Source organism: Streptococcus sp. CCH5-D3 (genome assembly GCF_001556435.1).
Classification (GTDB): Bacteria; Bacillota; Bacilli; order Lactobacillales; family Streptococcaceae; genus Streptococcus.
Window position 1 is genome coordinate 114,704 of record NZ_LSIW01000058.1, and the last position, 57,474, is coordinate 172,177.

The following is a 57,474-nucleotide window of genomic DNA, read 5'->3' on the forward strand; positions in this document are numbered from 1 at the left end:
TGTATAGTTGGTTGCCTCTTGTTAGGTAAAGTAAATCCTCTAAGTACTGTCCATCTGTTTCTAGAAAATGTTCGATGTATTTGACAGCTTTTAAGATTTCACTTACTTTATCAGAGTATTCATTAGTTTCAAGAACACTCTTTTCTAACTCAATCTCTTTACTAGTTCCAAATAGTTGGGTTGGAGTTGCATTAAAATATTCTGCTATCTTATCCAAATTTGCAAAGGTAGGATAGCTTTTTTGTTTTTCGTAATCAGAGATGGACTGTTTACCGATTCCTAAATCTTCCGCAAGTTGAGTTTGACTTACTCCTTTTTCTATGCGTAGTCGTGCCAAATTGGGTCCAAAATTTTGAATAATAAAGGTCATGATAAACTCCTATGTTGTATTTTAAACTTATTCTATCACCTATAAACTTACAAATCAAGTTTTTAGTTGACTACTCAAAATATTTTTTATAAAATATATTTATAACTTACAAATAAGTTATAAACGATACAAATAACTCATATGTTTAGGAATAGTGAGTGAGGAGGAATTTGAGGACGAGACTATGACTATGACTATGACTGATGACTATTCGAAGCCTTGGAGCTAGAAATTGTGTGGACAAGGGCAAGGGACGAGCCTGACGGGAAGTCAGGCGAAGTCCTGCAGGCTGCCGTCCAGACAATTTCTAGCCAAGCAAAAGCTGGCTATTCTAACAGCCAGCAAAAAGGGACACTTAGGACAACGTCCAAAGAACGACGGAACGAGCAAACGTTGATTTGACAGTGTTTCTGAGACCTAAAAAATCTAAAAGAAGGGGGGACAATTTTGTTGGTTTCTATACAAGATTTAAGAAGCATTCAAGAACGATGTGAAATAGGAGAATTAGTACAGAGGTTAGATGTCAGTATTGATAGATTAACGGTTATCTGGGATACAGACACTGGTTCCCTAAGACGAATTTTCAAAAATCTGAAACAGGCAATAAGTACAAAAGTTGACTCATTTGAAATATATGATAATGTTCGAGATGATGTCTTTACTTTAGCTAAAGTTTTTAATGAGTATGATTCGATCAATATTATATTTTTTCAATTATCCACTTATGGAGGTGAACAATTAATTCGAATTGATTTCAATCCTAATACTTTAAAAGAATTTGATGGAATGAAAGTATGGAGGCAATTAATGTATTTTGCCAGATTGAATTCATTGATGGTACGTTTGTCTCGTTTTGATTTAGCATTTGACATTTTCAACAGGCCTGATATCGTTAATTTGCAACATATTAAAGGTGGTGTTACCCATAAGGTCTTCTATGGTCGAGGGGGCGAATTAGAGACGAAATATTGGGGTTCTAACGGTAGTAATGTACAAGTTAGGTTATATGATAAGAATAAAGAAATCATTGCTCACAAGCGCGAAGAGAAGCTAGATTTGGCTGTAAATCCGTTTTGGTGGAGACTGGAGTTCCAACTCAGAACCAAAGCGATTGGTGAGGAGATGGTCCAAGATATTATGAATCGACTTGATAATTTCGGATTTTATAAGCTAGAACATATTCGAGTAGAGCAAAGAGCATTTACAATTATCTTTCTCAACAATCCTGAACTGTTATCATTGGCTTTTCCAAATTTAAAATCAGACAGCATCAAAAAGAAAAAAACAAGAGTCCGCAAACTATTGAGAGAAGAAACGAACCAATTTGCGGAAGAATTAAAAGAAGTATTAATACAGAATCTCCCTAAATTAAATACAGAATTACAACTACTTGTAGGCGAGTTTCTGAATTTAGAAAATAAATAAGGAGGATAACTATGGACAATAATTTAATTAGTAACAAAGAATTAATTGAAATGGGCTATCGCCCTCATACAGCGAATGATATCATTCATCAGGCAAGAGAATTACTTGTATCACGAGGCTATACATTTTATAATCGCAAACGTTTGATGGTTGTTCCAAAAAGTGTTGTAAATGAGATTCTAGGAACAGAGGTGGCGTAATATGGCAAGTGTTCGTTATCGAAAGCGAGGAGATAGCAACTTATGGACCTATGAAATTCGTAACGAAGGAAAGACTGTTGCTCATAATAGCGGTTTTAAAACAAAAAAGCTTGCAGAGTCAGAAGCTGAACCGATTCTGCAAGAACTTCGTTTAGGGAAAAGAATTTCTAGAGATATTTCTCTTGTAGATCTATATCAAGAATGGCTTGAACTAAAAATTCTACCGAGTAGCAGGTCGGAAGAGACAAAGAAAAAATATCTTCTCCGTAAAAACACAATTGAAAGATTATTTGGAAATAAAAAAGTCACTCAAATTCGTGCGAGTGAATACCAAAGAATAATGAATAAGTATGGGCAAACAGTTGGTAGAAATTTTCTTGGTAGATTGAATACTGGAATCCATCAGAGCATCCAAATGGCAATTGCCGACAAAGTTCTAATAGATGATTTTACACAACATGTCGAGTTATTTTCATCCAAAGAACAACAGATGACCGAAGAGAAATATTTGCATACAGAAAAGGACTATCTGGATTTACTTTTAGCAGTAAAGAGAAAATTTGATTACCAACGATCAATTGTTCCTTATATCGTCTATTTTCTATTAAAAACAGGGATGAGGTTTGGAGAGTTAATAGCGTTAACTTGGAATGAAGTTGACTTTGACAGAGGACTGTTAAAAACATATAGAAGGTTTAATACCCTTTCTCATAAATTTGTCCCTCCAAAAAACAAAACGTCTATTCGTATGGTACCGATAGACGAAGAATGTATTAAGATATTACAAGTCCTAAAAATTGAACAAGAGAAGGCTAATAAAGAGCTAGGTATCAAGAACAGGTATAAAATGATTTTTCAGCATTATGGATATATTCATATGGTACCAGATATTGCTAGTGTCAATAAAGCTTTGAGTGTTCTTTTAAATGAATTAGATATTTATCCAATTATCACGACAAAAGGAGCACGTCATACCTATGGAAGTTACCTCTGGCACAAAGGATTTGACCTTGGGGTTATTGCAAAAATTCTAGGGCATAGAGATATTTCAATGTTAGTAGAAGTATATGGACACACTTTAGAGGAGAAAATTTTTGAGGAATTTAATCAAATCAAAGATGTCTGGAAAGATTGCTCATAAAAAAATATGGGGCAAATGATGGGGCAAATCAGTTATAGACAAGCAAAAAAGCCTTTTAAATCAAGGCTTTTTCTTCTGTATTTCTATGCCCCCTACAGGGCTCGAACCTGTGACCCATGGATTAAGAGTCCACTGCTCTACCAACTGAGCTAAGGAGGCTGGATGCTGTATTGGTACCGATGATCCACGGTTTGTATTGAACCCGCGACGTAAAAAAGCAGGTGGGCGACTCGCTACTAACTTCAGTTGCTTCTGGGTGAGCCAGCCTGCACACTGTTAATAGACCTCTGTCTCCCGATAATACAAAAATTAGTCGGTCAACACTTATATGTGGATTCGTATACCACAGCAATTTCTATGTTTTTATAATACCACTTTTGAAAATTATTGCAAGAGGAAAAATCAATTTTTTTGCAATCGTTTTCCTTGATTCCTCTCGCATTATCTAGATAACTTATCGATTCGGTCTTTATTAGCTCCAAGAGCTCTTTCATATTTCCCGGTTTCATTGGGTTGGAAATAATTCACACCTCTTAATTTATCCGGAAGGTATTGTTGCTTGACCCACTTTTCAGGATAAGCATGGGGATACTTGTAATCTTGTGCATTGCCCAGTTCCTTACTTCCAGCATAGTGCCCATCTCTCAAATGACGAGGAATCGGTAAATTTCCTGATTTTCTAAGGTCTGCCAAGGCAGCATCCATAGCCATATAAGCAGAATTCGACTTAGGAGATAAAGCTAAGTCAACAACTACATTGGCTATCAAAATACGCGCCTCTGGGAAACCTACTTTCTGTGCAGCTTCCAAAGCTGTAACCGTGTGAACTTGCGCATCAGGATTAGCTAAACCAATATCCTCGTATGCAATCACAGTCAAGCGCCGCGCTAGACTAGGGAGATCTCCTGCTTCAACCAAACGCGCTGCATAATGAAGACTGGCATTAACATCAGAGCCTCGAATAGATTTTTGCAAAGCAGAGAGCACATCATAGTGTCCATCACCGTCTTTATCCATGGTGATATAGCTACGTTGTAAACTATTTTCCACTGTATCTAAAGTAATATGGCGAAACCCATCTTCTGAAGCTGGCGTCGACATGACAGCTAGATCCAACGAATTATAAGCCGAACGTAAATCACCATTAGTAGCCGTAGCAATAAAATCTAGAGCATCATCATCTAACTGGACATCAAAGTCAAAACCACGCTCCTTGTCCTCTAAAACACCTAGGATAGCTTCCTTAATATCCTCGTTAGAGAGTGGTTCCAACTCAAATATTTGTACACGACTACGGATGGCTGGTGTTACAGAAAAAAACGGATTCTCCGTTGTAGCCCCAATCATGATAATATTACCATTCTCTAAGAGTGGTAATAAAAAGTCTTGTTTAGCTTTATCTAAACGATGAATCTCATCTAGGAGCAGAACTAAGCCACCTGAAAATTTAGCCTCTTCCGCAATTTCCTGCAGGCGTTTCTTGCTATCAACTGTAGCATTAAAGGTTCTAAAAGCAAATTTTGTTGTTCCTGCAATAGCACTAGCTATTGAGGTCTTCCCGATTCCTGGTGGCCCGTAGAGAATCATTGACGATAGCATATTCGCTTCTACCATACGGCGAATAATTTTACCTTCACCAACCAGATGCTTCTGACCAATCACCTCTGAAATTGTACGTGGACGCATGCGTAGAGCAAGATTATCTGGCATCTTCTCTCCTTTTTTAACTGATTTTTTCTTATTATAATAAGCATATACTATTTTGTTACAAAAAGAAATCATAAATAGTTCTTGTCAAACCTAAATTCTTATGATAGAATGTTTTGGTATGTGGTGCTAGCACATCCGTAATAAATTCTACCTAGGAGGAAAACACGAAATGGCTAAAGTATGTTACTTTACAGGACGTAAAACTGTTTCTGGAAACAACCGTTCACACGCTATGAACAAAACTAAACGTGCCGTTAAACCTAACCTTCAAAAAGTTACTATCCTTGTTGATGGTAAACCTAAAAAAGTTTGGGCTTCAGCTCGTGCGCTTAAATCTGGTAAAGTTGAACGCGTTTAATCTTATTGGATATTAAGAGAGATGACTTTAGTCGTCTCTTTTTTTATTTATCATCTTTCCCTTTTGGGTATACTTATGTTATAATAAAGAACTAACAGATAATTCTTATAGAAAGAAGGTGTCAGTATGGGATTTACAGATGAAACTGTTCGTTTCAACCTAGACGACGGTAGCAAAGATGAAATCAGTAATACTTTGACAAATGTCTACCGTTCGTTGGCTGAGAAAGGTTATAATCCTATCAACCAAATCGTCGGTTATGTTCTGAGCGGTGACCCTGCTTATGTTCCGCGTTATAATGACGCCCGTAACCAGATTCGTAAATACGAACGTGATGAAATCGTTGAAGAACTCGTTCGCTATTATCTTAAAGGAAATGGAATTGACCTCTAATGCGAGTAATGGGACTTGATGTTGGCTCAAAAACAGTAGGAGTTGCGATTAGTGACCCCCTCGGTTTTACGGCCCAAGGCGTTGAAATTATCAAAATTGACGAGGAGGCTGAAGAGTTTGGTTTCGACCGACTAGGCGAGCTCGTTAAAGAATATAAGGTAGAAAAATTTGTTGTTGGTCTTCCTAAAAACATGAATAACACTGAAGGACCACGTGTTGAGGCAAGCAAAGCCTATGGTGACAAAATCAAGGAAATCTTTGGAATTCCTGTAGATTACCAAGACGAGCGCTTGACAACTGTTCAAGCCGAGCGTATGTTAGTTGAACAAGCAGATGTCAGCCGTGGAAAACGTAAAAAAGTTATTGATAAATTAGCTGCCCAACTTATTCTACAAAACTACCTCGATCGAATGTTTTAAGAAAGTGTAATAGAGACCTAATAGTCAAGTGACAATCTAGTAAACTGACAAGCAAATATACTAGATTTTCCTCACTATTCAGCGCTCTCTTCAAAAAGGAGAACAATATGTCACACAATCACGACCACAACCATGATCATGAAGTCATCACTTTAGTAGACGAACAAGGAAATGAAACACTTTTTGAAATCTTGTTGACTATTGATGGACGCGAAGAATTTGGTAAAAACTATGTTCTTTTAGTACCAGCTGGTGCTGAAGAAGATGCTAATGGAGAAATCGAAATACAAGCATACTCATTCACTGAAAATGAAGACGGTACTGAAGGCGACCTTCAACCAATCCCTGAAGATTCAGATGCTGAATGGGATATGATCGAAGAAGTTTTCAATAGCTTTATCGACGAAAACTAAAAATATTCAATGCCATAGGCAAAGAAATGGCTTGCTAAAAAGAGATTGGGATATTGTATCTCAGTCTCTTTTTTAGATATTTTTTATTAAATGTAAGAAATTAGAGGAAAATTGACTAAATGGTATTATCTGATATACTTTAAATAAGACAATTAGGAGGCAAGACCCTTCTATTTATAACTTTCCAAATGTCAACAAAGGAGTTTAATTGTGAGTCCATACAACGAAGACAATACTGTAGATTCAAGTGGCTACCAAGGTTATCATCGAAGCCACCATCGATCTCATACACAAGATAGTCAATCCGAAAAGATTGAAGTGACAATTCAAGGACATACCGAAGAATCAGATTCTTCTCAAATAGAGAAAAAAACTAAGATCTCACTTCCATGGAAGCATAAAGGTCATATCCTGATTTTCAGTTTGATCTTAAGTATTTTTAGTATAGCAGTTCCCTGCTTTACAGACTTTGCCAATAATATACAGTCTCAAAACCTTTATATTGCAAAAATGTTTGCCAATGGTAGCTTACCTTACTCCGACTTTTTTGCGACAGGTGGATTCTTTTATTACCTCCTGGTTTCTCTGGCTTTCCGTTTAGGATCAACGCTTTGGCTAATTCCTATACAATTCCTCGCCTACTATCTTTCTGGTAGTTACCTTTACAAGACTGTCATGCACATGACAAGTAAGAAGGAAATTGCCACTCTAATTAGTATTATTTTCTATGTCACTAATGGAACACTTGGTTTTGGTGGGCTTTACCCTATCCAATTTGCTATGCCTTTTGTCCTAGGTGCAATCTTCTTCTTAACTCGTTACTTTGCGGGTCATAGTCGTGACGAAGCCTTTATTCTTTACGGCTTTGCTGGAACTGCCGGGGCCCTCTTTGAAGCTCGAACTCTTATTTTCTGGATATTGTCACTTGTGACAATCTTCGTTTACAACCTTGTCAACAAACACTTTGCTCGTGGTTTTTATCAAGTTCTTTGTATTGTTTTTGGTAATATTCTAGTATTGTATCTATGTCTTTACTTTATCCTTAATTTACAAATTACATCGGACTACATTAACCAAGTTTTGGTTTACAACTTTACACAACTCGCTGTAGAAAAAAATGACTTTCTACTTACATTAGCCTATCAAAGCTTTGCTGTTTTAGGCTCTGGGTTACTTATTGGTGCACTTACTACAAGCAACCACCTTCTTGGTGAGGCTAAAGATAAGAGTATCAAGTGGGTACTGCTCCTTAGTTTTATCTTTACAGTGGTTTACAGCTTGTTCTCTCAAAGTTTTGGACTTTACAGTATACTCAATATCGTACCTTATGGTCTAGTCTTAACAGCACTTTCTTTAGATGATGCTATTAAAAAGAGAGTAGAGCGAACTTCTCACCGACGTCGTAATGGTAACCAGATTCACACACTTAAAGTTTTTGGTATCTTCCTTAGTCGCAATTACTTCTTACCTATTGCAGTCTTTGCATTCGCTTTTGCGATACCAATCATTATGTTCCTATTCAATTTAGGAAATAATACTGAACGTAGTACTGTTGCAAATTACCTCTCTAAAAATACCAAGAAAGATGAAACGATTTACGTTTACGATTCCTCAGCAAAGATTTATTTGGAAAGCAGTCGTAAAGCAGCCTCACAATTTGTTCTTCCAGAACTTAACACAGCTAAATCTAGTCATCAGAAAGCTCTTTCAGATACTATTATCCAAGATTCAGCACAATATATCGTTGTCCAACAGGATACACAACTACCTTCTGAGGTTAAATCTACACTTTCAAAAAACTATAAAAAGGCCCCTGTAAAAGGCGTTAAACGATACATTGTTTATGTCCTAAAATAGGTCAAAAAATCAATATATAGTGGTTGGAATAAAAATATACCACAATATATTGATTTTTTTTTGCCTAGTGCTATAATTAGTAACGAGGTGATTTTTAGATGATTACATTAGAAAAAGAAAAGGTTACAATCAACCCTGATATCAAAGTCATCAAACGTGATGGTCGTATGGTTGTCTTTGATTCAAGTAAAATATATGAAGCTATTCTCAAAGCGAGTGAAGCTATTACACCTATCACACCCTTAATTGAAGCAAAGTTGGAGGGAATTGCCAACCGTATTGTTGCTGAAATCAATGACCGCTTCACTCAAAATATCAAAATATATGAAATCCAAAGCATTGTAGAGCACGAGTTACTCGAAGCTAACGAATATACTATCGCTCAAGAATATATTAACTATCGTACCAAACGTGATTTTGAGCGTTCTCAGGCTACTGACATCAATTTCACCATCAGTAAACTTGTTAATAAAGATCAAGCTGTTGTTCATGAAAATGCTAATAAAGATAGCGACCTTTACAATACACAACGTGATTTAACCGCAGGAATTGTCGGAAAATCTGTAGGACTTAAGATGCTTCCTCCACACGTGGCAAATGCTCATCAAAAGGGAGATATCCATTTCCACGATTTAGACTATAGCCCCTACACACCTATGACCAACTGTTGTTTGATTGACTTCAAAGGCATGTTGGCAAATGGTTTTAAAATTGGTAACGCTGAAGTTGAAAGTCCTAAATCCATTCAAACTGCAACAGCACAAATTTCACAAATCATCGCAAATGTTGCCTCTAGTCAATATGGTGGCTGTACTGCTGACCGTATCGATGAGTTTTTAGCTCCTTACGCAAAACTTAACTACAAAAAACACTTAGCTGATGCTAAAGAGTGGGTAGCTGAAGAAAAACGTGAAGATTATGCACGCGCCAAAACGCGCAAAGATATCTACGATGCTATGCAATCTCTTGAATATGAGATTAATACGCTTTTCACTTCAAATGGACAGACTCCCTTTACCTCTCTAGGTTTCGGTTTGGGAACAAGCTGGTTTGAGCGTGAAATCCAAAAGGCTATCCTACAAGTTCGTATTTTAGGACTTGGCTCCGAACACCGTACAGCTATTTTCCCTAAACTGATTTTTACCTTAAAACGTGGACTTAACTTAGAGCCTAGCTCACCTAACTACGATATTAAGCAACTAGCTCTTGAATGTGCAACAAAGCGTATGTACCCGGATGTCCTATCATATGACAAAGTCATTGAATTGACGGGTTCCTTCAAGGCTCCTATGGGATGTCGTTCCTTCCTACAGGGGTGGAAGGATGAAAATGGTGTTGAAGTTAATTCTGGACGAATGAATCTGGGGGTTGTAACCCTTAATCTTCCTCGAATTGCCCTAGAATCTAAGGGAGACCAAGATAAATTTTGGGAAATTTTTGAAGAAAGAATGGGAATTGCCAAAGATGCACTCGTCTATCGAGTTGAACGTGTCAAAGAAGCTACACCTGCTAATGCGCCTATACTTTATCAGTATGGGGCCTTTGGCCAACGTCTAGGTAAATTCGACAATGTAGATCAACTCTTCAAACATCGTCGTGCAACCGTATCACTTGGTTATATTGGGCTTTATGAAGTAGCATCTGTTTTTTATGGTAGTGACTGGGAGACAAATCTAGAAGCCAAGGCATTTACTTTAAATATCGTAAAAGCTATGAAAAATGCTTGTGAAGGTTGGTCTGACGAATATGATTATCATTTCTCTGTTTATTCAACACCATCAGAAAGTTTGACTGATCGCTTCTGTCGTTTGGATACTGAAAAATTCGGTGTCGTGACTGATATCACAGATAAAGAATATTACACCAACTCTTTCCACTACGATGTTCGTAAAAATCCAACACCATTTGAAAAATTAGAATTCGAAAAAGCTTACCCAGAAGCTGGCGCAACTGGTGGATTCATCCATTATTGTGAATATCCAGTCCTCCAGCAAAACCCTAAAGCACTCGAAGCTGTCTGGGACTTTGCTTATGACCGTGTCGGTTATCTTGGAACGAATACTCCAATAGATAAATGCTACAAGTGTGACTTTGAAGGGGACTTCACCCCAACAGAACGTGGATTCATGTGTCCTAACTGTGGCAACACAGATCCTAAAACAGTTGATGTTGTCAAACGTACTTGCGGTTATCTAGGAAATCCACAGGCACGCCCAATGGTTAAAGGACGCCACAAAGAAATCTCAGCTCGAGTCAAACACATGAACGGTTCAACCATAAAATATGAAGGTAAACACCTTTAATAAGACCTAGAATACATTATAATAAACTAGAAGCAGCTGGATGATACCTTCCAACTGCTTTGCTTATTTCATTTTTAGAAAGGAATATTATGGGAAAATATCAATTAGATTATAAAGGTATGCAACAAGTGGAACGTTACCACGAAAAAAATGCAACCGTCAAAAATGATAAAAAAGCACGTGTCCAAGCCCTTTTGAAAAAAGCTGGAAAGAAGAAGTAATATGATTTTACGCCGTCCAAGTCAAACAGATAAAGAAGCTATCTTAGAGATGATGGCTGAATTTGAAAGGGAGCAAGCTGCTCATGATGGTGGATTTTGGAACGCCGACAATTTTGTTTATGAAGAGTGGCTAGAAGAAAATCTTCAAGCGGAAGCGGGACTCAATATTCCTGAAAACTGGGTTCCTGCTATCCAGCTGGTTAGTTTTGACGAAGCAGGCCAGGCTCTTGGCTTTCTCAACCTTCGTCTCCGATTAAATGACTACTTACTAGAAAAAGGGGGCCATATCGGCTACTCTATCCGTCCATCCGAACGAGGAAAGGGTTATGCGAAAGAATCTCTCCGTCAAGGCTTACAAATAGCTAAAGAAAAGAATATTCATCGTGTTCTGGTCACTTGTAGTATCAAGAATCCTGCTAGCCGAGCTGTTATATTAGCCAACGGTGGTCAGTTGGAGGACATTCGCCATGAAACTGAGCGCTATTGGGTAGATTTGGAGTAGAATCATGACATGGAATACACCAAAGCCACAGGAATGGAAGTCTGAAGAACTTAGCCTAGGACGCATTATTGACTACAAAGCTTTTAATTTCGTTGATGGTGAAGGCGTACGTAACTCCCTTTACGTCTCTGGTTGCATGTTTCATTGCGAGGGATGCTATAACGCTGCCACCTGGTCCTTTAAGGCAGGAATTCCCTATACTAAAGAACTTGAAGAACAAATCATGAGGGATCTAGCTCAACCTTACGTACAAGGTCTCACGCTACTTGGTGGTGAACCCTTCCTAAACACAGGAATTCTCATACCCCTAGTCAAACGCATTCGTGAGGAACTTCCAGAAAAAGATATCTGGTCTTGGACTGGTTATACTTGGGAGGAGTTAATGCTCGAAACTCCTGATAAGCTAGAACTTCTTCAACTCGTTGATATTCTCGTAGATGGCCGCTTTGACATCACTAAAAAAAACCTTATGCTCCAGTTTAGAGGATCATCTAATCAACGTATTATTGATGTCAAAAAATCTCTTGATCAAGGAGCAGTCATTATTTGGGACAAGCTAAATGACGGTCAAACGAACTATGAACAAGTCGATCGTAAAGATATGCTATAAAAAAAGTCTGAGTTGATAACTCAGACTTTTTTAAACGATTTTAACAAAAACTAGCTCATTGTTAGAGGATAAATCCTCACGATAGTTAAAGTCATCAAAAGACAATTTTCGTAAAGCATTAATCGTTTGACAATTCTCCTCCATAACAGCTGTCAAAAAAGCCCCTCTTGCCTTTTTGGAAATCGTAGAGTGAGTCTTAAGAACCCCATTGCGGTCTTCCATAAAGCTAACCGTGAATAACTGCTTACGGAGAGTTGGACTAAAAACATCTTCAAATTCACTTGAAAGTAAAGAAACAACTGGAGCTTGACTCTCCTCTAAAAATTGATCATATTCAGCACGCCAATAGTTTTTTAAGGACTGATTATTAACCTTAATCTTCGTATGAAAGTCATGACGATGTTCTTGAATCGGGTAAAAAGCGGGAATGATTCCATAAAAAGAAGATGTGATAAATACTTGTTGACCTAAGAAATCTTTTTCACATGTGGATAAGTCACTACGTTTGATGTGACGATACATCAGTCCATTAAAAAGCTCGACAGCCGGATAGTTCTTCGCTTCTCCCGACAAAATCGCAGCCCAGCGCTGCTTTTCTTTCTCAGCCTGCTCAGGCTTTATTTTATAAGCTGTGGACAATTCATCTGTGGATAATTTTGCCATTTCAGTTAGGATAGCCGCACTTTTTTTGGATAGTTTTTGAGATGTAACTTCCTTACTGGCCTTCATTTCTTTTGCGGTTGGAATTAAAAATCTAATCATACTGATATTGTAAAGTCAAGCAAGCATTTCGTCAAGAATTCTCTCCAACAAAAAAGAAGCTAACGTTCGTCAACTTCCTTTTTTTGTTAGTCATCTAAATCAACAAAACGACCTAGAATATGTACATTTTCTGCAATGGAGACAAAGGCTTTAGGGTCTGCTTTTCTCATATAATGCTTGAAGTCAGTATACTCTTCACGCGTAATAATCGCCAATAATACGGCTTTCTTTTCGTGATTATATGTTCCTTCCGCATCGTTAATCATCGTTACTCCACGGTGGAGTTTCTTCTGGATCATTCGTACAACTGGATCTGGATTACTTGTAACAATCATAGCCTGCATTTTCTTTTGTTTAGTGAAAATCGCATCCGTTACTCGACTAGAAACAAAAATCGTAACCATTGAATAGAGAGCGTATTTCCAACCAAAAAGAATGCCCGCAAAAACCATGATAATCCCATTGACAATCAAGGAGATATTACCAACATCACGGCCTGTTTTCTTACGAATAGTGAGGCTAACGATATCCGTTCCTCCGCTAGAGATACGAGATTTTAAACCGAAACCAATCCCTGTTCCCATGACCAAACCACCAAAGATAGCATTGATCAAAGGATCCTCTGTCAAGGTTACATGTGGCATCACCTGAATAAAAAGGGAACTCATCGTTACTGTAATGAAGGTAAAGATAGTAAATTTATGGCCAATCTTATACCAAGCCAAAATCAAGAGAGGGATATTAATCGCGTAGAAAGTCAATGATACTGGTATCTCAAAGCCCAAAGTTCTAACACTCAATGCCGATAAAACCTGTGCCAAACCTGTCGCTCCACTGGAGTAAACATGTCCAGGTTGAAAAAAGAAATTAACGGCGATTGACGATAAGAGCCCATAAAGTAAAGACGCTGAGACTTTTTCAGTATACTTTTCACGGGAAATACTACGAACAGCCTGCAAAACGCCCATTCTCTTCGCAGACTTTTTCGCTACAAATTTAACATGTTTATGAAGAGGTGCTTTATTCATTTTCTAAATCTACATGAAGGGCAAGTTCTTCCAACTGTTTATCAGCCACAAGACTTGGAGCCTGAGTCATAGGATCTGATGCCTTATTATTTTTAGGGAAGGCAATCACTTCACGGATATTATCTTTACCTGCAAGAAGCATAACAAAACGGTCAAGACCGATAGCCAAACCACCATGTGGTGGGAAACCATAGTCCATAGCTTCAAGAAGGAATCCAAATTGCTCGTAGGCTGATTCTTCAGAGAAGCCAAGGGCTTTCAACATACGTTCCTGTAGGTCTTTATGATTGATACGTAGACTACCCCCACCAAGCTCATAACCATTCAAGACAATATCATAAGCCACAGCACGAACCTTGGAAAGATCACCTTCAAGCTCTGCTACAGAATCTTCTGTTGGCAAAGTAAATGGGTGGTGAGCAGACATATAGCGTCCTTCTTCTTCAGACCACTCAAACATTGGCCAATCGACAACCCAAAGAAAGTTGAACTTAGTATTGTCAATCATGTCAAGTTCTTTAGCAATCTGATTACGCAAAGCACCAAGTGTGTTATTAGCGATTTCAAGAGTATCTGCTACAAAAAGAACTAGATCATTCTCTTCAAGGTGTAAAGCATCTGTCAACTTTTCTTCAATACTTGTCAAGAATTTAGCAACTGGACCAGCTAGAGCTCCGTCAGTCATCTTAACCCAAGCAAGACCTTTAGCGCCAAATTGTTTGGCAAACTCTGTCAACTTGTCAATACTTTTACGTGAGTATTTGTCTGCATTTTCTTTGACAACAATTGCCTTAACAGCTGGTGCCTCAGCAAACACTTTGAAGTCTACCCCCTTGACAACCTCTGTCAAGTCTTGTAAAAGCATGTCAAAGCGTGTATCTGGCTTGTCAGAACCATAGTTATTCATGGCATCATCATAAGACATACGTGGAAATGGTAGTGTAACTTCAATACCTTTAGTTTCTTTCATGACTTTAGCAATCAATCCTTCAGTAATATCTTGGATTTCTTGCTCATTAAGGAATGAGGTTTCCAAGTCAACTTGTGTAAACTCAGGTTGACGATCTCCACGCAAATCTTCATCACGGAAACACTTAACAATTTGATAATAACGGTCAAAACCAGCATTCATTAATAATTGTTTAGTGATTTGGGGACTTTGCGGAAGAGCATAAAAGTGGCCTTGGCTAACACGGCTTGGAACCAAGTAATCACGAGCACCTTCTGGTGTAGATTTTGTCAACATTGGCGTTTCAACATCGATAAATTCCAAGTCATCAAGATAATTACGGATGGCGTGAGTTACCTTTGCACGGAGCTTAAAGTTTTCCAACATCTCTGGACGACGAAGATCCAAGTAGCGGTAACGCATACGTGTATCATCACTAGCCTCAACACCATCTTTGATTTCAAATGGTGTTGTTTTAGCAGTATTAAGGACTTTAAGGTCTTCAACTTTAAGTTCGACAGCACCTGTAGGCAAGTTATCATTAGCTTGTTCACGCGCTTCAACAGTTCCTGTTACTTCAATAACAAATTCGCTACGCAAGCTCTCAGCTGTTTCAACCACAGTTGCATCCGCATTCTCAGGGTTAACAACCAACTGCATCAAACCTTCACGGTCACGAAGATCGATGAAAATCAAACCTCCGAGGTTACGACGGCGAGATACCCAACCTTTCAAAGTAATAGTAGTTCCGATGTGTTCACTACGAACACGTCCGGCATACATAGAACGTTCCATAAATACACTTCTTTCGTTAATTTTTTAGTCCTAACTATTATAGCAAAAAGCCCATCAAAACCCCACCCATTTCAGGTTAGAATTTTAATAGACTTTCTTTTTTATCAAACTATTTGCCAAATTGTTTCAACAAATCACTAGTATCCACGTAATCTTCAGCAAACTCTTCAAAATCTTCAAAACGATAATCAGCTGTTTCTAAGTCAAGTAAACTATTCCAGCGGAAACCGTAAACATCTTCAATGATAACACTAAGTTCATCAGTTTCCTCGTCTACCTGCCATCCCAAATAACGTTCCTGAGTTTCAAAACTCAAGACTACATCTTGACAATCTTGACGCCAAACTTGACCAAGTAATTGCTGACACATCGCATGATCACTTGCAGGGTCATCATTAAACCAAGTAATTTCATGCTTATCAAGAAAAACAATCAACTGCCAAAACTGTTGTTGGAAACGAATAGGCATACTACGATCAAAAGCCAAACTAAACTTTTCACTCCGTTTGAGCATATCAACTATACTAATCATATGCCCCCTACTTTTCTAACTGTTTGAGGACTGCTGCAAAGTTCTTAGTTAGCTCTTCGAAACTTACAGTAACTTCCTCACGAGTAGAATTATTTTTGACATTAACTTGACCTGACTCCACTTCACTCTCACCTAATGTGATAACAGTCTTGGCCTTGAAGGTATCTGCTGACTTGAATTGTGCCTTAATCTTCCGTCCAAGGTAATCACGTTCAGCTTTAAATCCTTGATAGCGGATAGCTTGAACTAACTCAAGAGCTTTACCATTAACACCTGAACCAAGTACCGCAATGTAAACATCTAGACTTTCTTCCACCGGAAGTTCAATACCTTGTTTATCAAGAACTAAAAGTAAGCGTTCTAAACCAAGTCCAAAACCAAAACCAGCTGTTTCTGGACCACCGAAGTATTCAACCAAACTATCGTAACGACCGCCCGCACAGATTGTCAATTCAGACTTATCAATAGTGGTAATAAATTCAAAAATCGTGTGGTTGTAGTAATCAAGGCCACGTACCATATTAGTATCAATCACATAAGGAATATTAAGACTATCGAGCATGGCACGCACTTCGTCAAAGTGCGCTTGACTTTCGTCATCTAAATAATCAAGAATAGAGGGTGCATTTTCAACTGCAACCTTATCTTCTTTTTCTTTTGAATCGAGTACTCGCAAAGGATTTTCATCCAAACGGCGTTGACTATCTTTTGATAAAGTATCACGCATTGGTGTCAAGTAGTCAATCAAGGCCTGACGATAAGCCAGACGACTATCAGTATTTCCAAGGCTATTCAAATGAAGGGTAACTTCCTTGATGCCAAGCGTATTAAAGAGTTGGTAGGCCATAGCAATGGTTTCAACATCTGTGGCTGGATTTTTTGATCCAAAGCACTCTACACCAAGTTGGTGGAACTCACGCAAGCGTCCTGCTTGAGGACGTTCATAACGGAACATTGATCCAATATAATAAACTTTAACGGGTTTTTGAACCTCTGGCGCAAAGAGTTTATTTTCTACATAAGAGCGTACAACCGGTGCTGTTCCTTCTGGACGAAGTGTAATATGACGGTCTCCCTTATCATGAAAATCATACATTTCCTTAGTAACGATGTCAGTTGTATCACCTACTGAACGTGAAATGACCTCGTAATGTTCAAACATAGGGGTACGAATTTCACCATAATTGTATTTCTTAAATGTTTCACGTGCAACATTTTCTACGTACTGCCATTTAGCACTATCAGCAGGTAAAATATCCTGCGTTCCCTTAGGTTTTTGAAGTTTCATAATGATGATACAGGTCTCAAATAGACCTGCCCTCCTTTTCCGTTATTACAGATATAATCACTCTATTCTATCATAATTTACATAGCTTTTGGGAAATGGTAGAGGTTTTTTCAACGTAAGAAAGAAACAGACCTCTCGGCCTGCCACAATCATTAATCTTCTTTATAAAGAACGAAGGTCACAATGAAAGAGACCACAACAGAAATTACAAGACCTGCAATAGCTGTGTAAAAATATTTAAGTGTGTCTTCACCGATATAGGCTGCAATCGTCAAGAGACCAGGGGAACCGCCCGCAAAATTTCTCACACCTAAAATACCAAGGAAGAAGCCACCTACTCCCCCTGCACCAATAGATCCTATAAGGCTGCTTTATTTTGCAAAGTTACCCCATAAAGAGCCGGTTCCGTAATCCCACAAATCGCAGTAATTCCAGCAGATGAAACCAGAGCTTTTTTATTTTTATCCTTAGTTTTTAAAGCAATAGCAAGAGCTGCTCCACCCTGAGCCACATTTGAAGCTAAAGTACCTGGACCTAAAATCAAAAGTGTTACGTTTGCAGTGATCAAGGTCGTAATCATAGGCACCAAGAAAAATTTAACAGTCTTTGATGAAATTTTAATTGCAAAGCGCTCCACATAACTCATAAACCAAACTGCCAAAATAACAGGAATAACCGTTGATGAGTAAGAAGTTAATGTAAGGGGGATACTAAAGAAAGAGACGCCATGACCTGATTCCTTGGCAGTTGTCACAATCTGCGTAAAAGTTGGGTGTAATAAAATAGCACCAATCAACATCCCCAATTGAGCGGTTGTCTTAAACTATCGAGCTGCTGAAGCACCTAAAAATACAGGTAAAAAATAAAATTCAGCATCAGCAATAAAATTAAGAACTTGATGGTTAACATCATCTACAGCTACTACCTTAAAGACAACCAAAAGAGACAAAACGGCTTTGATCATCCCTGCTGCTGTAATTACCGGTAAGATTGGTGTGAAAATCCCAGAAATAAGGGCTAAAAAGCTTTGAAGAGGAGTTCTGTCTTGTTTTTCCGATGATTCTTTAGACACTTCATCTAGGTCTAATAAGCCTTCCAAAGCACGGTATACATTTGGTACATCACTCCCAACAACAACTTGATACTGGCCACCACTCTTAGCCAAACTCACAATACCTTAGATAGTTTGAACAACTTTATCATCAGCTTTAGAATCATCTGCTAAGGTAAAACGTAAACGTGTAGCACAATGAGTTAGATTATGAACGTTTTCCTTTCCTCCTACAGCTTTTAAAATTTTCGGCCCTATCTCTTGATAATTCATGACACTTCCTTTCTATACTCATAAAAAGAGAGAACAAGCTGAGCCTGTCCTCTACATTTTTCTATTATGACCAAACTTTATCAGTAATTGTTTTAATCAATTGTAATTTATTCCACTCGTCTTGCTCAGTCAAGATATTGCCTTCTTCAGTTGATGCAAAACCACATTGAGTTGAGATACCAAGGTTCTTAAGTGGTACAAGCTCAGCCGCTTCATGGATACGAGCGATAACAGCATCTACATCTTCCAAAGCTGGATCCTTAGAGGTAATCACACCAAGCACCAATTCAACATGATCACGGTTATTCCAAATCGTTGGAAGTGGTGCGAAGCTACCTGAACGCGCATCATCGTATTCCAAGAAGAAGATATCATAATTCAATTTCCCAAGATATTTAGCTACTGAATCATAGCCACCTTCAAAAAGATAAGTTGATTTAAAGTTTCCACGACAAATATGAGTAGCCAAAGTCAAATCTTCTGGAAGACCTTCCAAGGCTTTATTGATAGTGTATACATCATCCTCAGCAATTTTTACCAACTCAGCTGTTTTCTCAGGATTATTTTTTTCATTCTCAAACTGTTGAATCAAATAACCCCAAGTCGTATCATCCAACTGTACATAACGTGCACCCAAATCGTAGAAATGTTGGATGGTATCATGGTAAGCTTTTGCCAAATCATCAAGAAAATCTGTCCATGAATCATAGTAATCTGCATAAAGATCACTACGGTGGTCACGGTTAATGATGAGTGATGGACTTGGAATAGTTACTTTTGGAGTAATTCCTTCAGGAGTCACTGATTTAAGATATTCAAAGTCACGATAGAAAGGATGATTAGGATTTTCGGCAATCTTACCATTGATACGAACGTTGGTTGTACGTGTCTTAGCTCCATGGAATTTATATGAATCTTCTTGTTGGTAAGCTTCAAAACCAGTTAGGTTCCATAGGAAATCAAGGTGCCACCAAGAACGACCAAATTCACCATCAGAAACTACTTGAAGACCATTTTCTACCTCATGATGAACCAATTCCTTAACCAATTCATCTTGTACTTTCAGCAATTCTTCTTGCGAAATCTCACCATTGGCAAATTTTTCACGTGCTTCTTTTAAAGCTTGTGGACGAAGGTAAGAACCAACATGATCAAAATGATATTGAACTTTACTCATAGTTATTTACTCCTTTTTATGCTTTCACTTAATGTAATAATAAGCCTATTCTAGCACTTGCTGCTATAGCAGTGAAATATGTATTTGTTATCGCATGATATAGTTTTTAACTATATCATTTCTTGGAAAGTTTTTTGTCAAGTAACTTTACTTTACAAAAAAGATATGTTATTCTGTTATAGTTGATTTAAAATCAAGAACATAAATATTAATTCGGAGGAAATAGAGAAATGGCAGTACCTGCACGTCACACTTCAAAAGCGAAGAAAAACAAACGTCGTACACACTACAAATTGACTGCTCCATCAGTACAATTTGACGAAACAACTGGAGATTACTCACGTTCACACCGTGTATCACTTAAAGGATACTACAAAGGACGTAAAATCGCTAAAGCTAACGCAACTAAATAATAGAAGGGAGATACCATGCGCGTAAATATTACACTTGAACACAAAGAATCTGGTGAACGCTTGTACCTTACTTCAAAAAACAAACGTAACACTCCAGACCGTCTTCAATTGAAAAAATACTCACCAAAATTGCGTAAACACGTAATCTTTACTGAAGTAAAATAATTGAATTAAAAACCATGAAAATAAGATTTTCATGGTTTTTCTATTACTCAAAGAGGATCTCCTATGACAAAAATAGAAACATTTAGATGGCGTATGTGGCATGTTTATCTCCTTATTTTTATCACTATTCTACTTACAGGTACATTCGTTCGCTATGGTTATAGAATTCAGGCCGCCTATTCCTTAGACGATAGACTTTACGACTATACTAACAAAAAAGTTACTGTAACATCCTTTCAAAACGTCAAAATTGGAAACTTTAACGTTTTAGGTGTTAAGTTTGGAAATGAAAAAGCACTGGAGAGAAGTCAATTAGCTGTTGGTCGCACCTACCTAGCCTTCCAAGAATCTAGGTATAAACTATCTAAGAACAAGAAAGACTCTAAAAATTATGATATTATTCACTATTATCAGCTTGGTAAAGATACTGGAAAAGGACACACTATTAATGTACTAGGCCTTGCTAAAAAACTAGGATATAATAATCCCGGTTCCATGGATAATATCATGTACTCCGATGGTAGGGATGAGTTTGTGAAATTTTCATCCTATGACAACAAAAAAGTATTCTATGTCAATTTACGCACCCAGAAGGCAACCAGAACCAAACCATCAAAAGTCAGTCGATACCACGGGTTTGCTAAACCTTACCGCTATCTCCTTTCAAAGGATAATTTTTCTATAGGTTATAAAGATGCTCCCCTCACTATCAACTCCATGCCCCTTATCTGGACCAAAGAAAGAAATTTTTCTGATTACAAAGATCAAGATGACAACAAATACAGTGACCACTCGCTCAAAAAAAGATTTAGCTTAATCATCGTAACAACTGACTCACTTAATCTGGATGATGCTGTTAAACTGCAAAAAGAGTTAACACCAGATAAGGAGGATATCTATTGGTATTTTACAAGCACTAATACAACTACTGGACGCCTCGAGGAAATTAAAAGTCAAAAAGATTACAACCTACTAGTTAAGGAGAGTCAGAACTAAGATGGTAAAAAATAGCTTCAAATACCTTAAAATTACTATGCCCTTGATTTTATTATTGACCATGATTGCTATCTTTTTCTATTACAATGCTCAAGAAAATATTAAAGGGTTTTATAAAACTCGAGGATTTCAAGGAAAAGTGCAAATAACTGGTATCGGATGGGCAGATAAAATTACTTATCGTATGAATAAAGAAGATGAGGTTAAACATTACCTGATTTTCCATATTGATTATCAAGAGACTATTAATCACAAAACAGCACATGTAAAGACTCAACTGCCTCTCCATATTCAAGATTTACTCTATCCTTACATTGCCAGCCCAACAGAAAGCGACTCAGATTTTAATCGCCAAAATAGTGAATATAAGATTTTACCTGATGAAAGGGAATATTGGGACGATTTTGTTAAAAAGTCTATTAAAATCAACCCTAGAAATCAGAAATTCATCAATGATATCTCTGAAGCTCTAAGCACAGAGAAAGATTTAAAAAATATTATTGTTCAGATAGAACCTGTACCATACACGACGCTCTATACTTATGAGAGGGGACATTCTAAAGCGCTAGGTGGCTATTATGATTTTTCACTTAAAGATGCTCTACGAAACAAACAACTTACTGTCCAATTGAGTTTTCCTTCTGGTTCCACGACTAAAGAAATTGACTTACATTCTCAATTAGAACAGGTACTAAAAAAATCAGAATTACCAGATGGATGGTATATCTTAAATCAAAATAACGACTTTCCAAAAGAGGTACATATTGATGGCAATCAAATTAGAAGTAACTGAAGAAAGAACTCAGAACGAATTATCTGAGGAAGAATGGTCTTTCCCTATTTGGAGATGGGCGGCTTTCTCACTATTTGACACCCTAATCCTAGTTAGTCCCTTGACAAGAGAATTGATTTACCCTGGTGGGAGTGATTCTCGTTTTTACCTAGGTAAATCATTGGGTAACTTGATACTAGATGATACACAACGCTTCATCTTTATTATTATCATTCTAACTCTGTTGCTACCTGCTTTTGCCTTAATCATAGAAAGCCTATTATTTTCAAAAGGATATCCTCTACTTTCAATAATATGTAGCTGTCTAATTTTTGTTAGTGCAACAGTCCTATTTGTCTATAGTCTCAGTATTGTCCCAGATTTTTGGAGCTTTACTATTTATAGTTATATGCTTTACCTTCTCTTCAACATAGGTAACTCCCTAAGAAAGATCAATAGAATCATCAATCTTAGGCAGAATAACACCAAAGCATAACAGCCTGTATCCACCTCCCCTTCTTTTTAGCATAGGAATGACACAAACGAAACAAAAAGTCATTGTCCACTCTGAATTTGACCACCTAGCTAAAAGCTTCGATATTAATTTTGAAAATCATTTTAGGAATACTCTAGACTCATGTCCCAGAAATAAATTTCACTCCTTTGGTACCAAATTAACAATTTAAATAATAGTAAAAAGATCAACATATTACCGTTGATCTTTTATTTTTACTCTAAGCCTTTTAAAATATCTGTAAATCTATGTGTAAACATAGCTGTCATCCCCCATATATTCTCTGTCAAGTTCCTGTAAAAAGGAATATGACGTTCACTGTACCCAAAATTATATTTTTCTCTATTTTTTACCAAGAAAAATGGGAAACCTTTCGCATCACTCAAAGTAGAAGTGACTTTGTAATAAACCGGATCTTCTGTCAACAACGTGTCAACACAAACTGTAAACAACCGTTTCACCTCTTCATTTGGATGAATATGCTCCCAATTTTCTATATTTATCTTTCCAACAAAGCAATGGATGGTTCTCCCCTGATGAATCAGATAATCAAGCTCTCCCCAAATGTCAATTTGATTAGGAACTAGGTTTAATTCTTCACAAGTTTCTCGTATAGCAGCTTCCTGAAAAGTCTCACCATTTTCGACACGCCCACCAGGAAAAGAGACCTCACCTGGTTGAGAAATATGCTCACTTCGTACTTGGTAAAGAATTTGATACTTATCAGTTTTTACATCATATATTAGGGGTAAAAGCACCGCATAGCGTCTTTTCTCCCCTAGTGGCTTCGGCTCGTAACGAGCTAGTTTATCTTTAATAGTCATAAGAACTCCTTGACTTCATATTATCATAAAAAAGAAGATATCCCTATTATATAAAATTTTTATATATAAAATATTGACATATATTTCTAAAAGAGATACACTCTATATGTAAAATAATTATATATATTTTTTATACATATCCTAGAAGCAAAGGAGCACACTATGTATTTTCCAACATCATCAATACTGATAGAGTTCTTAATATTAGCTATTATCGATAGAGAAGACTCTTATGGCTATGAGATTAGTCAAACAATAAAGCTTGCGGCTAATATTAAGGAGTCAACACTTTATCCTATTCTAAAAAAGCTTGAAAAAGCAGGCTATATGACCACCTATAGCCAAGCGTATCAAGGGCGTAAACGTAAATATTACAGTATTACCCAAGAGGGAAAAGAGCAACTTCAATTTCTTAATGAAGAATGGTTAACCTATAAAGAAACTCTGGACGGTATTCTAGAAGGGAGATTAAGACATGACAAAGACTGAATATATAGCCAAATTAACAAAATATCTACGAAAATTACCACAACAGGACTACGAAGAAGCTATAGAATATTTCATGGAATATTTTGAAGAGGCTGGACCTGAGAATGAAGCTCGGGTTATTGCAGAACTGGGTACACCTAAGGAAGCCGCACATGAAGTCATTAGTCGTCTTCTAGAAGAAAAGATTGTTGAGGACAAGAGCAGCTTACGCAATAAAACAACTATCCTTTGGATTGCGATTCTAGCTGTTTTAGCCAGTCCAGTCGCCTTACCAATTCTACTATTCTTCTTAGCTATGATAGTGACACTTCTTATGATTATTTTCGCAGTTATAGTGACTGCCTTAGCTCTTACTTTTGCTTTACTCATTAGTGGTGTTTACACTTTCTTTACAAGCTTCTCTCTCTTAAGTGTTTCACTAGCTTCAACACTGTTTGGAGGAGGTCTAGGTCTATTGATGTTTGGAGGAGCACTCTTACTACTTTTGATTTCGTTTGAAATCTGTAAACTTATTGTAAAGCTAATTACCCTATTGATTAAATGGCTCATCAAGAAAGGAAGAAAATCATGAAAACTTGGAAAAAGATCATCCTCGGAGTGTCCCTTATCTCTCTATTTTTAGGAGGAGGATTCGTAGCTTGGGGTTATAGCCAAGGTGGCTTAACAGATTTACAAAATCAAACTATAAGTGAGCAAGATTATGTCAAGAAAGAAGTTGAGGACTTCAATAAAATTGATATTAAAAGTAGTAGCTACAATGTGCTTATAAAAAATGGTGATGTTGACAAAGCAACGCTTTCTTACTACCAAAAAACAAAAAATCCAATTGACACATCTGTAAAGGATGGTCAATTGACTATCAATGATAGCAACTCTGAATTAGATTCAACTTCTAACAAACATATTAACTTTTTCGGATTAAAAGATTTAGTGAGGCTTTCTACTCTCAACGAGGAAGTCAGAAAGAAAACCATTATCATTACACTCCCTAAAAAACAAACGATTGATTTTTTAAAGGTTGATTTAGCAACTGGAAATCTAGATTTAAGTAATAGCACCATCAAACAAGCAGATATCAATCTAAATGTAGGGGACCTAACTTTTACTAAAATGATTGTCAGCAACCTAAAAGCTAACCTTGATGTTGGTAGTGTTGATAGTAATCATACACTTTTTACTAACTCAGATTTATCTATTGCAATGGGAGATTACTCTGGAGATAACCTAATTTTCAATGGTCACAATAAACTTGATGTTACATCTGGTGATATTGAACTAGCTCTTAAAGATTACACGCTCAATGTTCAAGCCGATAGTCATTCAGGAGAGGTAGACATCACAAATAACCTTAAAATCTCAAAGGATAACTCACTAACCATTACCTCAGACCTCGGTGATATAACTGTTGAATAACATAAAAAGCCAGCTCACATTAGAGCTGGCCTTTAGTTTATTCATTTTCAGACTTTGGTCTATAAATAATAATACCTACAACTACAAAAATAAGTAAGAAAATGAATAACATACGTACTTGATCTGAGATCTGTCCTGTCATTGAAATAGTTTGACGAAGACCTGATACCGAGTAGGACATTGGTAAGAATGGTTGGACGACCTTAAAGAACTTAGGACTAAGTTCAATTGGATAAGTTCCTGCACTAGAACCTAACTGCAAAAGGAGTATAATCATGGAAGCAAATGCACCATATCTATCATCCCAACCCACAAGGGCTGTAACCAGCGCCATTAAAGTACATGCTGCAAGGAGAATCATACCAAATGTAGCTAATGGATGATTTGGTTCAACTCCCACAAATCGAATGGCAATATAAAGCGCAATAGCAGCCATAGTTGTAATAATACCATTGATAAGTAACTTATTCTTAGCCCAATCAAAACGACCCGTAAATTTTCTTCCTGTCAAGCTCTTAGCAAAGATAACATTAGTTGAAAGAGCGACAACCATAAGAGAAACAGAAATCATATATGGAGCCATTCCCACACCATTAGTGTCAACCTTATCCTTATCAGTTTTCTTCTCTTTGAGCGGAGCACTCACCATTTTTGAATTGTCTGAGTTTACAGAAACAAGAGAGAGTTGCTGATTAGCTTTGTTTAATGAATCAGATAATGTAGAAAGGTTAGTTGACAGACTTGTCAAACCATTTGTTAAGGTGTTTCCTCCAGTTGCTAATTGTTGAGCACCTGCATTGAGAGCACTTGTACCACTTTGAAGAGTAGAAAAACCAGTCATTAAACTACTACTGTTAGCATCTAGAGTTTGAGCGCCACTAGCAATTGTTGACACAGCACCAGTATAAGTTGACAAACCAGTTGAAAGTGCGCTTGCACCTGTTGCTAGAGTACTTTGAGCGGTTGACACACCTGAAGCCACTTGAATTGCTCCTGGTGATAATTGATTGACAAGTACCGAATTGACATTAGCAATATTAGCTTGCATTGATGATACCGTTGATGAAGCTACAGGAAGAAGAGCATTCGCCGAACTTGCAATGCCTGAAATAGATGTTTGTAGAGAAGCTAAACTACTTGAATCTCCGCTACTAGTTGTTGTCGTACCTGTCAAGCTAGATAAGGCCGTTGACATACTTGACACTTCTGATGCAATAGTTGAAGCGTAACTACTAGCCGTAGATCCTGCGTTACTAATTGCCGATGTAATCTCTGCTTGTTGATCTGCCGTCAAGCTTTGATAAGCAGCTGTTCCTTGTACCGCAGCCAAATCGTTCGCTTTGTCAGTGGCACTAGCCGTAGCTATAGAACTAGCCGCAGAAGAAATATTTGAAAGATAAGTCGCTATTGAACTTGTATCTACTGATGTTGTTGATGTTCCACTAGGTAATGATGTGTTACTTACCGCTGTATTGAGATTTTGAATTGCTGTATTTAAATCGGTTAAATTAGTTGACAAGGTTGACAACTGTGCTTGCTGTTCTTCAGATAAACTTGTTGCCGTAGCCATTTGACTGAGTGCAGTTGACAAAGAATCTGCACCAGTAACTAAGGTACTCATAGCATCTGCTCCTGATACAAATTGACCTGCAGCAGAATTAACAGCCTCAGAGTTAGCATTTAACTGTGACAAAGCACCTGACAAAGTTGACACACCTGAAGTATAGGCAGATGCACCTGAACTCAAGGTATCAACACCTGTAGCCAATGTCTGTGTAGAACCAGCAAGAGTTCCTAAACCACTTGATAAGGTCTGACTCCCAGACTGAAGTGCGCCTGCACCTGCGTATAATTGACTAGCTCCATTCGCCGCAGTTCCCATACCACTCTGTAGTTGAGTCATACTCTTAAAGACAGCTCCAACATAAGTTGACGTAATATTTTTAGAAACGGTATCCTTTAACTTAGACATGGCAGAATCGCTCATTTTTGAAGAAACGAAGCTATGCCCTGCTGTTGTCTGATAAGAAATTTCAAGTTTCTTAGGATCATTTGTCAAAAGACTTGCTGCATTACTTGAGAGATTTTCTGGAAAAGTGATTACCATATAGTAGTCACCATCATCAATTCCTTTTTTGGCTTCATTTTCAGTCACAAAATGATAGTCTAGATTTTTATTTTTAGACATATTGTCTACCATATCATGACCAATATTTAGAGTTTTATTCTGGAAACTAGCACTCTTATCTTTGTTCACTACGGCTACTGGCAGATGCTTTACATTTCCATAAGGATCCCACATAGAAGATAAAAAGATTAGATTATATAAAGCGGGTATCAATGAGACACCAATAATAGTTATCCAGAGCTTTGGACTTTTAAGAAGCGCCTTTAATTCTGCTAACATATTTCTCCTTTTTAGACATTGTGTTTATTTTTATGATATAATCAATTATAAACTCATTTACATGAAAATCAATGTTAAATAATTAGTTTTTGGACACATAGTCTAAGAGTGTATAAAAGGAGATTTGTATGTCAAAAGATCAAAGGCGAGCTCAAACTAAAAAAGCTCTTTTAGATGCTTTAGTAATATGCTTAAAAGACCAAGATTTCAATGATATTACTACCATTCGTCTGGTTCAAACAGCTGGGATTAGCCGTTCGAGTTTTTATACCCACTACAAAGATAAGTATGAAATGATTGATAGTTATCAGAAAGAGCTTTTCCATAAACTAGAGTATATCTTCGATAAATACGAAGGAAAGAAAGAGGGAGCCTTCCTCGAAATCTTTGAATTTCTTACTCGTGAAAAACTCCTATCAGCTCTATTGTCTACCAATGGATCAAAAGAAATTCAAGATTTTCTGATACATAAACTTCAGCGTATGATAGCTGAGGACTTCATTGTCCCTACTGCTGAAGAAAGATCTCTAAAAGGATTTGAGAAAGACTATGCTAGTATTTATTTTGCGCACGCTATTTTTGGTGCTTGTCAAGCCTGGATAAATAAAGGAAAAAAAGAATCCCCCCGAGAAATGACAGATTTTCTTCTACGATTTATTCCACAATAAAACAACTTCAAAAGCATAAAAAGCTGCAAACCATTTCAACAGTTAAAGCAGCTTTTTCTTTTACAATAAAATCCTTAAAATAAGGAAATGATAAGTGAAAGTAAGGTCAAGATTGCGGGTCCACCTTGCGTTAAAATAATTTTCTTATTTGCAGTTATAGCACCATAAATAGCAGCAAAGAAAACATTGAGTACAAAAACAGTTACAAGTAGCTGACTACTTGTGAAAATCCCATACAAGAGGAATATAGCAATCAAACCATTGTAAATCCCTTGATTTTTAAATAAGTTTGTAACAGAATCACGTTGAAGTTCTTCTTTACTCATATTGAAAACACGACTAGTCGTGTCTGAATGTGTCGCAAAAGTTTCCAAATACATGATATAGAGATGCTCCAAAGCAACAATCCCAGCTAAGATTAGTGTAATAATAGACATAGTAGCCTCCTTCTTAAATAACTTTGACAGTATATCAAAAGTAAACTTTTAAAACAACATGTATGCTTCATACAATTTGAAATATGGTAAAATAAAGAATGAAAGAGAGGTTCTTATGACAAAGACAGAAGTAATCCAACGTCTCCAAAAAGATTTGGGAATTCCTAGATTTCATGCTTATATAGAGGATAAAGATTACTCCGAAGAGGAGTACGACCAACTAAAAAAAGATTTTGAAAGCTACTTCACCAACTACGTTTCAAACGTTTCAGCAGATTTTGAAGGCGGATTGGATAATAAATAATTTATACCTCAAAATCATCTATCATCATGTTACGAATCCCTTAGTCACTTGTATCAGACTAGGGGTCTTTTTAATATTCGAAAACAAAAAGCCGTCTCATTCTATGAAATGGCTTTAGGAAACTTGTAACTGAACAAACCTAGAAATCAATGATTTAAGACAAACAAAAAAGCCCATAACAACGGGCTTTTAGATACAATAATCTTAAAATTAAAGCATTTTGTTGTAGAATTCAACGACAAGTGCTTCGTTGATTTCTGGGTTGATTTCATCACGTTCTGGAAGACGTGTCAATGAACCTTCAAGTTTTTCAGCATCGAATGATACAAATGCTGGACGTCCGATAGTAGCTTCTACTGCTTCAAGGATAGCAGGAACTTTAGCTGATTTTTCACGAACTGAGATTACTTGACCAACTTCAACGCGGTATGAAGGGATATCAACACGTTTACCATCAACAAGGATGTGACCGTGGTTTACGAATTGGCGTGCTTGACGACGAGTAGTTGCAAGACCAAGACGGTAAACAACGTTGTCAAGACGACGTTCCAAAAGAACCATAAAGTTGAAACCAAGTGTTCCACCTTTAACTTTAGTAGCTTGTACGAACAAGTTACGGAATTGTTTTTCACCCAAACCGTATGAGAAACGAAGTTTTTGTTTCTCAGCCAATTGCAAACCGTATTCTGAAAGTTTTGAACGGTTGTTTGGACCGTGTTGACCTGGTACGTAGTTACGACGTGCCAATTCTTTACCTGTGCCTGTAAGTGAGAAACCAAGGCGACGTGATTGTTTCCATGATGGACCTGTATAACGTGACATTAATAATGTCCTCCTATAAAAAATATTTTTAGGAAATAACGTTTTAGATAAACCTGATTCGTTCAGAAAGACTTCGCCCAAACAGCAAAGGTTACTTTTCTAGCCGACTTCCTGTTGACGAGCTTCATTTTATCCTGCTATTATTTCACATACTTAAATATTTTACCACGAAAAAAAGCCCAAGTAAAGGCTTTTTCTTATTTATTTTCGATTTCAGCTTGTTCCTCAGGACTCAAATAACGAATGAGAGTCTTCTCAGTCAAAATATCTGAATAAGTGTAAGATTCAACATAACTATTATTAATAGCTCCTGCTTGGGAACTGAAGTCTTGATATTCAACAATAAACAATGATGGATAAACTTCTGTCAATCGACCAATTTTATTCTTTTCACGTTTACGCCCATTCTCTAGGGTCAATTCTACTAGCTGACCTTCATGTGACTTAATAGCTTCCTTGATGTTTTTCATCTTAGCAACATCTGCAAATGCATCACTCATATATATATCTCCTTAAATCTGAAAATTATGATTCCTCAAACTGAGCAATCGATGAAAATTTATTGTATTCTTTTTGGAATAGTAACTTGACTGTTCCACGCGCACCAGCACGGTTTTTTTCTAGGATAACTTCGATGGTATTATCTTCAATCGCATTTTCTGGTTCTTCACCCTCTTTTCGGTAGTAATCATCACGATACAAGAAGGCGACAATATCGGCATCCTGCTCGATAGATCCTGACTCACGGATATCAGATAAGACTGGACGTTTGTCCTGACGTTGTTCAACCCCACGAGATAACTGACTCAAGGCAATTACAGGAACTTTGAGCTCCTTGGCCAGGATTTTTAACTGTCTTGAAATATCTGAAACCTCTTGTTGGCGATTTTCTGGTCGCGTACCTGTAATCAACTGCAAGTAGTCAATCACAATGAGACCAAGACCACCCTCTACTTCTTGTGACAATTTACGGGACCGTGCACGAATCTCAGTAATCTTTATACCAGGGGTATCATCTATGTAAATCGGTGCCTCAGCCAGTGCTCCTTGAGCAATCATAACATTATTCCAATCTTGCTCTGTCAATTGACCTGTACGTAAAGCATGAGAATCAATCATCCCTTCAGCTGCCAACATACGATCAACCAAGCTTTCTGCACCCATCTCTAATGAAAAGACTGCAACAGCTTTATTTTGCTTGGTGCCAACATTCTGAGCAATGTTCAACACAAAGGCTGTTTTACCAACTGCGGGGCGAGCTGCTAAAATAATTAATTGATCAGGGTGTAAACCTGTTGTAATCTTGTCAAGGTCACGGAAACCTGTTGGTAATCCAGTAACATCTGATGTTTGCTGAGAACGCATCTCCAAGGTATTAAAATTGACGTCAAGAACTTCAGATATTTTGCGGAAACCACTACGATTACTATGCTCTGAAACATCAACCAAGGCTTTCTCAGCATTCGCAATAATTTCATCAGATTCCGTTGCGCCCTCATATGCTTGGTTGACAGTCTCTGTCAGCCTATTTATAATACGTCGAAGCATGGCTTTCTCAGCCACAATCTTAGCATAGTACTCAGCATTTGCGGATGTTGGGACACTATTGACCAAATCTACAAGATAAGAAATACCCCCTATATTTTGGAGGTCATCTTGGTCATCTAAAATGGTACGTACTGTCGTGGCATCAATGGCATCATTTCGATCCGACAGCGTTACCATTGCTTTAAAAATGACACGATGGGAATACTTGTAAAAGTCGTCTGCTTCGATAAATTCTCGAACTGTAATCAACTTTTCCGGGTTAATGAGAATAGCCCCTAGAACAGACTGTTCCGCTACTAAATCATGAGGTTGTACTCGTAATTCTTGAGCCTCTGCCACAATTATTCCCTCCTTTACAAGATTTACTTATAGTGTCAACGAATTACTCAGCACTATTTTTGATGTTAATTTTAATTTGTGCGCTCACTTCTTTATGAAGCTTTACAGGAACCTCAATCAGACCAATCGCACGAATAGGATGTTCAAGTTCAATATGACGTTTATCAACTTTTATACCAAATTGTTTTTGAAGTCCTTCTGCAATCTTTTTGGCTGTAATTGAACCAAAAGTACGTCCGTCTGGTCCGACCTTCTCAGTAAATTGAAGACGATTTTCTTCTTTTTCAAGTTGCTCTTTAACTTGATTCGCTTCAGCCAACAACTCTGCTGCATGTTTTTCTTCAGATTTTTGCTTGCCTTTCAACTCACCGATAGCTTGGTTTGTCGCTTCCTTAGCAAGATTCTTTTTAATCAAGAAGTTTTGGGCATAACCTGATGGTACTTCTTTAATTTCGCCTTTTTTACCTTTACCTTTAACGTCTTGTAAGAAAATAACTTTCATTTTAGTCCTCCTTGGGAGCCAACTCTCCCATAATAGTTTCAATCAATTTATTTTTTGCTTGAGCAACACTACAGTCTCGCAATTGGCAGGCAGCTAAGTTGAAATGGCCACCACCACCCATTTTCTCCATAATACGTTGTACATTAATCGTTTTATGACTTCGAGCAGAGATATTCACAGTAGAATCGCTTGTCCTAGCGACAACAAAAGTTGCTTCGATACCTGCCATGGCAAGCATCGTATCTGCTGCCTTAGAAATCACAACATTATTATAACATTTAGGATTATCACCTGAGGCAACAATGATATCATCTGTAATACGTTCACCTGCTAGAATTAGCTCATTGATACGTCGATACTCTTCAAAATCAGTAGCAGAGATTGTTTGGATTTCTCCACTGTCACTTCCTAAACTACGTAGATAAGAGGCGACATCAAAGGTTCTACTAGTCACACGAGTTGAGAAATTTTTAGTATCCAGCATGATACCTGCCATAAGGATAGAGGCTTGGATTTTACTCAAACGTTCTGGGGCACCTTGGAATTGCAACAACTCCGTAACCAATTCACAGGCTGAGCTTGCCCCACTTTCAATAAAGGTCAAAACAGCATTTTCAGGAAAATCGTCATCTCGACGGTGATGATCTACCACAATAACTTCATTAAATCGATCATAAAAATCCTTAGACAAAGTTAAATTGATTTTAGAATGGTCAACCATAATTAGTAATGAATGTTGGTTGACTAACTCTTCAGCCTCTGAAAGTGTAATAAGAGGTGATTGACCATCTTCTTTTAAGCGTTCGACCGCACGCTCAATATCTGCATTCATAGCCGTATCATCGTAAACAGCATAGCTTTTTCGAACAATTTGACTAGCAAAATGAGCCATACCGACAGTGGCCCCTAGAGCATCCATATCGAGATTCTTATGTCCGACAACAAACACTTTTTCGACTGTTTTCAACTTATCTGAGATTGCAGTCATCATAGCCCTTGTTCTTGTACGAGAACGCTTTACTGTTGAGACAGAACCTCCTCCAAAATAAAGAAGTTCCTTGTGATCATCGTTTTCCTTGACAACAGCTTGATCTCCACCGCGAACTAGTGCGATGTTCAGATTCTGCAAGGCAACCTGACCGATTTGATCATGCTTAAGCGTACCGAACGAAATTCCCATGCTCAAAGTCAGTGGTAAACCACGCTCTTGAGCCTGCTGACGAAAGTCATCCAAGACAGAAAACTTTTGATCCATAAATTCTGTCAAGACACTGTAATTGGTGAAGAAGTAAAACCGATCGCCTTCAATACGTCGATAATGAATATGCTTAGCCTTAGCAAACTCAGAAATAAACCCTGCCACGAATGTGTTGATTTTTGAAACATCGGCATCGGGTAAACTTCCTGTCACATCGTCGTAGTTATCAACTGAAATAATCCCGATAACAGGACGAGTCATATTTGGATCAGCATTTTCATCTTGATCATAAACATTGTCAATAAAATATGTCAACTTATTGTCAAAATCCACAAAAGCGGCATATTTATTGTCACCAACGGTTATCACATTCGAAGGTGAACCTTTTCGTTTCTGGGAAATAAAATCCGCAATCAACTGTTTATTGAAATTTCCATTTTCATCCGAAAGTACTAGCTTCGCATAGGGGTTGAACCATTCAATATGATCGTTCTCATCAAAAGTAATAACCCCAACAGGCATCTTTCCGAGAAGGGTCTTCAAAGAATCTTCAACATCCTGATTCAGTTCATCTAATTGCTCTATTTCTAAGGACTCATATGTTGTCTTTTGGTAATGCAATAAGGCAACAACTACTACCATAATAATAAAAAGCGCAAAAATGAGGGCAGACTCCGATTTTAGTACGCGAACAAAAATAGTAGCAATTCCAAAAAGAATTAACCCAATCATTACAAGATGAATCGTTGCAAAGTGAAATCTTTTCATATAAAACCTCTTAATCTAACAATTATAACATAAAAAAGCCTTAATTAAAAGGCTTTTAAACGTGTTACCACCGTTAATCTACTTTTCTGCGGGCCTTATTATTGCCTTCAAGATAAACCATCAGAATTGAGATATCTGCTGGATTGACCCCTGAAATACGACTCGCTTGACCAATGGTCTCAGGATTGATTTTCTTAAATTTTTGACGAGCTTCAGTAGCAATAGAATCAATAGCATCCCAATCAATATTTTTGGGAATCCTCTTTTCTTCCATACGCTTCATCTTAGCTACTTGATCCAAAGCTTTATTGATATAACCTTCGTACTTGATTTCAGTCTCAAGCAACTCTATAATCTTAGCGTCCAAATTTTCTGCAGCTGGACCCACAAACTGAGTAGCTGTGGCGTAATCAATCTCTGGTCTACGCATAAACTCTTTAGCTGTCATGGCATCTGTCAATGGCTTAAAGCCTAGAGCTTGAATTTTCTCATTCGTTTCTTTAATTGGTTTTAATTTTTCTTTTGATAAACGTGTCAACTCGCTGTCAAACTGATTTTTCTTAATTTCAAAGATGTTCCAACGTTCATCGTCAACCAAACCAACTTCTCGACCAATAGGTGTCAAGCGCATGTCAGCATTATCATGACGTAATATGAGACGATACTCTGCGCGTGATGTCAATAAACGATATGGCTCCAAGGTTCCTTTCGTGACAAGATCGTCAATCATTACACCAATATATGCATCACTACGTTTGAGAATAAGCTCAGGTTTACCTTGGACTTTCAGAGCTGCATTGATACCAGCAACTAGACCTTGACCTGCTGCTTCCTCGTATCCAGAAGTTCCGTTGGTCTGTCCTGCTGTAAAGAGACCTGAAATTAACTTCGTTTCAAGTGTTGCACGTAATTGATGAGGGAGCACGATATCATATTCAATCGCATAACCAGTTCGCATCATCTCTGCCTTCTCGAGACCTTTAATTGAGTGAATCAACTCTTTTTGAACATCTTCTGGAAGACTAGTTGACAGGCCTTGCACATAGACTTCATCAGTCTCTCTTCCTTCAGGTTCAAGGAAAAGTTGATGGCGATTCTTATCGGCAAATCGGACAATTTTATCTTCGATTGATGGACAATAACGAGGTCCTACACCCTTGACAATACCTGAAAACATTGGTGCACGGTGTAAATTATTATTAATAATATCGTGGCTCTCTTGATTCGTATAAGTTAGCCAACAAGGTATTTGATCCTGAAGATAATCTTCATCTTTCGACAAGAATGAAAAATGATTTGGTTTTTCATCACCTGGTTGAATTTCAGTTTCTTCGTAATTAATTGATGATGCCTTAACACGAGGAGGGGTACCCGTTTTAAATCTTCCTATTTCAAGGCCAAGATCCCTCAGGTTATCTGCCAAAGTAACCGATGCAAGACTATTATTTGGTCCAGAAGAATATTTGAGCTCACCTAGGATAATTTCACCACGTAAAGCCGTTCCTGTTGTTACAATAACCGCTTTTGCTCCGTATTTTTGATTTGTGGCTGTTCTGACACCAACTACCTTACCATCTTCAACAAGAATTTCATCAACCATTGACTGACGGAGAGTTAAGTTTTCCTGACGCTCAACTGTATGCTTCATCGTCATAGCATACAAGGCTTTATCTGCTTGTGCACGTAAAGCTCTGACAGCAGGTCCCTTACCAGTATTCAACATTTTCATTTGAATATAAGTTTTATCAATATTTTTACCCATCTCTCCGCCGAGGGCATCAATCTCACGGACAACAATACCCTTGGCCGATCCTCCAATAGAAGGATTACATGGCATAAATGCCAGCATCTCTAGGTTAATAGTCGCTAATAAAACCTTACATCCCATGCGGGCTGCAGCTAGGGAGGCTTCTACACCAGCGTGACCAGCACCAACAACAATTACATCAAAATTTTCATCAAACTCGTAAGACATTTTTTAGATTTATGCAGTGATTTACAATCAACTGCCCTATCCTTTCTTTGTTTTTTTCCTACAAAAATAGCCAAAACTCCAGAAAACTGTACGCAAAAACGCACAATTCTCATGAGCTTTGACCATCATGACTATTGTTAAAGTTATTTTATCAAATCAAATCGTTTTGTCAATGCAAATCACTGTTTGATCAAGGTCTGCACACTGACGATAATCATCTGTATTCCTATCGAGAATAGTAAAAGTCCCATCATTTTCGTTATAATTTTCATCAAATTTTTTCCCAAGAAGCCTGCAATTTGTTTTGCACTTCTTAGTAGGAGATAAGTGATTACACATAGTAGAGCAAAAGCAACTACGGTTATTAGTTGATTCCGCAAACCTCCATTAGCCAAGCTTAAGGCAGTTGTAATTGTTCCTGGTCCTGCAAAAAGCGGCATTGCAAGAGGAGAAATAGCAATAGACATTGGATCTGAGTTTACTGCTTGCTGCTCCATTCCTTTATAGCTAGGTGAATGATTACCATTAATCATATGATAACCGATAACGGCCACTAATATTCCACCAGCAATTCTGAAAGAAACAATTGTAATTCCAAATACTTTAAAAATGAAATCTCCTGAAAAGATAAAAACAGTTACAATAACAAAGGCAATCAAAAGACTCCTAAAAGCAATTTTTCGTGAAATTTTTTGACTATCATCTGCTACTAAAGCCATGTAAGCAGGAAGATTTGAAATTGGATTCATTATAGCGAAAAATGCCATAAATGCATAAAACAATTGGGAACTCATCGTTATTACTTACCTCCAGTTAGATATACTGACAAACTTTTCCGTCTTTATACGCTTGGTCAATAATACCGCCGCCCAAACATTCCTGACCATCATAGAAAACAACAGCTTGACCAGGTGTAATAGCACGCTGAGGTTCAGCAAAAATAACCTCTGCTTTATCACCCTTAACCTTTACAGTAACTTTACTATCAGGTTGACGATAACGGAATTTTGCTGTGCATTCCATTTCAAATTCTTCTGGCATTTCTCGAGTAAAGTGAATCATTGAAGCGTCAAGTGAAGTTGACATCAACGACTCATGGTGGAAACCTTGACCCACGTAAAGAATATTTTTAGAAAGATCTTTCCCTACTACAAACCAAGGAGCATTATCTCCACCTTTTTGACCACCAATACCCATACCACCACGTTGACCAATGGTGTAATACATGAGTCCGTTATGTTCCCCCATATCACGACCATCGACAGTCATCATACGACCTTTTTGAGCTGGCAAGTATTGGCTAAGAAACTCTTTAAAGTTTTTCTCACCAATAAAACAAATTCCTGTCGAATCTTTTTTCTTGGCTGTTGCAAGACTTGCACGTTCAGCAATCTCACGAACTTCTGGCTTTTGTAGATGTCCTAAGGGAAACATCGTTTTCTGCAACTGCTCTTGCGAAAGTTGACTAAGGAAGTAGGTTTGATCTTTATTATTATCTGCACCACGCAACATATGGACAATGCCGTCTTCATCGCGAACAACTTGAGCGTAATGTCCTGTAGCCACATAATCTGCTCCCAATGTCATCGCATAATCTAAGAATGCCTTAAACTTGATTTCCTTATTACACATAACGTCTGGATTAGGGGTACGGCCTGCACGGTACTCTGCTAAGAAATACTCAAATACACGATCCCAGTACTCTTTTTCAAAGTTGACAGAGTAATAGGGGATACCAATCTGATCAGCTACTGCTGCTACATCTTTATAATCTTCGGTTGCTGTACACACACCAAATTCATCTGTGTCATCCCAGTTTTTCATGAAAACACCAATTACATCATAACCTTGCTCTTTTAAAAGTAAGGCTGTTACTGATGAATCAACGCCACCACTCATACCGACAACAACACGTGTTTTTGAATTATCAGTCATAGATAACTCCTCCCATCAAATAAAATTAACATAGACTTGAAGGGTCTAGTTATTCAAATATCGATTTGAAGGTCGATTTTGAAGCGTAAAAGCACGCAAGCTTAATTATATCATGATTAAAGAATAATGCAAAAAGGTTACCACTAGGCAACCTTTTTTATACTTGTTTTTGTGTAAAGCCACTGTAAACCTATTACTCCCAGAACTATTATTGGAATCACTAACGCTACAAATAGCCATCCTGGCTCCTGATAACTTAACACAAGTTTATTCTGTCCTTTTTGTGATGAAACGGTCGGTGTACCAATCGTTGACAAATTATAGTCATCCTTGTCTAGTTCTTTACCATTTAGTGTCAAGATGGAATCTTTATAAACAACTATTGGTAGATTCAGTTTCTCACCTTCAGCAGCTTGCCAAGTTAATACAAGATAACCATCTTCGATTATCTTCTTTGCCTTCTGATTCGTAACGATATTTTTATAATAAAGATCGTAAGTATTCTGCTCACCTATTTTCCCATAAATCGGTACGTAATCTGGTGTGGGTTTGACAACTAAATTTAAAAACTGTGACAAGTCACTGTCATTCATGGTAAGACTTATCGTCTGGTAATCTCCTTCAACGTAAGTATGTTTAACAATGGAAATAAGTTCACCATCTTGTGCCGCAGTTTTTACAAGATCGGTAGTATCCATCATATTCTGAATAAGACCAACGCCAGCAAAGGCAAAGAGTAAAACAGCAATACTTTTTCGCCAGTTTACAAATCGCGTGACCGTTAACCCTGTAATTGCTAAAAGTAAAATAGTCGCAGGAACAAAAAATCTAAATGGAAATTGAATCAATTCAGCAAATGTATTTCCATTTTCTACTAGATACTGCCATGGAAAAAGACCTGTCGATAAGAAGAAAAAGATAAAATAAATAAAATGCAGTATTTTTTTCCATTTAGCAAATTTCTTCCAATTCAAAACAGCGTAAATAAACTGTAAAATGAGTAACACCATTAAGGAAATTGGGGTATATAGCCAGTATCTTGCCGTTCCATCTATCCCATTCTTACCTATTTCTCTATTTATAAATGGATCTAAAAGGTGATTAGTCCCTCTCAAATATAAGAGTACTAACCAGACATTGACAGTCAGTAAGAGGAACAGAATGACTGCTATAACGACTTGCACGAAGGTTTCCTTTTTCTTTGCGATAGGAGACTTTACAAAAGTGTAAAGATAAAAAGGAAGATACATCATCACTAGCATCAAAGCACTAAGTACGTGAATCTGAAAAATCAATGCCAGTGATAAGGCAAGTCTAATTGGTTCTACTTTTTGATAAAAGACATAGTGAATCGCTGGAATAAAACAAAAAGGTAGTAAAGCTGCTCCCCAACTAGAGAACCCCTGACGCATCGTCCAGTATTGGATAGAGAATGTTGTCGCATAGAGTAAACCTAGTGACAAGGCAATGTTTGTCTTAACTTTACACTGCTTGAGCAAAGCATACATTGAGGACTCAGCCAGTATATGTAGTAATACCCTTGACACAATCTGATAACGAAACCAAGTGCCACTTATTAAAATAAGCCCTCCTTGTAAATAAGCAAAAAAAGGACCGTAAAGAGCATTGACAATGCGGCCTGACTGTTGGAATCCATATAAAGATAAAAAGTAAGAAAGGTTACCATTTTTTAGTTGCATAGCAGCTTCATAGAACCTGTTATAGTGAAAGATGGAATCTGAACCTAAAATGACTTTTCTTGTAAATAGTTGTGGTGTAACCAATAACACAGCAAAAGCTATAATAATAAGAGAAACCCACAACTTTTCTCTTGATTTAAAAATTTGTTTCATTGCTATACCTTTCATTCCTATTATAACAAAAAGGCCATACCCTACCTAATAATAACAAAAAGCTCTATAAAACATATTACCCACATCCAAATTAAAAAGCTGAGAGTACGCTCCCAACTTCTATTAATATTAGTAATTCCAAGCTGACAAACCTTGTGCGTTATAGGCATTCAAGGCTGATTGAATTTGATCCTCAACTGTTGCAGTAGAGCCCCATCCAGGCATTGTTTGAAAAAGACCTGATGCACCTGAACCATTTGCTGCAGTATGATCACCATTTGACTCACGCGCAATAATTGACTCCCAAGTTGACTGAGGAACACCAGTAGCAGCTGCCATCTGTGCTGCTGCATAAGAACCAACTTCTCCTGCAGTGTTACCATTTGAGAGAACAACTGACCCACTACCACTTGCAGCAACCGAAGGAGCTGTTCCAGTATTTTGAGTCGACGTAGTATCAGTACTCGTTGTAGTAGTGCTTGTAGTAGCAGTATCTGACTGAGACTTTTCAGCTGCTTCTACCGCTTCTCCTGTTGTTTCTGACTGAGGCTTACTTTCTTCAACCTTTTCTTTATTAGCCTTATTATCTTTACTTGAGCTAATTTCTGTTGATTTTACTAAATCTGCTGTCGATTCTGACGTTGTTGATGCTGTTGAAGGCGCTGGAGTAACAGAATCTGAAAATGCATTAACCAACCCTTTATTAATTAGTGTAGACAGTGATACTGCCAAAATGACAATAAAACTTGTTACAATTGCTACTGGTACCGCCAATGATTTCTTCGCTGCAAATTTGATACGGCGTCCCTTATAACTTTTTTTAAACATAAATCCCTCCTAGTTAATTCTAGTTACATTCATCATAACCTAGTAATATTACTGCCGATTATTTGTATTATGTCTAATGTTACAATGATTTATCATTTTAATAAAAAAATGCCAAAATTCTGGCATTTTCCCCTTATTTGTATGAGGTTTTACTAGTTTTCCTCATAAGTCAGTAATAATGATTTAGTACCAACCATTAGCATTCCAGAAAGCAAGAGCTGCAGTCCATGAACCATAACGGCTTGCTACATAATTATCTGCTACTTTCTCTTGATTTTCAGGAGACAAGTCTCCATTCAAATATGATGATGCTAATTGGTAACGTCCATAATATTGCCCATTTTGAGCTGTATAGCTACCGCTTGACTCACGTTGTGCAATTTCTTCTTTGGCAGCTGCCTCTGAAGAAGAAAGATTTGTATTGGTTGCTTGAGTATCTTCACTTTGTGTAGACTCTGTTGATTGTGTTGATTCAGCAGTTGCTTCTGTTGTAACTGAAGGTTCTGTAGTTTCTTCAGTAGTTTCATTAATTGTTAAGTTTTGACCAATAGAAATCTTATTGGCATCTTGAATACCGTTTTTTGAAACGATTTCATCTACAGTCGTACCATTCTTCTTAGCAATAGCTGAAAGGGTATCGCCTTTTTGAACTGTGTAAGTTTCTGCATTAGCTAAGGCTGTTGCTCCAAGTGTTGCTACTGTAACAAGTCCAAAAAGACCTAATTTTTTAGTGTTAGATGTATTCTTTTTTTGCATGATGATGCTCCTTTATCTATTTATAGTCCAATTCATATTAGTCAAAGATATTAAGTTATTTTATTGTTTATGACTAATAGGTAAATCAACGGGCTTATTCTATATAGGGATTTTTCAATCCAGATTAAGCTGAAGAACTATAACCATGTATCTATGATACCTTGGAAATATAACATCCCCTTGTTAGGGATATTAAAAATATTACAAGTAGGTTGGGATTAGACGAAAAAAGAACGCCTACGTGGGCGTCCATCTAAAATTTCTAGGTCTTAAGACCTAGTTTTTATTTATCTCAACGAATTAACTCTTAAGATAAAAAAGCATTAATCCTAAAGCTAAAATAGCAATAATTGATAAGGTATCTCGACTATTCCATGAAAGTCGACGATATTTTGTTCGTCCTTCACCACCTTGATAGCCTCGTGCTTCCATAGCAATCGCCAGAGCATCTGCTCGTTTAAAGCTTGATGCAAACAAAGGAATTAAAATAGGTATTATTGACCGTACCTTCTGAATAATATTTCCTTCACCAAAGTCAACACCACGCGCCTTTTGAGCATTCATAATACGAGTCGTATCATCCATCAAAGTTGGTACAAAACGTAGACTCAAAGATAGCATTAAACCAATTTCATGTGCTGGCACTTTGAAAACAGTAAGTGGTTTTAAAAGTGATTCAACTGCATCAGATAAACTTAAAGGTGTTGTCGTTAGAGTAAGTAGGGTAGAAAAACTAATAATGAGGATAAATCTAAGAAATATCATCCAACCTTGATTTAAACCGACTTCCGTAATCTTTAAAAAGCCGATAGACCAAAGTACACTCCCTTTTGTATTGAAGAAAACTTGAAATAGGGTAGAAAATAAAATAATCCAAATCATTGGTTTAATTCCACCTAAAAAGAAACCAAGTTTTATTTTAGACAAGAAAACCAAGAAAAGTGTAAATAAAGTTATTACAGCATAAGTTAAAGGATTATTAGCCCAAAAGATAATAACAATATAAATCAACATGGCTAATAATTTACTTCTAGGATCTAATCGGTGTATAAAAGAGTCCCCAACAATATAACGTCCAATAATTAACTTATCCATGCGACAACACCTCTACGAATTCCTCGATTGTAATAGGGAGAGTTTCAAATCGATAACCTTTTTCTTGTAGCAGTAGTGCAAACTCTGTAATTTTAGGAACACCTAATTGCTTTTCTTTAAGAAAAGTAACCTTTTGAAAAACATCTTTAGGAGCTCCCGTCAACACTAGTTGCCCTTTTTCCATAACATTCACAGCTGTTGCATAATCGGCAACATCATCCATCAAGTGAGTAACTAAAACAATCGTCATTCCAGAAAGATGTAACTCCTTAAAGAGAGACATCAATTCCTTCCGGCCCTGTGGATCTAGACCTGCAGTCGGTTCATCCAGCACCAGAATATCTGGTTGCATAGCTAGAATCCCTGCAATGGCAACACGTCGCATTTGCCCTCCTGATAAATCAAAAGGATTCTGTCCATGAAATTCTTCCGGGAGTCCAACTAATTTTAGACTTTCAATAGCACGTTGTTCTGCTTCTTCCTTAGAAACTCCGAAATTTTGAGGTCCAAAGGCAACATCTTCTAAAACAGTCTCTGCAAATAACTGACTTTCTGGAAATTGAAAAACTAAACCTACTTTCTTACGAATTGGTTTTATGTCCTTGTTCTTTGATTGACTGGTTATGATAGTATCATCAACTTGAACCTGACCACTAGTTGGTAAATAGAGGCCATTCAAGAGCTGCATAATAGTAGATTTACCACTTCCGGTATGTCCAATAAAGGCTGTATATGAACCATCTTTTATCGTCGTTGTCAATTCAAAAAGGGCACGCCCCTCAAAAGGAGTACCCGCTTGATAGATATAACTTACATTTTCGAGAGAGATTCCCATAATTGTTCTACCAATTCCTTTTCTGTCAGATAGTCTTCACACTCTATCAGACCTTTATTTCTTAGCTTTTGAGTTAATAATGCACTAAAAGGGATATCCAAACCTAAGTCAACCAACTCTGTGCCTCTACTAAATAGTTCACGAGGACTTGAAACAGACTCCACTTTACCTTTTTTCAAAACCAAAACACGGTCACTCAAAGCGACCTCATCGAGATCATGAGTAATTGATAAAACAGTCATTCCGTATTCTTTACGAATAGCTTTAATAGATTGAATCAATTCCTGGCGACCTTCTGGGTCCAGCATGCTAGTTGCCTCATCCAAAATCAAAATTGATGGTCTCATAGCTACAATACCTGCGATAGCCACACGTTGTTTTTGACCTCCAGATAATCTAGCTGGCTCTCTATCCTTAAATTCTGACATTCCTACAAATTCCAGAGCCTCTTGAACTCTTGAGGCCATTTCTTCATAGGGTACACCTTTATTTTCAAGACCAAAAGCAACATCGTCTTCAACAGTTGCCCCAACAAATTGATTATCTGGATTTTGAAAGACCATGCCAATCTTATCACGAATATCCCAGACATTCTCTTCTGTTAATTCTTGACCATCAACGATAATCTGCCCAGACTCTGCCACTAATAGTCCGTCAATAAGACGTGCTGTCGTGGATTTTCCAGAACCATTATGCCCTACAATGGATAGCCACTCCCCACGTTTCACGTGAAACGATACATCATCAAGAATATAGGATGGTTGATCTTGATGATATTTAAACTTTAAATTTTTTATTTCAATCATTTGTTTATCGTACTACTTGAAAGTATCCTTAAATAAGAAACCTGCACCTTTGAAATAATCATAGCCTGAGTAAATTGTAAAGAACAAAGCGATATAAAGCATAATTGTTCCAACAAAATGCAAATGACACAATAATAGAATGATAGATAACATCTGAGTCACTGTCTTAATCTTACCAGGCATAGCTGCAGCGAGAACTGTACCACCGTTTTCCACTAATAAAAGACGAAGACCTGTGACTGCAAGCTCACGACAGATAATAACTGAAACTACCCAGGATGGCGCTTGATTAATACCTACTAGCATAATAAAAGCTGACATTACCAACATTTTATCCGCTAATGGATCTGCAAATTTCCCGAAATTAGTAACAACATGCCATTTTCGTGCCAAATAGCCATCCAAATAATCTGTAATACTGGCAACAGCAAAGACAACCGCCGCAGCAATATGCATGATATTACTTGACGCAAGTGATGTCATCAATAAAAAGATAGGAATCAAAATAATTCTAGCAAGTGTCAATAAGTTAGGTAAATTTTCTTTTTTAAACATTTCTTCTCGATTCTATTGGATTCTTAATGTTAGGTAGCTAGGTGTATTTTTATCTAATTGCGATAAATCAAGTGACTCCCCATTTACCTTTAGAGTTACTTTTGAAGATTGAGCAATAATAATTTGAGTTGGTTTCGTTTTATCAGAAAAATCTAAAGAGTATTTTGAATTTTTCGTTTTTGAAAGGAGGTAACTCTCTGAAGTCTCTGAATTATCTACTGAAAACCAGGTGTAATCATTATTTTCTGATAACTCTACATCTAAAACTACTGAAGAATTTACATTGGAGAAATCAACCATTAGCTGATTTCCTTGAGTTGTCGTTGTTACATTTGCCCCCGAAACGGTAACCTCAGAAATGCTTCGTGACGATTTAGCCTTACTAGCCGTTGATAGATGATTAACTGTAGAGATAGTATTCGGTTTTATCACCTGAGGTTGATTAGAAAGATGTCTAATAATAATATAACCTACTGAACAAATGATAAGTAACGAAACCGCACTAAGAATTAGTAAAGGTAGATAGTTAGACTTTCTTTTTTCTTCACGTTTATGCTTTAAAAAGCGTGACATAGGAGCTTTGGTAGCTAAGCTTTCTTCCTTACGTTCAACTGTTTTCTTTTCTTTTTTTAGTTTTTGTTCGTTCTGTCTCTGCTCCTCAAACAGACGCTTTCCATCTAAACCAACCGAAGTGGCATACTTTTCAAGCGCTTCTTGCTGAATGTCCTCTGGCAAAGCTTTAAGTTGATCCATTTCCATAGCCAGAAGAAACTGAGCTTCGACTCCAGAAATTTTTTCCACATCATATAAACTTAATTCTTTCTTTATACGTGCTGCACGTAATTGCTCACCTAGAGAGTGTAACTTCATTTTTCCCCTTTCTAATATTCTTCTTTGTTTTCGTGTCTCTATTATAGCAAATAATCACTTATTTAGGGAAGACAACAAAATCGGTAATCTCTATATTTGAGAGATAATGATTCAAAAAATCCTTCAAATCCTTGGAAGTAATGCTCATCAGTTCCTGACCAAAATCAAAGTATGTTTTCTCATTCTCAAAATAAGCTAAATACTGACTTCCTAAATTCTGGATATTGTCTAGACTACGTAAAAATTCACCATACAAAGCTTTCTTTTGCAAATCCAATGCCTCATCCGTCAACAGTCTTTTTTTATCTGCCGACGTCATCACTTGACGAATTAAGCTTGACATACGGATAGGTTCTGCAGTGTCCATAGTCATAATGACAAATGAATACCGATTAGATACCTCGTATTCAATTGACACAGACTCATCTATTTTTCCTTCAGCATACCAATTTTGATAATAAGGAGACGTCCAGCCAAACAGTAAATTAAACAATAACTGTACCAGTATGTTTTCTCTCATACGATTATCAGTAAAAGGAACACTCTTAAAACCAATGGCTAGCTTTGAGATGAAAATCTCCATTTGAAGACTATCTAATTTTTGGATATCTGACTCAATGGGGTTCTTTTCTTTTTCAACTATTCTCTCAGGTAGTGTAAACTTGCTTTGTTTTTCATTGACAAAAGTGTAAATATCTTCAACATCAAAATCACCTACCAAAACGAGATGACAGTTTGCTGGTTTGTAAAAGCAGTCAAAATTATCTTTCAAATCCTTTACAGTAATTTTTTCAATGCTATCAACACTTCCAGCAATGTCTTGTCCTAATATAGTATTGGGATACAAACTTTGTAAACAACCCAGATATACTCTATAATCAGGATCATCCTGATACATATTTATTTCTTGTTCAATAATTCTTTTTTCATGGTTGACAGCATCTTCGGAACTTGTAAACTTTGATGTAAACTTTAATAAAAGTTCTAAAGACTCCTCAAAGTGGTCAAGGGTAGAGAAATAATATGTTGTCTTATCCAAGGTTGTAAAAGCATTGACATCAGCTCCAAGCTTGACAAAATCCAATGTCACATCCCTTCCCTGCTCATCCTCAAATAGCTTGTGTTCCAGAAAATGAGCAATACCTGCAGGGTAAGATTGTAACTCACCATCAATATAAAAGTGATTATCTAGCGCCCCAAAATTCGTTGACAGAAAGGCGGCTTTTTCTAAAAATCCTTTTTTCTTAATAATTGATAAAGACATACCATTATCTAAAATTGCTGAATAAACTTCTTCATCAATTTTTTGATAATAACGTTTCTTCAAAGCAGCCATTCTAAGACACTCCTTCTAAAAAGAACAAACTCTGTAGCTTAACTTGACGCGCTACACGGCAAACATCTTTTTTAGTAACCTTCTCAATCTCATCTAACCAATTCTCTAATGAAAGACTTTTATCGCCAAAAATCACCTTATTAAAACGTTGTTCCACCAATGTTAAGGCATGATCTTCAGAGAGTAGGGCATTCATTCGTATGATTTTTTTGGTTTGATTCAGGAGAGAACTTGAAAAACGTCCTAATTTAATGTAATTCAATTCTCTACTAATTCCTCGCATAGCCTGATTTCTATTAGATTTTTCAATTCCAGCGTAAACGTCTAGTAAACCTGTAAAGACATCAAATTGACTACTAATTGAATAAGCCAATCCTTCCTTTTCTCGAAGCGTTGTAAATAAAGCAGAGTGGGCAAATTCACCAAACATGGCATTGAATACAATTAAAGCAAAGTAATCTTTATCTCCATATTGACATGAAAATTGGTACCCTAATTGTAGAATAGATTGACTACTCTGTCTAGGTTCTATCTTTTCTTTCACCACATTGACATAAGGTTGACTATAGCTAAACTGTAAATCAACTTGACGTCCCTCCAAAGGAAAACGATGTAAACCTTGGAGTACTTGATAATCATCAAATTCTCCAACCATAAAGATATCAATGCGATCTCTTGTCAACATACTTTGAAATTCTTGATAAGCTGTAAACGAAGTCTCGGCTTCAACAAGTTCTACTTGACCATATTTGGGAACTTTCAAGCCCTCATTTACAAAATAAAGCTCTCTTCCCTTAACTTCACTGTAATAGTAATTATTCTCTGTGTCAACATCAAGGTAAGTCTTTAAATTTTGTTTCTCTATATCAAATACTTTATTTTGGTATTGAGCTACTCTTGACAGCGGCTTGTAAAGACACTCTTTCAAAAATCCTAGAACTTCCCAAAATAATCCATTATTCGTAGGGATAAAGGCATCTTTCAGGTATGTCAACTCTATGTCAACACTATGTGTCAACCCTTTAGTTAACACTCTAGTTGACAACTGTGTTCCATAAAGAGAAGCTAATCTCTCTTTAAAAGACTGTACTGTTGGATACGTCTGATTGGCTGTAGCCAACATTTGTGAAACCAGAGCTCGTTTAGCAATTGTTTGTTTATTCAAAGAACCTGTCATTCGAAAAACAATACGATTAGTTTTATATTTTTGTGTTGGAATGAAGTGTACATAGACACCATCAGCAATTTTCATTGATAACCTCTAAAAAGTTTATGCTTCCAATTATACCATTTTTATGCTATCTTATCTCAAGAGAAAGTTGAGGTACTATGGAATATAAATTATTTGATGAATACATCACACTGCAGGCACTTTTAAAAGAATTAAGTATCATTCATAGTGGCGGAGCTATTAAAGTTTTTTTAGCTAACAATACCGTTTTATTCAATGGTGAGGATGAAAAACGTCGTGGAAAAAAACTTCGTTATGGGGATGTTATTACTATTCCGTCTGAGGAACTTGAAATAACGATTATAGCTCCTACAACAAATGAAATTGAAGAGCATCAAAAAGAAGTCGCTGAAAAAGCACGTGTTGCTGCCATTGTAAAAAAAATGAATCAGGATAATAAAAAGAAACAAAAGGCACATCCGTCAAAAGAAGGCAATAAAACTAAACGAAAACCCGTTCGTTTCCCAGGAACCTAACTATGTGGCTCGAAAATATTGATATTCAACACTTTAGAAATTATACTGAAGCCTCTGTGAGCTTCTCACCTCATCTCAATATTTTTCTTGGTCGCAATGCTCAAGGAAAAACAAATATTCTTGAGGCCATCTATTTTCTAGCATTGACACGTAGTCATCGGACCCGTTCAGATAAGGAACTGATTCAATTTCAGCAAAATACTCTCAAACTGAACGGCATCGTGCATCGTCATAGTGGAAAGCTACCTCTGGAAATCAGTTTATCTAATAAAGGCCGTATAACAAAGGTCAACCACCTCAAACAAGCTAAATTATCCGATTATATCGGTCACATGACAGTGGTACTTTTTGCTCCTGAGGATTTACAACTTGTAAAGGGATCTCCAAGCCTAAGACGTAAATTTATAGATATTGATTTAGGACAGATTAAGCCTGTTTACCTTTCAGACCTATCAAGTTATAATCATGTACTCAAGCAACGTAATGCCTATCTCAAATCTACTGACAATGTAGATATTAATTTTCTCTCAGTGTTAGATGAACAGCTTTCCGATTTTGGAGCACGCGTTATCGAACATAGACTAGAATTTATCAAGCAATTAGAGGAAGAGGCAGATAGACATCATAGTAATCTCTCAAATCAGATAGAGCGCCTTAAAATCTCCTACGAATCTAATATCCCATTCGGGAATAACAAAGTTATTCGTGAATCATTTTTAACCACGTTAAAGCAAAATCACAAAAGGGATATCTTCAAAAAGAACACTGGTGTTGGTCCACATAGGGATGATTTGACATTTTACATTAATGACATGAACGCATCTTTCGGCAGTCAGGGGCAACAACGTAGTCTCATTCTTTCTTTAAAAATGGCTGAGATTGCTCTGATAAAAAAAGTAACAGGTGAATTTCCAATTCTTCTCCTCGATGATGTCATGAGTGAGCTTGACAATCACCGTCAACTCAAACTGTTAGAAAGTATTGACGAAGAGGTCCAAACCTTCATGACGACAACTTCACTTGATCATCTGAGTAACCTACCACCCGATTTAAAGACCTTCTTAGTCAAGAATGGTATTATTTGTGAAAAACAAGTCGATTAAGCGACTTGTTTTTCTGTTTTCTGTACTTTACATATATGACAAGTGGTGTTAAAAAAGTGTAAACAAAAACTCACCCAAACCCTTTGTTAACAATTTTGTTTGTGTAAACATGTTGTAAATCTCTGTAAAAACCAATGTAAAGAAAAAGTACTTACCTGAAGTAAGTACTTTTATGTTTTTTTAATGAGCTGAGTAGTTCGGCGCCTCGTTTGTAATTTGAACATCGTGAGGGTGACTTTCAATAAGTCCTGCACCTGACATTTCAACAAACTGAGCTTTGTCATGTAAAGCCTGGATATCTTCTGCACCTGTATAACCCATACCTGCACGGATACCGCCAATCAATTGGAATACGATATCAGCAGCAGAACCTTTATAAGCTACACGGCCTTCAATTCCTTCTGGAACAAGTTTATTCGCTTCATTAACTGCACCTTGGAAGTAACGATCGCTTGATCCCTTCTTCATCGCTGCAATTGATCCCATACCACGGTAAGATTTGTATTTACGACCTTGGAAAATCTCAGTTTCACCAGGTGCTTCATCAGTACCAGCAAACATAGAACCAAGCATTACAGCATTACCACCTGCTGCAAGAGCTTTTACAATATCACCTGAGTATTTGATACCGCCATCAGCAATGATTGTTTTTCCGTATTCACGCGCAACACTAGCTGCATCGTAAATAGCAGTGACTTGAGGAACACCTACACCCGCAACCACACGTGTTGTACAAATAGAACCTGGTCCGATACCTACTTTAACAACATCGACACCTGCTTCATAAAGTGCACGCGCACCTTCAGCTGTTGCGATATTTCCTGCAATCAAAGTACGGTCTGGGAAGTGGGCACGAATTTCAGCAATTTTACGAAGAACACCTGCTGAATGACCATGTGCAGTATCAATGACAATAGCATCTGCGCCTGCTTCAAAAAGAGCTTCTGCACGTTCAAAGGTATCAGAAGTAACACCTACAGCACCTGCTACCAAAAGACGACCGAACTCATCCTTAGCTGCATTAGGAAACTCGATAACTTTTTCGATATCCTTAATAGTAATAAGTCCTGACAAACGACCTTCTTCATCAACTAGAGGTAGCTTTTCAATACGATGCTCATGAAGAATACTTTCAGCCGTTTCAAGATCTGTTTCAACTGGAGCAGTGACCAATTTCTCAGAAGTCATGTGTTCTGAAATTGGAGTATCGTAATTAGAGATAAAACGCATATCACGGTTTGTGATAATACCAACCAATTTACGATTTTCAAGTGTCTCAACAATCGGAACCCCTGAGATACGGTAACGTTGCATCAACTCTTCAGCTTCAGCAACTTTATTTTCAGGCGTTAGGAAGAATGGATCAATGATGACACCATTTTCAGAGCGCTTTACTTTTCGAACTTCTTCAGCTTGTTCCGCAATAGACATGTTTTTGTGAATGACACCCAAACCACCTGCACGAGCAATTGAGATAGCCATCTTACTATCTGTGACCGTATCCATGGCTGCAGTGATAATTGGGATATTTAATGTCAAATTTTTAGCCAAATTCGTCTTCAAGTTGACGTTGTTTGGTAGAACATGACTTTCCGCAGGAATAAGCAATACGTCATCAAAAGTGTAACCTTTTTTCAAGAATTTAGTGTCCCAATTTGACATTATAATCGTCCTCTTTTCTCAAAGTTTTGAGGTACAAAAACCCCAGCCTATTTTTTAATTGTTAATATCATATCATGCTAAAATGATTTGTCAACAGATTTCGCATAAGATTCTAAGAAAACCTTTTTCCAAATAAAAATAGGGCTCCAGATTATCTTGAGTCCCTACTTTTTATTTCTTAGAAATACTTAATTCCCATCGCTTCTTTTACTTCCGCCAATGTTTGTCCAGCAACTTCACGCGCTGCTTGACTACCTTTTTCAAGCATACGGAAAACTTCTCCCATATCCTTGGCATATTCTAAACGACGTTCACGAATTGGAGCCAACTCACGTTCTAAGATTTCTAGAAGATAACGTTTTGTCTTCACATCTCCTAAACCACCTCGTTGATAATGTTCTTTCATTTCAGCAATTGTAGTAGCATCCTCTTCGCGACCAAAGATATCAAGATAATGGAAAACCATATTACCTTCAATTTGGCCTGGATCTTCCACACGAATATGATTTGGATCCGTATACATGCTCATGACTTTTTTACGAACAGTGTCCTCATCATCTGAAAGGAAGATACCATTACCCAAGGATTTTGACATCTTAGCATTTCCGTCTAGACCTGGAAGGCGTCCTGCAGCTTCATTTTTAGGGTAGATTCCCTCTGGCTCAACCAAAATATCACAATGATAAGTATGATTGAAGCTACGTGCAATTTCACGTGTCTGCTCAATCATTGGCTTTTGGTCATTACCTACAGGAACATAATTTGCTTTAAAGGCCGTGATATCAGCTGCCTGAGAAATTGGATAAACTAGAAAGCCTGTTGGAATAGATTCTCCGAAGCCTTTTTGAGCAATTTCCGTCTTAACCGTTGGGTTACGCTCTAAACGTGCCAATGAAACTAGGTTCATGTAATACATAGTCAACTCAGCCAACTCAGGAATCTGACTTTGAATGAAAATAGTCGACTTCGTTGGATCCAAACCTACAGAGAGATAATCTAAAGCAACATTCCCAATTGATTCTTTGATAATCTCTGACTCTTTGGCGTGATCCGTAAGGGCTTGCTGATCAGCCAAAAAGACAAACATGTTATATTTATCTTCGTTTTGTAAAAGGACACGATTTTTTAAACTACCAACATAGTGTCCTAGATGAAGTTTCCCTGTTGGACGGTCTCCCGTCAAAATAATAGGTTTCGTCATATAATTACCTCTCTAATACAAAAAAAATCCCCACGCAAAAACATGCGTGAGGGCGTTAATCACTTTTGATACGCGGTACCACCTCAGTTGATAACTCTTTCTGAAGCTATCATCTCAAACCTTCTCAACAAAGAAGTTGCACGATAAGGGGTGCCAAACCTAACGTTTATGTGTTCACGTTAACCGTCAATTCTCTTCAGCCCATTCATTCCACCTTCATACTGGTTTTCAGCAACCACCAGCTCTCTATAAAAAAGGAAAGAATTACTCTTCTGATGACTATTATTCTACATTGTTTTATCTATTCTTGTCAAGATTATGTTTCTAGTTTCACGTGAAACACAACCTTAGATACAACCAAAATAGTCAATACTTGACGGAAACTTAAAAAGACCTGATAATAAGAATATCATTTCTAGGAGATAATATATGAAACGTCGAATAATAGATATACTTTTAGTTACAATCGGTTCTTTTATAGCTTCGGTTGGCTATAACTCACTTTTAGTTAAGAATAATATTGCCTCGGGTGGTGTCGGAGGACTAGCCATTAGTTTAAACGCCCTTTTTGGTTGGAACAATGCTAACTTCGTCTTAGCAACCACCATCCCTTTGTTAATTTTATGTTGGTGCTTTCTTGGTCGCGAAGTTCTCCTAAAAACCTTCTATGGGTCTCTTATCTTCCCAACTTTTATTAAATTAACCGAGGGCTTACCTACACTCACCAAACAACCTTTGTTGGCTGCTATTTTTGGTGGGATTGTATTAGGGTTAGGACTAGGAATAGTCTTTTATGGAAATTCCTCAACTGGGGGAACTGGAATTATCACACAAATTCTCCACAAGTATACGCCACTCCCACTAGGAATGGTACTACTTATTGTTGATGGAATCATTGTCGCAATCAGTGCTATTGCCTTTCCACCTGATACTGTTATGTACTCCATTCTCTCACTTGGAGTTGTTTCTCTTACAATTGATAAAATGATGGTCGGACTCAATTCATCACGAAATCTTCTAATCATTTCGCAAAATAGTGAACAAATCCTAAAATACATCACTAGAGTGGCTGATAGAGGTGCAACAAAAATTCCAGTTCTTGGTGGACATACTGGACATGCACAAAATATGATTATGACTACCTTGTCAACTCATGAGGTTCCAAAAGTTCAAGAAGAAATCCAAAAAATAGATGAAACTGCCTTTATCGTCATTGTTCCTGCTTCTACAGTTATGGGACGTGGATTTAGCCTCCAAAAAGATTACCAAAGAGTTCCAAATGACTTTATTAATCCCTTATAAAATCGATTGAAATAAAGTCTAATTTCTCGTAAAATAGTAGTTAAGAATAAAAATAAAGGATATTATATGCTTACTGTATCGGATGTATCGCTTCGTTTTAGCGATCGTAAACTTTTTGATGATGTTAATATTGCCTTCACGCCAGGTAATACTTACGGTCTTATCGGTGCCAATGGTGCTGGTAAATCTACTTTTTTGAAAATTTTAGCTGGTGATATTGAACCAACAACAGGACATATCTCTCTTGGTCCTGATGAGCGTCTTTCTGTTCTTCGTCAGAACCACTTTGACTATGAAGATGAACGCGTCATTGATGTTGTTATCATGGGGAATGAACGCCTCTACGATATTATGAAAGAAAAAGATGCCATCTACATGAAGGAAGATTTTTCAGATGAAGATGGTGTCCGTGCTGCTGAATTAGAAGGTCTATTTGCTGAATTAGGTGGTTGGGAAGCTGAAAGCGAAGCCTCACAATTGCTTCAGAATCTAAATATCTCAGAAGACCTTCACTATCAAAACATGAGCGAATTAGCTAATGGTGACAAGGTGAAAGTCCTCCTTGCAAAAGCGCTTTTTGGTAAACCTGATGTACTTCTTCTTGACGAACCTACCAACGGTCTTGATATCCAGTCAATCTCTTGGCTTGAAGATTTCTTGATTGATTTTGAAAATACGGTCATTGTCGTATCCCATGACCGTCACTTCTTGAATAAGGTGTGTACGCATATGGCCGACCTTGACTTTGGTAAAATCAAACTCTATGTCGGTAACTATGACTTCTGGAAACAATCTTCAGAATTGGCTGCACGCTTGCAGGCTGACCGTAATGCAAAAGCAGAAGAAAAAATCAAAGAACTTCAAGAATTTGTTGCACGTTTCTCTGCCAATGCTTCAAAATCTAAACAAGCGACTTCTCGTAAGAAAATGCTTGATAAAATTGAACTAGAAGAAATCGTCCCATCAAGTCGTAAATACCCATTCATCAATTTCAAAGCAGAGCGTGAAATCGGTAATGACCTTCTAACAGTTGAAAATCTTACTGTTAAGATGGATGGTGAGACTATTCTTGACAACATTAGTTTTATCTTGCGTCCAGGAGATAAGACTGCCATCATTGGTCAAAACGATATTCAAACAACTGCATTAATTCGTGCTCTTGCCGATGATATTGACTACGAAGGTACAATCAAATGGGGTGTTACTACTAGCCGCTCTTACCTTCCAAAAGATAATTCTAAAGACTTTGCATCCGGTGAATCAATTCTCGAATGGCTCCGTCAATTTGCCGAAAAAGGTGAAGATGATGATACCTTCTTGCGTGGATTCCTTGGACGTATGCTCTTCTCAGGAGATGAGGTTAATAAATCTGTTAGTGTTCTCTCAGGGGGAGAAAAGGTACGTGTCATGCTTTCTAAGCTCATGCTTTTGAAATCTAACGTCCTTCTTCTAGATGATCCTACTAATCACTTGGATTTGGAATCAATCTCAAGTCTGAATGATGGTGTCCGTGACTTCAAAGAGTCTGTTATCTTTGCCAGTCATGACCATGAATTTATCCAAACAATAGCGAACCACATCGTAGTCGTTTCTAAAAATGGGGTTATTGACCGTATTGATGAAACTTATGATGAATTCCTTGAAAATGAAGAAGTGCAAGCTAAAGTCAAAGCACTATGGGCTGATTAAACTATAAAAAGATGCAGGTTGGGATATCCCAACCTGTCTTAGTATCATTATGACAAATAAAAAATACCATACGACTTTATTATTTTATCTGGCTGCCTTTTTCTTGCCAGTACTAATCATGATAGGTGTGCTGTATAGCCAAAAAATCTATCCTGGTAGTGAGCGGACTATTTTAACAAGTGATGGTTTTCATCAGTATGTGATTTTTGCAACTGGACTTAGGAATATACTTCATGGAGATGGAAACCTCTTTTACACCTTTACAAGTGGGCTAGGTCTTAATTTCTATGCTCTAACCAGCTATTACTTAGGTTCCTTCTTGTCTCCACTTTACTATTTCTTTACTGTCAACCAAATGGCCGATGCTTTTTATTATATAACACTGCTTAAGTTCGGTCTTATTGGGCTCTCAGGAGCTTTTAGCTTTAAGCGTCTCTTTACAAAAGTGTCAAGAAGTTTCATCCTATGTCTTTCTACAGGATTTGCTTTGATGAGCTTTGCTACCAGTCAGTTAGAAATTAACACCTGGCTAGATGCCTTTATTCTAGCACCTCTAATTATATTAGGTTTACACCTCTTACTAAGATTCAATAGACGGGGCTTATACTTTTTTAGTCTAACCTGCCTTTTTATCCAAAACTACTATTTTGGATATATGATGGCTATTTTCCTAACCCTTTACACCATAGTACAATTGATAACTATCAAGGGGTGGAAGAGTAAGATTCTTCATTTCATAGACTTTGGAATTGTCTCTATACTAGCTGGTTTAAGTAGTGCTGTCATGCTGCTGCCAACGCTACTTGACTTGACAACACATGGTGAAAAGTTTACAGGTGCGTCAAGTTTGTTGACAGAGTCCACCTATTATTTTGACTTCTTTGCGAAAAATCTCGTTGGAGTTTACGATACTACTAAATTCGGATCAATCCCTATGATTTATGTGGGAATCTTACCTTTGATTCTTTTTCTACTTTTCTTTATTAGTAGGGAAATCCAGCTATCATTACGTCTAGGTTATCTCTTACTAGTAGCTTTCTTTATCGCTAGTTTCTACTTACAGCCTCTTGATTTGTTTTGGCAAGGAATGCATGCACCCAACATGTTTCTCCATCGCTATTCTTGGCTACTATCTCTCCTAATTGTTCTTTTGGCAGGAGAAACACTCAACCGAATTAGAAAGTTTTCTTTTAAAAGACTCCTCCTATCTTTCTTAGGATTGAGTACCGCTTACTTACTAACTTGGATTTTCCAATCTCACTATAGCTTTATTGAATCAGTCTCCTGGCTATTAAGTCTAGCATTTCTCCTAGCCTATGCTATTCTATTTACTAGCTATTTTAGACAGCAAATTCCTGGGAGTGTTTTTCGCTGTTTCACCTTCTTATTCTGCATTTTTGAGCTTACATTAAGTACTTACTATGTTGTTGGAGCTCTTGGAAATGAGTGGGTATTCCCAACTCGTGAAGGCTATCTGCGAAATATGTCTGCCATTACAAAACTAGTTTCAAAAACTAAGCAAGCAAATAAAACTTTTTACCGTACTGAAAGGTTAGAGGCTCAAACTGGTAACGACAGTATGAAATTCAATTATAATGGTATTTCTCAGT

Annotated in this window: 63 protein-coding genes, 1 tRNA gene, 1 other RNA gene and 1 other annotated feature (2 of these 66 only partly in view); of the genes, 28 read left to right on the forward strand and 37 right to left on the reverse strand. The window is 37.2% G+C overall.

Annotation, left to right across the window (positions count from 1 at the left end):
- Positions 1-370, reverse strand: the 5' portion of a protein-coding gene (locus AX662_RS03365; protein WP_014635150.1) for a helix-turn-helix domain-containing protein. Its footprint begins 140 nt before the window's first position; only the first 370 of its 510 coding nucleotides appear in the window; the start codon lies at positions 368-370; its stop codon lies off the left edge, out of view.
- Positions 371-589: 219 nt separating this feature from the next.
- Here AX662_RS03365 and AX662_RS11090 point away from each other — a divergent pair, with 219 nt between their 5' ends.
- The 4 genes from AX662_RS11090 to AX662_RS03385 are packed head-to-tail and all read left to right on the forward strand — an operon-like array spanning position 590 to position 3,136.
- Positions 590-772 (forward strand): hypothetical protein, encoded by a 183-nt coding sequence (locus AX662_RS11090; protein WP_048790917.1) that lies wholly within the window; start codon positions 590-592, stop codon positions 770-772.
- Between the two features lie 45 nt (positions 773-817).
- Entirely contained in the window at positions 818-1,795 is a 978-nt protein-coding gene (locus tag AX662_RS03375) for a replication initiation protein (protein WP_048788676.1), read from the forward strand.
- An 11-nt stretch (positions 1,796-1,806) separates the two neighbouring features.
- The gene (locus tag AX662_RS03380; RefSeq protein ID WP_000369785.1) at positions 1,807-1,995 is read left to right on the forward strand and encodes a DUF3173 domain-containing protein; all 189 of its coding nucleotides are present in this window, start codon (positions 1,807-1,809) and stop codon (positions 1,993-1,995) included.
- 1 nt (position 1,996) lies between these two features.
- Positions 1,997-3,136 carry a tyrosine-type recombinase/integrase gene (locus AX662_RS03385; RefSeq protein WP_003091984.1) on the forward strand — a complete coding sequence of 380 codons (1,140 nt, stop codon included), beginning with the start codon at positions 1,997-1,999 and terminating at the stop codon, positions 3,134-3,136.
- A gap of 86 nt (positions 3,137-3,222) precedes the next feature.
- Here AX662_RS03385 and AX662_RS03390 read toward each other — a convergent pair.
- The 3 genes from AX662_RS03390 to AX662_RS03400 form a co-directional block, all read right to left on the reverse strand.
- Positions 3,223-3,295, reverse strand: a tRNA-Lys gene (locus tag AX662_RS03390).
- Positions 3,296-3,491: non-coding RNA, 6S RNA (ssrS, locus tag AX662_RS03395), on the reverse strand. It lies immediately after the preceding tRNA gene.
- Positions 3,492-3,577: 86 nt separating this feature from the next.
- Positions 3,578-4,846 carry a replication-associated recombination protein A gene (locus tag AX662_RS03400; RefSeq protein ID WP_060971610.1) on the reverse strand — a complete coding sequence of 423 codons (1,269 nt, stop codon included), beginning with the start codon at positions 4,844-4,846 and terminating at the stop codon, positions 3,578-3,580.
- A gap of 169 nt (positions 4,847-5,015) precedes the next feature.
- On the opposite strand from AX662_RS03400, the gene rpmB reads away from it, so the two are divergent.
- From rpmB to nrdG, 9 genes are all read left to right on the forward strand, one after another.
- Positions 5,016-5,204 (forward strand): 50S ribosomal protein L28, encoded by a 189-nt coding sequence (rpmB, locus tag AX662_RS03405; protein WP_002885786.1) that lies wholly within the window; start codon positions 5,016-5,018, stop codon positions 5,202-5,204.
- 126 nt (positions 5,205-5,330) lie between these two features.
- Positions 5,331-5,597: an IreB family regulatory phosphoprotein gene (locus AX662_RS03410; RefSeq protein ID WP_002885737.1), complete on the forward strand. Its 267-nt coding sequence runs from the start codon at positions 5,331-5,333 to the stop codon at positions 5,595-5,597.
- Positions 5,597-6,016, forward strand: coding sequence for a Holliday junction resolvase RuvX (gene ruvX, locus AX662_RS03415; RefSeq protein ID WP_002887078.1), 420 nt, complete (start codon positions 5,597-5,599; stop codon positions 6,014-6,016). The genes AX662_RS03410 and ruvX overlap by 1 nt, the downstream gene beginning before the upstream one ends.
- Before the next feature lie 107 nt (positions 6,017-6,123).
- On the forward strand, positions 6,124-6,429 hold the full coding sequence (locus tag AX662_RS03420) for a DUF1292 domain-containing protein (RefSeq protein WP_002887079.1): 306 nt from the start codon (positions 6,124-6,126) through the stop codon (positions 6,427-6,429).
- 210 nt (positions 6,430-6,639) lie between these two features.
- Positions 6,640-8,286 carry a hypothetical protein gene (locus AX662_RS03425; protein ID WP_060971611.1) on the forward strand — a complete coding sequence of 549 codons (1,647 nt, stop codon included), beginning with the start codon at positions 6,640-6,642 and terminating at the stop codon, positions 8,284-8,286.
- A 98-nt stretch (positions 8,287-8,384) separates the two neighbouring features.
- Positions 8,385-10,589 (forward strand): anaerobic ribonucleoside-triphosphate reductase, encoded by a 2,205-nt coding sequence (gene nrdD, locus AX662_RS03430; RefSeq protein WP_060971612.1) that lies wholly within the window; start codon positions 8,385-8,387, stop codon positions 10,587-10,589.
- Between the two features lie 89 nt (positions 10,590-10,678).
- Positions 10,679-10,810, forward strand: coding sequence for a hypothetical protein (locus AX662_RS11055; protein WP_002885877.1), 132 nt, complete (start codon positions 10,679-10,681; stop codon positions 10,808-10,810).
- Position 10,811: 1 nt separating this feature from the next.
- Entirely contained in the window at positions 10,812-11,312 is a 501-nt protein-coding gene (locus AX662_RS03435; protein WP_060971613.1) for a GNAT family N-acetyltransferase, read from the forward strand.
- A gap of 4 nt (positions 11,313-11,316) precedes the next feature.
- Entirely contained in the window at positions 11,317-11,922 is a 606-nt protein-coding gene (gene nrdG / locus AX662_RS03440; protein ID WP_060971614.1) for an anaerobic ribonucleoside-triphosphate reductase activating protein, read from the forward strand.
- Positions 11,923-11,952: 30 nt separating this feature from the next.
- Here the strand turns inward: nrdG and yaaA (AX662_RS03445) are convergent, their stop codons facing one another.
- From yaaA (AX662_RS03445) to AX662_RS03485, 10 genes are all read right to left on the reverse strand, one after another.
- The gene (yaaA, locus tag AX662_RS03445; RefSeq protein WP_060971615.1) at positions 11,953-12,684 is read right to left on the reverse strand and encodes a peroxide stress protein YaaA; all 732 of its coding nucleotides are present in this window, start codon (positions 12,682-12,684) and stop codon (positions 11,953-11,955) included.
- Positions 12,685-12,770: 86 nt separating this feature from the next.
- Positions 12,771-13,712 carry a YitT family protein gene (locus AX662_RS03450; protein WP_060971616.1) on the reverse strand — a complete coding sequence of 314 codons (942 nt, stop codon included), beginning with the start codon at positions 13,710-13,712 and terminating at the stop codon, positions 12,771-12,773.
- Positions 13,705-15,456 carry an aspartate--tRNA ligase gene (gene aspS, locus AX662_RS03455; RefSeq protein WP_060971617.1) on the reverse strand — a complete coding sequence of 584 codons (1,752 nt, stop codon included), beginning with the start codon at positions 15,454-15,456 and terminating at the stop codon, positions 13,705-13,707. The genes AX662_RS03450 and aspS overlap by 8 nt, the downstream gene beginning before the upstream one ends.
- A gap of 109 nt (positions 15,457-15,565) precedes the next feature.
- Positions 15,566-15,988: a hypothetical protein gene (locus tag AX662_RS03460; RefSeq protein ID WP_060971618.1), complete on the reverse strand. Its 423-nt coding sequence runs from the start codon at positions 15,986-15,988 to the stop codon at positions 15,566-15,568.
- A 7-nt stretch (positions 15,989-15,995) separates the two neighbouring features.
- Complete coding sequence (gene hisS / locus AX662_RS03465; protein ID WP_060971619.1) at positions 15,996-17,276, reverse strand: histidine--tRNA ligase; 1,281 nt, start codon at positions 17,274-17,276, stop codon at positions 15,996-15,998.
- Between the two features lie 152 nt (positions 17,277-17,428).
- Positions 17,429-17,584, reverse strand: a complete 156-nt coding sequence (locus AX662_RS10920) for a hypothetical protein (RefSeq protein ID WP_229040649.1) — start codon at positions 17,582-17,584, stop codon at positions 17,429-17,431.
- 50 nt (positions 17,585-17,634) lie between these two features.
- Positions 17,635-18,075 (reverse strand): PTS transporter subunit EIIC, encoded by a 441-nt coding sequence (locus AX662_RS10925; protein WP_229040650.1) that lies wholly within the window; start codon positions 18,073-18,075, stop codon positions 17,635-17,637.
- A gap of 24 nt (positions 18,076-18,099) precedes the next feature.
- Positions 18,100-18,447, reverse strand: a complete 348-nt coding sequence (locus AX662_RS10930; RefSeq protein ID WP_060971620.1) for a hypothetical protein — start codon at positions 18,445-18,447, stop codon at positions 18,100-18,102.
- A gap of 6 nt (positions 18,448-18,453) precedes the next feature.
- Positions 18,454-18,600 (reverse strand): PTS transporter subunit EIIB, encoded by a 147-nt coding sequence (locus tag AX662_RS10935; protein ID WP_060971621.1) that lies wholly within the window; start codon positions 18,598-18,600, stop codon positions 18,454-18,456.
- Positions 18,601-18,664: 64 nt separating this feature from the next.
- Entirely contained in the window at positions 18,665-19,777 is a 1,113-nt protein-coding gene (locus AX662_RS03485; RefSeq protein WP_060971622.1) for a vitamin B12 independent methionine synthase, read from the reverse strand.
- 230 nt (positions 19,778-20,007) lie between these two features.
- On the opposite strand from AX662_RS03485, the gene rpmF reads away from it, so the two are divergent.
- From rpmF to AX662_RS03510, 5 genes are all read left to right on the forward strand, one after another.
- On the forward strand, positions 20,008-20,190 hold the full coding sequence (rpmF, locus tag AX662_RS03490; RefSeq protein ID WP_002892130.1) for a 50S ribosomal protein L32: 183 nt from the start codon (positions 20,008-20,010) through the stop codon (positions 20,188-20,190).
- 15 nt (positions 20,191-20,205) lie between these two features.
- A complete protein-coding gene (gene rpmG / locus AX662_RS03495; RefSeq protein ID WP_002262412.1) occupies positions 20,206-20,355 on the forward strand; it encodes a 50S ribosomal protein L33 in 150 nt (49 codons plus the stop codon).
- Between the two features lie 63 nt (positions 20,356-20,418).
- On the forward strand, positions 20,419-21,351 hold the full coding sequence (locus AX662_RS03500; RefSeq protein WP_060971623.1) for a hypothetical protein: 933 nt from the start codon (positions 20,419-20,421) through the stop codon (positions 21,349-21,351).
- Position 21,352: 1 nt separating this feature from the next.
- Complete coding sequence (locus AX662_RS03505; protein WP_060971624.1) at positions 21,353-22,144, forward strand: hypothetical protein; 792 nt, start codon at positions 21,353-21,355, stop codon at positions 22,142-22,144.
- Complete coding sequence (locus AX662_RS03510; protein WP_060971625.1) at positions 22,119-22,619, forward strand: hypothetical protein; 501 nt, start codon at positions 22,119-22,121, stop codon at positions 22,617-22,619. The genes AX662_RS03505 and AX662_RS03510 overlap by 26 nt, the downstream gene beginning before the upstream one ends.
- Positions 22,620-22,852: 233 nt before the next feature.
- On the opposite strand, the gene AX662_RS03515 is transcribed toward AX662_RS03510, so the two are convergent.
- Positions 22,853-23,461: an NUDIX hydrolase gene (locus AX662_RS03515; RefSeq protein WP_060971626.1), complete on the reverse strand. Its 609-nt coding sequence runs from the start codon at positions 23,459-23,461 to the stop codon at positions 22,853-22,855.
- A 162-nt stretch (positions 23,462-23,623) separates the two neighbouring features.
- Here AX662_RS03515 and AX662_RS03520 point away from each other — a divergent pair, with 162 nt between their 5' ends.
- Genes AX662_RS03520 through AX662_RS03530 form a run of 3 tightly spaced genes read left to right on the forward strand, consistent with a single transcriptional unit; the run spans position 23,624 to position 25,363 of the window.
- A complete protein-coding gene (locus tag AX662_RS03520) occupies positions 23,624-23,950 on the forward strand; it encodes a PadR family transcriptional regulator (RefSeq protein ID WP_037599350.1) in 327 nt (108 codons plus the stop codon).
- Complete coding sequence (locus AX662_RS03525; RefSeq protein ID WP_037599351.1) at positions 23,937-24,521, forward strand: DUF1700 domain-containing protein; 585 nt, start codon at positions 23,937-23,939, stop codon at positions 24,519-24,521. Before AX662_RS03520 ends, AX662_RS03525 begins: the two co-directional genes overlap by 14 nt.
- Entirely contained in the window at positions 24,518-25,363 is an 846-nt protein-coding gene (locus AX662_RS03530) for a DUF4097 family beta strand repeat-containing protein (RefSeq protein ID WP_082757390.1), read from the forward strand. The genes AX662_RS03525 and AX662_RS03530 overlap by 4 nt, the downstream gene beginning before the upstream one ends.
- Before the next feature lie 37 nt (positions 25,364-25,400).
- Here the strand turns inward: AX662_RS03530 and AX662_RS03535 are convergent, their stop codons facing one another.
- A complete protein-coding gene (locus tag AX662_RS03535; RefSeq protein WP_060971627.1) occupies positions 25,401-27,770 on the reverse strand; it encodes a YhgE/Pip domain-containing protein in 2,370 nt (789 codons plus the stop codon).
- A gap of 128 nt (positions 27,771-27,898) precedes the next feature.
- Between AX662_RS03535 and AX662_RS03540 the strand changes: the two genes are divergently transcribed.
- Positions 27,899-28,438, forward strand: coding sequence for a TetR/AcrR family transcriptional regulator (locus AX662_RS03540; protein ID WP_037599355.1), 540 nt, complete (start codon positions 27,899-27,901; stop codon positions 28,436-28,438).
- Positions 28,439-28,512: 74 nt separating this feature from the next.
- Here AX662_RS03540 and AX662_RS03545 read toward each other — a convergent pair whose 3' ends face one another.
- Complete coding sequence (locus AX662_RS03545) at positions 28,513-28,875, reverse strand: DUF1304 domain-containing protein (protein WP_060971628.1); 363 nt, start codon at positions 28,873-28,875, stop codon at positions 28,513-28,515.
- A gap of 115 nt (positions 28,876-28,990) precedes the next feature.
- On the opposite strand from AX662_RS03545, the gene AX662_RS03550 reads away from it, so the two are divergent.
- Positions 28,991-29,179 (forward strand): hypothetical protein, encoded by a 189-nt coding sequence (locus tag AX662_RS03550; RefSeq protein ID WP_060971629.1) that lies wholly within the window; start codon positions 28,991-28,993, stop codon positions 29,177-29,179.
- A gap of 210 nt (positions 29,180-29,389) precedes the next feature.
- Here AX662_RS03550 and rpsD read toward each other — a convergent pair whose 3' ends face one another.
- The 18 genes from rpsD to yfmF form a co-directional block, all read right to left on the reverse strand.
- Complete coding sequence (gene rpsD, locus AX662_RS03555; protein WP_002885833.1) at positions 29,390-30,001, reverse strand: 30S ribosomal protein S4; 612 nt, start codon at positions 29,999-30,001, stop codon at positions 29,390-29,392.
- Positions 30,002-30,198: 197 nt separating this feature from the next.
- Positions 30,199-30,501: a Veg family protein gene (locus tag AX662_RS03560; RefSeq protein WP_002885699.1), complete on the reverse strand. Its 303-nt coding sequence runs from the start codon at positions 30,499-30,501 to the stop codon at positions 30,199-30,201.
- A 25-nt stretch (positions 30,502-30,526) separates the two neighbouring features.
- A complete protein-coding gene (dnaB, locus tag AX662_RS03565; RefSeq protein WP_002892156.1) occupies positions 30,527-31,888 on the reverse strand; it encodes a replicative DNA helicase in 1,362 nt (453 codons plus the stop codon).
- Between the two features lie 43 nt (positions 31,889-31,931).
- Positions 31,932-32,390, reverse strand: a complete 459-nt coding sequence (gene rplI / locus AX662_RS03570; RefSeq protein WP_060971630.1) for a 50S ribosomal protein L9 — start codon at positions 32,388-32,390, stop codon at positions 31,932-31,934.
- Between the two features lies 1 nt (position 32,391).
- The gene (locus AX662_RS03575; protein WP_013991330.1) at positions 32,392-34,356 is read right to left on the reverse strand and encodes a DHH family phosphoesterase; all 1,965 of its coding nucleotides are present in this window, start codon (positions 34,354-34,356) and stop codon (positions 32,392-32,394) included.
- A gap of 73 nt (positions 34,357-34,429) precedes the next feature.
- A complete protein-coding gene (gene mnmG / locus AX662_RS03580) occupies positions 34,430-36,331 on the reverse strand; it encodes a tRNA uridine-5-carboxymethylaminomethyl(34) synthesis enzyme MnmG (protein WP_060971631.1) in 1,902 nt (633 codons plus the stop codon).
- 179 nt (positions 36,332-36,510) lie between these two features.
- Positions 36,511-37,125, reverse strand: a complete 615-nt coding sequence (locus AX662_RS03585) for a MarC family protein (RefSeq protein ID WP_060971632.1) — start codon at positions 37,123-37,125, stop codon at positions 36,511-36,513.
- 19 nt (positions 37,126-37,144) lie between these two features.
- Positions 37,145-38,266, reverse strand: a complete 1,122-nt coding sequence (gene mnmA / locus AX662_RS03590; RefSeq protein WP_060971633.1) for a tRNA 2-thiouridine(34) synthase MnmA — start codon at positions 38,264-38,266, stop codon at positions 37,145-37,147.
- 143 nt (positions 38,267-38,409) lie between these two features.
- Positions 38,410-40,119, reverse strand: coding sequence for a hypothetical protein (locus tag AX662_RS03595; RefSeq protein ID WP_060971634.1), 1,710 nt, complete (start codon positions 40,117-40,119; stop codon positions 38,410-38,412).
- A 129-nt stretch (positions 40,120-40,248) separates the two neighbouring features.
- Positions 40,249-40,947 (reverse strand): transglycosylase SLT domain-containing protein, encoded by a 699-nt coding sequence (locus AX662_RS03600; protein WP_060971635.1) that lies wholly within the window; start codon positions 40,945-40,947, stop codon positions 40,249-40,251.
- 183 nt (positions 40,948-41,130) lie between these two features.
- A complete protein-coding gene (locus tag AX662_RS03605; protein ID WP_037599365.1) occupies positions 41,131-41,703 on the reverse strand; it encodes a M23 family metallopeptidase in 573 nt (190 codons plus the stop codon).
- 300 nt (positions 41,704-42,003) lie between these two features.
- Positions 42,004-42,798: an energy-coupling factor transporter transmembrane component T family protein gene (locus AX662_RS03610; RefSeq protein WP_002892171.1), complete on the reverse strand. Its 795-nt coding sequence runs from the start codon at positions 42,796-42,798 to the stop codon at positions 42,004-42,006.
- Positions 42,791-43,633: an energy-coupling factor transporter ATPase gene (locus AX662_RS03615; protein ID WP_060971636.1), complete on the reverse strand. Its 843-nt coding sequence runs from the start codon at positions 43,631-43,633 to the stop codon at positions 42,791-42,793. Before AX662_RS03615 ends, AX662_RS03610 begins: the two co-directional genes overlap by 8 nt.
- Positions 43,609-44,439 (reverse strand): energy-coupling factor ABC transporter ATP-binding protein, encoded by an 831-nt coding sequence (locus AX662_RS03620; RefSeq protein WP_002892176.1) that lies wholly within the window; start codon positions 44,437-44,439, stop codon positions 43,609-43,611. The genes AX662_RS03615 and AX662_RS03620 overlap by 25 nt, the downstream gene beginning before the upstream one ends.
- Positions 44,440-44,451: 12 nt before the next feature.
- The gene (gene pgsA / locus AX662_RS03625; RefSeq protein ID WP_060971637.1) at positions 44,452-44,994 is read right to left on the reverse strand and encodes a CDP-diacylglycerol--glycerol-3-phosphate 3-phosphatidyltransferase; all 543 of its coding nucleotides are present in this window, start codon (positions 44,992-44,994) and stop codon (positions 44,452-44,454) included.
- A gap of 12 nt (positions 44,995-45,006) precedes the next feature.
- Positions 45,007-45,864 (reverse strand): helix-turn-helix domain-containing protein, encoded by an 858-nt coding sequence (locus AX662_RS03630; protein WP_060971638.1) that lies wholly within the window; start codon positions 45,862-45,864, stop codon positions 45,007-45,009.
- A 58-nt stretch (positions 45,865-45,922) separates the two neighbouring features.
- Positions 45,923-47,200, reverse strand: a complete 1,278-nt coding sequence (gene yfmH / locus AX662_RS03635) for an EF-P 5-aminopentanol modification-associated protein YfmH (RefSeq protein WP_060971639.1) — start codon at positions 47,198-47,200, stop codon at positions 45,923-45,925.
- Position 47,201: 1 nt separating this feature from the next.
- Entirely contained in the window at positions 47,202-48,452 is a 1,251-nt protein-coding gene (gene yfmF, locus AX662_RS03640; protein ID WP_060971640.1) for an EF-P 5-aminopentanol modification-associated protein YfmF, read from the reverse strand.
- Between the two features lie 77 nt (positions 48,453-48,529).
- Here yfmF and yaaA (AX662_RS03645) point away from each other — a divergent pair, with 77 nt between their 5' ends.
- Complete coding sequence (gene yaaA / locus AX662_RS03645) at positions 48,530-48,907, forward strand: S4 domain-containing protein YaaA (RefSeq protein WP_060971641.1); 378 nt, start codon at positions 48,530-48,532, stop codon at positions 48,905-48,907.
- 2 nt (positions 48,908-48,909) lie between these two features.
- Complete coding sequence (recF, locus tag AX662_RS03650; protein WP_060971642.1) at positions 48,910-50,010, forward strand: DNA replication/repair protein RecF; 1,101 nt, start codon at positions 48,910-48,912, stop codon at positions 50,008-50,010.
- Between the two features lie 180 nt (positions 50,011-50,190).
- Here the strand turns inward: recF and guaB are convergent, their stop codons facing one another.
- Positions 50,191-51,672: an IMP dehydrogenase gene (gene guaB / locus AX662_RS03655; protein ID WP_002892194.1), complete on the reverse strand. Its 1,482-nt coding sequence runs from the start codon at positions 51,670-51,672 to the stop codon at positions 50,191-50,193.
- Positions 51,673-51,850: 178 nt separating this feature from the next.
- On the reverse strand, positions 51,851-52,873 hold the full coding sequence (gene trpS, locus AX662_RS03660; RefSeq protein WP_037599375.1) for a tryptophan--tRNA ligase: 1,023 nt from the start codon (positions 52,871-52,873) through the stop codon (positions 51,851-51,853).
- Positions 52,874-52,918: 45 nt separating this feature from the next.
- Positions 52,919-53,158: a binding site (T-box leader), on the reverse strand.
- A 144-nt stretch (positions 53,159-53,302) separates the two neighbouring features.
- Here trpS and AX662_RS03665 point away from each other — a divergent pair.
- The 3 genes from AX662_RS03665 to AX662_RS03675 all read left to right on the forward strand — a co-directional run.
- A complete protein-coding gene (locus AX662_RS03665) occupies positions 53,303-54,175 on the forward strand; it encodes a YitT family protein (RefSeq protein WP_049545979.1) in 873 nt (290 codons plus the stop codon).
- 66 nt (positions 54,176-54,241) lie between these two features.
- A complete protein-coding gene (locus AX662_RS03670; RefSeq protein ID WP_037602413.1) occupies positions 54,242-55,864 on the forward strand; it encodes an ABC-F family ATP-binding cassette domain-containing protein in 1,623 nt (540 codons plus the stop codon).
- Positions 55,865-55,913: 49 nt separating this feature from the next.
- On the forward strand, positions 55,914-57,474 hold the 5' portion of the coding sequence (locus tag AX662_RS03675) for a YfhO family protein (RefSeq protein ID WP_060971643.1). 1,034 nt of this gene lie beyond the right edge of the window; the window shows 1,561 of its 2,595 coding nt (coding positions 1-1,561); it begins with the start codon at positions 55,914-55,916; its stop codon lies off the right edge, out of view.

What these genes read in the sequence shown, in the direction of transcription:
- AX662_RS03515 (WP_060971626.1), bottom strand. Translation starts at nt 23,461, where the DNA reads ATGACTATTAAAGATAAACTAGCTCGTTACGAGCCGAAGCCACTAGGG.
- AX662_RS03610 (WP_002892171.1), bottom strand. Translation starts at nt 42,798, where the DNA reads ATGGATAAGTTAATTATTGGACGTTATATTGTTGGGGACTCTTTTATA.
- AX662_RS03460 (WP_060971618.1), bottom strand. Translation starts at nt 15,988, where the DNA reads ATGATTAGTATAGTTGATATGCTCAAACGGAGTGAAAAGTTTAGTTTG.
- rpsD (WP_002885833.1), bottom strand. Translation starts at nt 30,001, where the DNA reads ATGTCACGTTATACAGGTCCATCATGGAAACAATCACGTCGCCTTGGT.
- AX662_RS03385 (WP_003091984.1), top strand. Translation starts at nt 1,997, where the DNA reads ATGGCAAGTGTTCGTTATCGAAAGCGAGGAGATAGCAACTTATGGACC.
- AX662_RS03595 (WP_060971634.1), bottom strand. Translation starts at nt 40,119, where the DNA reads ATGAAACAAATTTTTAAATCAAGAGAAAAGTTGTGGGTTTCTCTTATT.
- yaaA (WP_060971641.1), top strand. Translation starts at nt 48,530, where the DNA reads ATGGAATATAAATTATTTGATGAATACATCACACTGCAGGCACTTTTA.
- AX662_RS03545 (WP_060971628.1), bottom strand. Translation starts at nt 28,875, where the DNA reads ATGTCTATTATTACACTAATCTTAGCTGGGATTGTTGCTTTGGAGCAT.
- mnmG (WP_060971631.1), bottom strand. Translation starts at nt 36,331, where the DNA reads ATGTCTTACGAGTTTGATGAAAATTTTGATGTAATTGTTGTTGGTGCT.
- AX662_RS03630 (WP_060971638.1), bottom strand. Translation starts at nt 45,864, where the DNA reads ATGAAGTTACACTCTCTAGGTGAGCAATTACGTGCAGCACGTATAAAG.
- AX662_RS03525 (WP_037599351.1), top strand. Translation starts at nt 23,937, where the DNA reads ATGACAAAGACTGAATATATAGCCAAATTAACAAAATATCTACGAAAA.
- yfmH (WP_060971639.1), bottom strand. Translation starts at nt 47,200, where the DNA reads ATGGCTGCTTTGAAGAAACGTTATTATCAAAAAATTGATGAAGAAGTT.
- AX662_RS03600 (WP_060971635.1), bottom strand. Translation starts at nt 40,947, where the DNA reads ATGTTTAAAAAAAGTTATAAGGGACGCCGTATCAAATTTGCAGCGAAG.
- AX662_RS03485 (WP_060971622.1), bottom strand. Translation starts at nt 19,777, where the DNA reads ATGAGTAAAGTTCAATATCATTTTGATCATGTTGGTTCTTACCTTCGT.
- AX662_RS03540 (WP_037599355.1), top strand. Translation starts at nt 27,899, where the DNA reads ATGTCAAAAGATCAAAGGCGAGCTCAAACTAAAAAAGCTCTTTTAGAT.
- rpmB (WP_002885786.1), top strand. Translation starts at nt 5,016, where the DNA reads ATGGCTAAAGTATGTTACTTTACAGGACGTAAAACTGTTTCTGGAAAC.
- AX662_RS03550 (WP_060971629.1), top strand. Translation starts at nt 28,991, where the DNA reads ATGACAAAGACAGAAGTAATCCAACGTCTCCAAAAAGATTTGGGAATT.
- AX662_RS03670 (WP_037602413.1), top strand. Translation starts at nt 54,242, where the DNA reads ATGCTTACTGTATCGGATGTATCGCTTCGTTTTAGCGATCGTAAACTT.
- aspS (WP_060971617.1), bottom strand. Translation starts at nt 15,456, where the DNA reads ATGGAACGTTCTATGTATGCCGGACGTGTTCGTAGTGAACACATCGGA.
- AX662_RS03620 (WP_002892176.1), bottom strand. Translation starts at nt 44,439, where the DNA reads ATGATTGAAATAAAAAATTTAAAGTTTAAATATCATCAAGATCAACCA.
- AX662_RS03450 (WP_060971616.1), bottom strand. Translation starts at nt 13,712, where the DNA reads ATGAATAAAGCACCTCTTCATAAACATGTTAAATTTGTAGCGAAAAAG.
- AX662_RS03435 (WP_060971613.1), top strand. Translation starts at nt 10,812, where the DNA reads ATGATTTTACGCCGTCCAAGTCAAACAGATAAAGAAGCTATCTTAGAG.
- AX662_RS03530 (WP_082757390.1), top strand. Translation starts at nt 24,518, where the DNA reads ATGAAAACTTGGAAAAAGATCATCCTCGGAGTGTCCCTTATCTCTCTA.
- AX662_RS03665 (WP_049545979.1), top strand. Translation starts at nt 53,303, where the DNA reads ATGAAACGTCGAATAATAGATATACTTTTAGTTACAATCGGTTCTTTT.
- AX662_RS10925 (WP_229040650.1), bottom strand. Translation starts at nt 18,075, where the DNA reads ATGTTGATTGGTGCTATTTTATTACACCCAACTTTTACGCAGATTGTG.
- AX662_RS11055 (WP_002885877.1), top strand. Translation starts at nt 10,679, where the DNA reads ATGGGAAAATATCAATTAGATTATAAAGGTATGCAACAAGTGGAACGT.
- AX662_RS03575 (WP_013991330.1), bottom strand. Translation starts at nt 34,356, where the DNA reads ATGAAAAGATTTCACTTTGCAACGATTCATCTTGTAATGATTGGGTTA.
- AX662_RS03500 (WP_060971623.1), top strand. Translation starts at nt 20,419, where the DNA reads ATGACAAAAATAGAAACATTTAGATGGCGTATGTGGCATGTTTATCTC.
- rplI (WP_060971630.1), bottom strand. Translation starts at nt 32,390, where the DNA reads ATGAAAGTTATTTTCTTACAAGACGTTAAAGGTAAAGGTAAAAAAGGC.
- yaaA (WP_060971615.1), bottom strand. Translation starts at nt 12,684, where the DNA reads ATGATTAGATTTTTAATTCCAACCGCAAAAGAAATGAAGGCCAGTAAG.
- nrdG (WP_060971614.1), top strand. Translation starts at nt 11,317, where the DNA reads ATGACATGGAATACACCAAAGCCACAGGAATGGAAGTCTGAAGAACTT.
- AX662_RS03605 (WP_037599365.1), bottom strand. Translation starts at nt 41,703, where the DNA reads ATGCAAAAAAAGAATACATCTAACACTAAAAAATTAGGTCTTTTTGGA.
- AX662_RS03380 (WP_000369785.1), top strand. Translation starts at nt 1,807, where the DNA reads ATGGACAATAATTTAATTAGTAACAAAGAATTAATTGAAATGGGCTAT.
- recF (WP_060971642.1), top strand. Translation starts at nt 48,910, where the DNA reads ATGTGGCTCGAAAATATTGATATTCAACACTTTAGAAATTATACTGAA.
- ruvX (WP_002887078.1), top strand. Translation starts at nt 5,597, where the DNA reads ATGCGAGTAATGGGACTTGATGTTGGCTCAAAAACAGTAGGAGTTGCG.
- AX662_RS03410 (WP_002885737.1), top strand. Translation starts at nt 5,331, where the DNA reads ATGGGATTTACAGATGAAACTGTTCGTTTCAACCTAGACGACGGTAGC.
- hisS (WP_060971619.1), bottom strand. Translation starts at nt 17,276, where the DNA reads ATGAAACTTCAAAAACCTAAGGGAACGCAGGATATTTTACCTGCTGAT.
- AX662_RS10935 (WP_060971621.1), bottom strand. Translation starts at nt 18,600, where the DNA reads ATGAATTATCAAGAGATAGGGCCGAAAATTTTAAAAGCTGTAGGAGGA.
- pgsA (WP_060971637.1), bottom strand. Translation starts at nt 44,994, where the DNA reads ATGTTTAAAAAAGAAAATTTACCTAACTTATTGACACTTGCTAGAATT.
- guaB (WP_002892194.1), bottom strand. Translation starts at nt 51,672, where the DNA reads ATGTCAAATTGGGACACTAAATTCTTGAAAAAAGGTTACACTTTTGAT.
- rpmF (WP_002892130.1), top strand. Translation starts at nt 20,008, where the DNA reads ATGGCAGTACCTGCACGTCACACTTCAAAAGCGAAGAAAAACAAACGT.
- nrdD (WP_060971612.1), top strand. Translation starts at nt 8,385, where the DNA reads ATGATTACATTAGAAAAAGAAAAGGTTACAATCAACCCTGATATCAAA.
- trpS (WP_037599375.1), bottom strand. Translation starts at nt 52,873, where the DNA reads ATGACGAAACCTATTATTTTGACGGGAGACCGTCCAACAGGGAAACTT.
- AX662_RS03520 (WP_037599350.1), top strand. Translation starts at nt 23,624, where the DNA reads ATGTATTTTCCAACATCATCAATACTGATAGAGTTCTTAATATTAGCT.
- AX662_RS03420 (WP_002887079.1), top strand. Translation starts at nt 6,124, where the DNA reads ATGTCACACAATCACGACCACAACCATGATCATGAAGTCATCACTTTA.
- AX662_RS03400 (WP_060971610.1), bottom strand. Translation starts at nt 4,846, where the DNA reads ATGCCAGATAATCTTGCTCTACGCATGCGTCCACGTACAATTTCAGAG.
- AX662_RS03535 (WP_060971627.1), bottom strand. Translation starts at nt 27,770, where the DNA reads ATGTTAGCAGAATTAAAGGCGCTTCTTAAAAGTCCAAAGCTCTGGATA.
- AX662_RS03585 (WP_060971632.1), bottom strand. Translation starts at nt 37,125, where the DNA reads ATGAGTTCCCAATTGTTTTATGCATTTATGGCATTTTTCGCTATAATG.
- AX662_RS03560 (WP_002885699.1), bottom strand. Translation starts at nt 30,501, where the DNA reads ATGAGTGATGCATTTGCAGATGTTGCTAAGATGAAAAACATCAAGGAA.
- AX662_RS03615 (WP_060971636.1), bottom strand. Translation starts at nt 43,633, where the DNA reads ATGGGAATCTCTCTCGAAAATGTAAGTTATATCTATCAAGCGGGTACT.
- mnmA (WP_060971633.1), bottom strand. Translation starts at nt 38,266, where the DNA reads ATGACTGATAATTCAAAAACACGTGTTGTTGTCGGTATGAGTGGTGGC.
- rpmG (WP_002262412.1), top strand. Translation starts at nt 20,206, where the DNA reads ATGCGCGTAAATATTACACTTGAACACAAAGAATCTGGTGAACGCTTG.
- AX662_RS03510 (WP_060971625.1), top strand. Translation starts at nt 22,119, where the DNA reads ATGGCAATCAAATTAGAAGTAACTGAAGAAAGAACTCAGAACGAATTA.
- AX662_RS03505 (WP_060971624.1), top strand. Translation starts at nt 21,353, where the DNA reads ATGGTAAAAAATAGCTTCAAATACCTTAAAATTACTATGCCCTTGATT.
- yfmF (WP_060971640.1), bottom strand. Translation starts at nt 48,452, where the DNA reads ATGAAAATTGCTGATGGTGTCTATGTACACTTCATTCCAACACAAAAA.